The organism is Dactylosporangium maewongense, from assembly GCF_039531485.1.
GTDB classification, from domain to species: domain Bacteria; phylum Actinomycetota; class Actinomycetes; order Mycobacteriales; family Micromonosporaceae; genus Dactylosporangium; species Dactylosporangium maewongense.
This window is the reverse complement of the sequence record NZ_BAAAQD010000004.1, coordinates 437100-494770: the sequence shown is the minus strand read 5'-3', so window position 1 is coordinate 494770 and position 57671 is coordinate 437100. Positions and strand designations below refer to the sequence as shown.

Annotated in this window: 49 protein-coding genes and 2 pseudogenes (1 of these 51 only partly in view); 19 read left to right on the top strand and 32 right to left on the bottom strand. The window is 72.7% G+C overall.

Translation table 11 applies throughout. The annotated features are described in order from the left end of the window. The 4 genes from ABD332_RS14295 to sthA form a co-directional block, all read right to left on the bottom strand. Positions 1-1119, bottom strand: the beginning of a protein-coding gene (locus ABD332_RS14295) for a putative bifunctional diguanylate cyclase/phosphodiesterase (RefSeq protein WP_344502333.1). It extends 1944 nt beyond the left edge of the window; 1119 of the gene's 3063 nt are visible here — the first part of the coding sequence; its start codon is at positions 1117-1119; its stop codon lies beyond the left edge, outside the window. 1189 nt (positions 1120-2308) lie between these two features. Beyond that, positions 2309-2467 carry a hypothetical protein gene (locus tag ABD332_RS14290; protein WP_344502331.1) on the bottom strand — a complete coding sequence of 53 codons (159 nt, stop codon included), beginning with the start codon at positions 2465-2467 and terminating at the stop codon, positions 2309-2311. A 168-nt stretch (positions 2468-2635) separates the two neighbouring features. Beyond that, positions 2636-4135, bottom strand: a complete 1500-nt coding sequence (locus ABD332_RS14285) for a penicillin-binding protein (protein ID WP_344502330.1) — start codon at positions 4133-4135, stop codon at positions 2636-2638. Between the two features lie 105 nt (positions 4136-4240). Further along, positions 4241-5644, bottom strand: a complete 1404-nt coding sequence (sthA, locus tag ABD332_RS14280) for a Si-specific NAD(P)(+) transhydrogenase (RefSeq protein ID WP_344502329.1) — start codon at positions 5642-5644, stop codon at positions 4241-4243. Between the two features lie 62 nt (positions 5645-5706). Between sthA and ABD332_RS14275 the strand changes: the two genes are divergently transcribed. Continuing rightward, positions 5707-6222 (top strand): type II toxin-antitoxin system PemK/MazF family toxin, encoded by a 516-nt coding sequence (locus ABD332_RS14275; protein WP_344502328.1) that lies wholly within the window; start codon positions 5707-5709, stop codon positions 6220-6222. 57 nt (positions 6223-6279) lie between these two features. Here ABD332_RS14275 and ABD332_RS14270 read toward each other — a convergent pair whose 3' ends face one another. The 3 genes from ABD332_RS14270 to ABD332_RS14260 all read right to left on the bottom strand — a co-directional run bounded on the left by ABD332_RS14270 (position 6280) and on the right by ABD332_RS14260 (position 8455). After that, entirely contained in the window at positions 6280-6942 is a 663-nt protein-coding gene (locus ABD332_RS14270; protein WP_344502327.1) for a hypothetical protein, read from the bottom strand. Positions 6943-7004: 62 nt separating this feature from the next. After that, entirely contained in the window at positions 7005-7844 is an 840-nt protein-coding gene (locus ABD332_RS14265; protein ID WP_344502326.1) for a hypothetical protein, read from the bottom strand. After that, positions 7844-8455, bottom strand: a complete 612-nt coding sequence (locus tag ABD332_RS14260; protein WP_344502325.1) for an RNA polymerase sigma factor — start codon at positions 8453-8455, stop codon at positions 7844-7846. The genes ABD332_RS14265 and ABD332_RS14260 overlap by 1 nt, the downstream gene beginning before the upstream one ends. Before the next feature lie 131 nt (positions 8456-8586). Between ABD332_RS14260 and ABD332_RS14255 the strand changes: the two genes are divergently transcribed. After that, on the top strand, positions 8587-8937 hold the full coding sequence (locus ABD332_RS14255) for an STAS domain-containing protein (RefSeq protein ID WP_344502324.1): 351 nt from the start codon (positions 8587-8589) through the stop codon (positions 8935-8937). A gap of 46 nt (positions 8938-8983) precedes the next feature. Here the strand turns inward: ABD332_RS14255 and ABD332_RS14250 are convergent, their stop codons facing one another. Beyond that, positions 8984-9649 carry a DUF3159 domain-containing protein gene (locus ABD332_RS14250; protein ID WP_344502323.1) on the bottom strand — a complete coding sequence of 222 codons (666 nt, stop codon included), beginning with the start codon at positions 9647-9649 and terminating at the stop codon, positions 8984-8986. A 67-nt stretch (positions 9650-9716) separates the two neighbouring features. Further along, positions 9717-10847 carry an FUSC family protein gene (locus tag ABD332_RS14245; RefSeq protein WP_344502322.1) on the bottom strand — a complete coding sequence of 377 codons (1131 nt, stop codon included), beginning with the start codon at positions 10845-10847 and terminating at the stop codon, positions 9717-9719. Between the two features lie 39 nt (positions 10848-10886). On the opposite strand from ABD332_RS14245, the gene ABD332_RS14240 reads away from it, so the two are divergent. The 3 genes from ABD332_RS14240 to ABD332_RS14230 all read left to right on the top strand — a co-directional run bounded on the left by ABD332_RS14240 (position 10887) and on the right by ABD332_RS14230 (position 13412). Next, on the top strand, positions 10887-11612 hold the full coding sequence (locus ABD332_RS14240; RefSeq protein WP_344502321.1) for a tyrosine-protein phosphatase: 726 nt from the start codon (positions 10887-10889) through the stop codon (positions 11610-11612). A 43-nt stretch (positions 11613-11655) separates the two neighbouring features. Further along, the gene (locus tag ABD332_RS14235) at positions 11656-13020 is read left to right on the top strand and encodes a DUF2252 domain-containing protein (protein ID WP_344502320.1); all 1365 of its coding nucleotides are present in this window, start codon (positions 11656-11658) and stop codon (positions 13018-13020) included. Positions 13021-13229: 209 nt separating this feature from the next. Beyond that, entirely contained in the window at positions 13230-13412 is a 183-nt protein-coding gene (locus ABD332_RS14230; RefSeq protein WP_344502319.1) for a hypothetical protein, read from the top strand. Between the two features lie 1024 nt (positions 13413-14436). Here ABD332_RS14230 and ABD332_RS14225 read toward each other — a convergent pair. Together ABD332_RS14225 and ABD332_RS14220 are read right to left on the bottom strand one after the other, a co-directional pair. Next, positions 14437-15369: a CU044_5270 family protein gene (locus ABD332_RS14225; protein WP_344502318.1), complete on the bottom strand. Its 933-nt coding sequence runs from the start codon at positions 15367-15369 to the stop codon at positions 14437-14439. Then, on the bottom strand, positions 15366-15932 hold the full coding sequence (locus ABD332_RS14220; RefSeq protein ID WP_344502317.1) for an RNA polymerase sigma factor: 567 nt from the start codon (positions 15930-15932) through the stop codon (positions 15366-15368). Before ABD332_RS14220 ends, ABD332_RS14225 begins: the two co-directional genes overlap by 4 nt. Before the next feature lie 139 nt (positions 15933-16071). On the opposite strand from ABD332_RS14220, the gene ABD332_RS14215 reads away from it, so the two are divergent. Then, positions 16072-16953 carry a septum formation family protein gene (locus ABD332_RS14215; protein ID WP_344502316.1) on the top strand — a complete coding sequence of 294 codons (882 nt, stop codon included), beginning with the start codon at positions 16072-16074 and terminating at the stop codon, positions 16951-16953. Between the two features lie 132 nt (positions 16954-17085). Beyond that, positions 17086-18099 (top strand): LacI family DNA-binding transcriptional regulator, encoded by a 1014-nt coding sequence (locus ABD332_RS14210; protein WP_344502315.1) that lies wholly within the window; start codon positions 17086-17088, stop codon positions 18097-18099. 136 nt (positions 18100-18235) lie between these two features. On the opposite strand, the gene ABD332_RS14205 is transcribed toward ABD332_RS14210, so the two are convergent. Continuing rightward, on the bottom strand, positions 18236-19345 hold the full coding sequence (locus ABD332_RS14205) for an FAD-dependent oxidoreductase (RefSeq protein WP_344502313.1): 1110 nt from the start codon (positions 19343-19345) through the stop codon (positions 18236-18238). Positions 19346-19400: 55 nt separating this feature from the next. Further along, positions 19401-21362, bottom strand: a complete 1962-nt coding sequence (locus ABD332_RS14200; protein WP_344502312.1) for a hypothetical protein — start codon at positions 21360-21362, stop codon at positions 19401-19403. Positions 21363-21525: 163 nt separating this feature from the next. Between ABD332_RS14200 and ABD332_RS14195 the strand changes: the two genes are divergently transcribed. The 3 genes and pseudogenes from ABD332_RS14195 to ABD332_RS14185 form a co-directional block, all read left to right on the top strand. Then, a complete protein-coding gene (locus ABD332_RS14195; protein ID WP_344502311.1) occupies positions 21526-22527 on the top strand; it encodes a phosphotransferase family protein in 1002 nt (333 codons plus the stop codon). 27 nt (positions 22528-22554) lie between these two features. Then, positions 22555-24327, top strand: a complete 1773-nt coding sequence (locus ABD332_RS14190) for a PAS domain S-box protein (protein ID WP_344502310.1) — start codon at positions 22555-22557, stop codon at positions 24325-24327. 296 nt (positions 24328-24623) lie between these two features. Further along, positions 24624-25409 (top strand): annotated as a pseudogene (locus ABD332_RS14185) (metallophosphoesterase); the annotation flags it as partial. A 291-nt stretch (positions 25410-25700) separates the two neighbouring features. Here the strand turns inward: ABD332_RS14185 and ABD332_RS14180 are convergent. Both ABD332_RS14180 and ABD332_RS60065 read right to left on the bottom strand, forming a co-directional pair. Further along, the gene (locus tag ABD332_RS14180) at positions 25701-26402 is read right to left on the bottom strand and encodes a response regulator transcription factor (protein WP_344502347.1); all 702 of its coding nucleotides are present in this window, start codon (positions 26400-26402) and stop codon (positions 25701-25703) included. After that, on the bottom strand, positions 26345-26881 hold the full coding sequence (locus tag ABD332_RS60065) for a sensor histidine kinase (protein ID WP_425552194.1): 537 nt from the start codon (positions 26879-26881) through the stop codon (positions 26345-26347). The genes ABD332_RS14180 and ABD332_RS60065 overlap by 58 nt, the downstream gene beginning before the upstream one ends. 363 nt (positions 26882-27244) lie before the next feature. On the opposite strand from ABD332_RS60065, the gene ABD332_RS14175 reads away from it, so the two are divergent. Then, positions 27245-28558 carry a tetratricopeptide repeat protein gene (locus tag ABD332_RS14175; RefSeq protein WP_344502309.1) on the top strand — a complete coding sequence of 438 codons (1314 nt, stop codon included), beginning with the start codon at positions 27245-27247 and terminating at the stop codon, positions 28556-28558. A 119-nt stretch (positions 28559-28677) separates the two neighbouring features. Here the strand turns inward: ABD332_RS14175 and ABD332_RS14170 are convergent, their stop codons facing one another. From ABD332_RS14170 to ABD332_RS14140, 7 genes are all read right to left on the bottom strand, one after another. Then, positions 28678-29118 (bottom strand): universal stress protein, encoded by a 441-nt coding sequence (locus ABD332_RS14170; RefSeq protein WP_344502308.1) that lies wholly within the window; start codon positions 29116-29118, stop codon positions 28678-28680. A gap of 87 nt (positions 29119-29205) precedes the next feature. Beyond that, positions 29206-29610: a GtrA family protein gene (locus tag ABD332_RS14165; RefSeq protein WP_344502307.1), complete on the bottom strand. Its 405-nt coding sequence runs from the start codon at positions 29608-29610 to the stop codon at positions 29206-29208. Further along, complete coding sequence (locus ABD332_RS14160; RefSeq protein ID WP_344502306.1) at positions 29607-31127, bottom strand: glycosyltransferase family 39 protein; 1521 nt, start codon at positions 31125-31127, stop codon at positions 29607-29609. The genes ABD332_RS14165 and ABD332_RS14160 overlap by 4 nt, the downstream gene beginning before the upstream one ends. Beyond that, complete coding sequence (locus ABD332_RS14155) at positions 31124-33238, bottom strand: glycosyltransferase family 2 protein (protein ID WP_344502305.1); 2115 nt, start codon at positions 33236-33238, stop codon at positions 31124-31126. Before ABD332_RS14155 ends, ABD332_RS14160 begins: the two co-directional genes overlap by 4 nt. Positions 33239-33267: 29 nt before the next feature. After that, entirely contained in the window at positions 33268-37095 is a 3828-nt protein-coding gene (locus ABD332_RS14150) for a PA14 domain-containing protein (RefSeq protein ID WP_344502304.1), read from the bottom strand. Positions 37096-37288: 193 nt separating this feature from the next. Further along, positions 37289-38572 (bottom strand): cytochrome P450, encoded by a 1284-nt coding sequence (locus tag ABD332_RS14145; RefSeq protein ID WP_344502303.1) that lies wholly within the window; start codon positions 38570-38572, stop codon positions 37289-37291. Positions 38573-38609: 37 nt separating this feature from the next. Next, complete coding sequence (locus tag ABD332_RS14140; protein ID WP_344502302.1) at positions 38610-40112, bottom strand: MFS transporter; 1503 nt, start codon at positions 40110-40112, stop codon at positions 38610-38612. A gap of 224 nt (positions 40113-40336) precedes the next feature. Here ABD332_RS14140 and ABD332_RS14135 point away from each other — a divergent pair, with 224 nt between their 5' ends. Next, positions 40337-42088, top strand: a complete 1752-nt coding sequence (locus ABD332_RS14135) for a galactose-binding domain-containing protein (RefSeq protein ID WP_344502301.1) — start codon at positions 40337-40339, stop codon at positions 42086-42088. A 134-nt stretch (positions 42089-42222) separates the two neighbouring features. Here ABD332_RS14135 and ABD332_RS14130 read toward each other — a convergent pair whose 3' ends face one another. Next, complete coding sequence (locus ABD332_RS14130) at positions 42223-44436, bottom strand: peptidase M6 immune inhibitor A (protein WP_344502300.1); 2214 nt, start codon at positions 44434-44436, stop codon at positions 42223-42225. A 184-nt stretch (positions 44437-44620) separates the two neighbouring features. Further along, positions 44621-45793, bottom strand: a complete 1173-nt coding sequence (locus ABD332_RS14125; RefSeq protein WP_344502299.1) for a hypothetical protein — start codon at positions 45791-45793, stop codon at positions 44621-44623. A gap of 105 nt (positions 45794-45898) precedes the next feature. Between ABD332_RS14125 and ABD332_RS14120 the strand changes: the two genes are divergently transcribed. From ABD332_RS14120 to ABD332_RS14110, 3 genes are all read left to right on the top strand, one after another. Further along, entirely contained in the window at positions 45899-46600 is a 702-nt protein-coding gene (locus tag ABD332_RS14120; protein WP_344502298.1) for a carbon-nitrogen hydrolase family protein, read from the top strand. 66 nt (positions 46601-46666) lie between these two features. Next, positions 46667-47353, top strand: coding sequence for a FadR/GntR family transcriptional regulator (locus ABD332_RS14115; RefSeq protein WP_344502297.1), 687 nt, complete (start codon positions 46667-46669; stop codon positions 47351-47353). Positions 47354-47387: 34 nt separating this feature from the next. After that, entirely contained in the window at positions 47388-48224 is an 837-nt protein-coding gene (locus tag ABD332_RS14110; RefSeq protein ID WP_344502296.1) for a fumarylacetoacetate hydrolase family protein, read from the top strand. Between the two features lie 76 nt (positions 48225-48300). On the opposite strand, the gene ABD332_RS14105 is transcribed toward ABD332_RS14110, so the two are convergent. Then, entirely contained in the window at positions 48301-48966 is a 666-nt protein-coding gene (locus ABD332_RS14105; protein WP_344502295.1) for a response regulator, read from the bottom strand. Next, positions 48963-49886, bottom strand: coding sequence for a sensor histidine kinase (locus ABD332_RS14100; protein WP_344502294.1), 924 nt, complete (start codon positions 49884-49886; stop codon positions 48963-48965). The genes ABD332_RS14105 and ABD332_RS14100 overlap by 4 nt, the downstream gene beginning before the upstream one ends. A 360-nt stretch (positions 49887-50246) precedes the next feature. Here ABD332_RS14100 and ABD332_RS14095 point away from each other — a divergent pair, with 360 nt between their 5' ends. Next, positions 50247-50954, top strand: coding sequence for a DUF4386 domain-containing protein (locus ABD332_RS14095; protein ID WP_344502293.1), 708 nt, complete (start codon positions 50247-50249; stop codon positions 50952-50954). A 36-nt stretch (positions 50955-50990) separates the two neighbouring features. Here the strand turns inward: ABD332_RS14095 and ABD332_RS14090 are convergent, their stop codons facing one another. Continuing rightward, the gene (locus tag ABD332_RS14090) at positions 50991-51827 is read right to left on the bottom strand and encodes a class I SAM-dependent methyltransferase (RefSeq protein ID WP_344502292.1); all 837 of its coding nucleotides are present in this window, start codon (positions 51825-51827) and stop codon (positions 50991-50993) included. An 82-nt stretch (positions 51828-51909) separates the two neighbouring features. Between ABD332_RS14090 and ABD332_RS14085 the strand changes: the two genes are divergently transcribed. Beyond that, entirely contained in the window at positions 51910-52647 is a 738-nt protein-coding gene (locus ABD332_RS14085) for a winged helix-turn-helix transcriptional regulator (RefSeq protein ID WP_344502291.1), read from the top strand. A 6-nt stretch (positions 52648-52653) separates the two neighbouring features. Next, a pseudogene (locus tag ABD332_RS14080) lies at positions 52654-53145 on the top strand (Uma2 family endonuclease); the annotation flags it as partial. 90 nt (positions 53146-53235) lie between these two features. Here the strand turns inward: ABD332_RS14080 and ABD332_RS14075 are convergent. The 3 genes from ABD332_RS14075 to ABD332_RS14065 are packed head-to-tail and all read right to left on the bottom strand — an operon-like array spanning position 53236 to position 55555. Next, positions 53236-53589, bottom strand: coding sequence for a DUF4406 domain-containing protein (locus ABD332_RS14075; protein WP_344502290.1), 354 nt, complete (start codon positions 53587-53589; stop codon positions 53236-53238). Further along, a complete protein-coding gene (locus ABD332_RS14070; protein ID WP_344502289.1) occupies positions 53586-54479 on the bottom strand; it encodes a DeoR/GlpR family DNA-binding transcription regulator in 894 nt (297 codons plus the stop codon). Before ABD332_RS14070 ends, ABD332_RS14075 begins: the two co-directional genes overlap by 4 nt. A gap of 50 nt (positions 54480-54529) precedes the next feature. Continuing rightward, a complete protein-coding gene (locus ABD332_RS14065) occupies positions 54530-55555 on the bottom strand; it encodes a lysylphosphatidylglycerol synthase transmembrane domain-containing protein (RefSeq protein WP_344502287.1) in 1026 nt (341 codons plus the stop codon). 105 nt (positions 55556-55660) lie between these two features. On the opposite strand from ABD332_RS14065, the gene ABD332_RS14060 reads away from it, so the two are divergent. Next, a complete protein-coding gene (locus tag ABD332_RS14060; RefSeq protein WP_344502286.1) occupies positions 55661-56422 on the top strand; it encodes a polyphosphate kinase 2 family protein in 762 nt (253 codons plus the stop codon). Here ABD332_RS14060 and ABD332_RS14055 read toward each other — a convergent pair. Then, on the bottom strand, positions 56411-57118 hold the full coding sequence (locus ABD332_RS14055; RefSeq protein ID WP_344502284.1) for an SDR family NAD(P)-dependent oxidoreductase: 708 nt from the start codon (positions 57116-57118) through the stop codon (positions 56411-56413). The two genes, ABD332_RS14060 and ABD332_RS14055, sit on opposite strands and share 12 nt — an antisense overlap. A gap of 35 nt (positions 57119-57153) precedes the next feature. After that, a complete protein-coding gene (locus tag ABD332_RS14050; protein WP_344502283.1) occupies positions 57154-57651 on the bottom strand; it encodes a hemerythrin domain-containing protein in 498 nt (165 codons plus the stop codon). Positions 57652-57671 lie beyond the last annotated feature (20 nt).

Sequence of the window (57671 nt, the reverse complement as noted above, 5' to 3'; positions counted from 1 at the left end):
GTACGGCATCGACACGGCACCGTCGGCCGCGCCGGTCGTGTCGCCCATTGGCGCGAGCACGACCCGGTGCGGCCGGCCGAGCGGCAGCAGCTCGGCGATCGCGGTCCGCACCGTCGCGGTGACGCCCGGCTCGTCGGTCGCCATGAGCAGCGCCGCACCGGCCCGGCGCAGCCGCCGCTCCCGCTGCGCGGCCCGCCGCTGGACGTTGATCGCGCGGCCGAGGCGCAGCAGGACCATCCCGGACAGCAGCGCCGACGAGCCGGCGATGACCGTGGCGTCTCGGACCTCGCCGCCGCGCATCTCGAAGTACAGGACGCACGGCGCGATGAACAGCGACAGGCCGAGCATGAGCAGGCGGCCGAAGTGCTCCTCGCCGGCGCGGTGGACCTTGGGCTCGGTGAGGTCCCGCATCGACGGGTGCAGCGCCGCGAAGCCCCACAGGACGTAGAACGTGGCCCAGCCGAGGTCCACCGGGCCGCCGGTCTCCCAGACGCCGTTGAGCTGTTTCAGCCCGTACCCGACGTCGGCGCTGAGCAGGCCGATGCCACCGGCGGCCAGCAGCAGCAGCGCGGAGCCGCGCCGCACGGCGGTGATCAGCCGCGCACCGACGGCGAGCACGAGGATGTCGGCGAGGGGGTAGGCGATGGAGATGCTCTTCTCCAGCACCGACAGCGCGGGATCCTCGACGTATGGCCGGATCAGGAAGATGTACGACAGCAGCCCGAGCCCGGCGGTGACGGTGACGGCGTCGTAGAGCCCGTTCGGGTCGCGGCTGGCCACACCCATGCGGATCAGCCCCACCATGGCGGCGGCGATCAGCAGGTAGACGGCGAGGTAGAAGCCGTCGGCGACGGACGGGAACCCGCGCTTGTCCAGCACGAGCGTGAGGACGTCGGCGATGAGGTCGCCGGTGATGAACGACGCGACGGCGCCCGCGAGCAGGAACCACGGGGCGCGGCGGCGGGGCTTGTGCAGGTGGACGCCGGTCAGGATGGCCGCGACGCTGGTGAGGCCGATCGCCGACCACAGGATCAGGTGCAGCGCGGGCAGCGCGAAGTTGGCCGCCACGAGGGCAGCCATGATCCCGCAGTAGCCGGCCAGCACCCTTTGCGGCGACACGCATCCCTCCCGACCGTCACGGTGGCGGCCCCGACGCTACCCAGTGACACCCGTAAACACCCCATCGGCGTGGGGCAGGTCCTATTTAGGCTTTTTGGCGAGGGGAGCCATCGGCCTGCCCTCACCGTAGATTGTTCGCTGCCTAATGAGGAATACCTTGCAAGGACATGCCACCACGTCCTGACCAGCCGCTTCGCGCCATTCGAGCGCTTTGCGAAGTTCGCCGCACACGCACCCGTACAGGCTGCGATCACCCCCTCTACGGTGCGCATCCGTTCGCGAATTCATTCACTTCATTCGGCAAAAGGTAACTTTCACGCCATATTCCCCGCCGACCAGCCACCCCACCGCCACCGCCGCTTCCTGGCGCTTCCCGGCTCTTCCTGGCACCTCGCGCCGACGACCGGCACGACGGCGACCAGCGCGGGCGGGCGGGCGGCGCGGGCGGCACAACGGCAAGCAGCGCACTCAGGGCGGGACGCTCGGCACTCCCCGGCCACCCACGCCCCGAGCAGCTCCGCCGCCGGCAGCTCCGTCGCCAGGGACGCCAGCGACGTGGCCGTGGCCCGCGCCCGCCGCCGATCACGCTCCGGCGAGGCAGCGGCATCCATGGGACGGCAGGCGCGTTGCGACGGCCCGCCGCGCACCGATAGCCGGCGACGCTCGCCCGGCCGACCAGGGCATAACCGCCGACCGGGAACGACAGACAGCAGCGCCAGCCGCGGGCACCCGCGCGACCGGCCCAGCCCGCTTCGGCGCACGCTCGGCGGCACCGCGTCCGCCAGCAGCGCCCACGGCACGACCCGCCCGGCGGGCCAGGTCGTGCCCGCGCCTCGTCAACCGAACCGCGTGTGGCGCGTCCCTCAGGCGCTCAGGGGCTTCAATAGGCCTCGGCGACCGGGCCGGTGACGTCCTGGCCGGCGCCCTCGACGTAGACGCAGCACGCGACGCCACCGCGCACCGGCAGACGGCGATGCTCGCACCGCAGACCAGGGCGTAGCCGCCGACCGGGAAGGGCAGCACGGCAGCGCTGACCGCAGGCACCCGCGCGACCGGCCCGGCCGCGTCGACGCACGTACAGCGGACACAACGGCACCGCATCCGTCGGCAGAGCCCGCGGCCCGACCCTCCCGGCTGACCGGCGGGGCGGGCCGTGCCCTCGCCAACCGAACCGCGTGCGGCGCGTCCCTCAGGCGCTCAGGGTCTTCAGGAAGGCCTCGGCGACCGGGCCCGTGACGTCCTGGCCGGCGCCCTCGACGTAGACGCAGCACGCGACGCCACCGCGCACCGGCAGACAGCGACGCTCGCCCCCGCCGACCAGGGCGAAGCCGCCGACCGGGAACGACACACACAGCGACGCCGGCCGTGGGCACCCGCGAGAACAGTCCAGCCACGTCGACGCCGTACAGCGGACACAACGGCACCCCCGTCCGCGAACAGCGCCTGGTAGCCCGACCCGCCCGCTGAACCGGGTCGTGCCTGAGCCGCGTCGACCGAACGGCGTGCGGCGAGGTTCTCAGGCGCTCAGGGTCTTCAGGAAGGCCTCGGCGATCGGGCCGGTGACGTCCTGGCCGGCGCCTTCGACGTAGACGCAGTACGCGACGCCGCCGCGGACGCCGACGGACATGGTCGGGACGGTCAGCGTGCCGGTGACCGGTGGGCCGTCGGCGGCGGGTGGGCCGGGTGACGGCTCGGTGAGCAGGACCGGCTGGCGCCACTGGCCCCGGGAGGCCGCCGCGGCGGCGCCCGCGTAGACGAGGGGCGAGCCGACGACGCCGGCCGCGGTGGCCTTGCCGGTGTACATGTCGGCGCCGAGCTTCCACAAAGCGCCGAAACCGGCCGCGGCGCCGTCGACGCCGAGCGGTGGGCTGGGCAGCTCGGCCTGGAAGGCGAGGTTGTAGCCGGCGGCGTCTGGGCCGTTGGCGACGGCGAGCACCGCGCCGTCGGCGACCCGGACCGCGACCAGCGCGGAACGCTTCGTGGTCGCCGCGAGGGCGGCCTCCGCCGCCTGCTGCGTCTTCACCTCTATCGTCGTGCGCACCCGGGCTCCGTCGACGGCGGACGCGGTGTAGAGGACCTTGTCGGCCGCCTTCGCCCCTTGCGGGTCGGCCGCCACGATCTCGACCCGGGGCGTGCCGCGCAGCGCCGTGTCGTAGCGGCGCTGCAGGCCCGTGAGCCCGGTGATGTCGCCGGCCTTCAGCACGCCGCCGCCGGCGTCGATCAGCTCCTTCGTCGCCGGGCCGGAGGTGCCCAGCAGCGCCCGCCCGAACGTGCGGGTCAGCGGCAGGGACAGGGTGCCCGCCCGCGTGGCGATCCCGTCGGTGGCGGCGAGGTCCCGCTCGATCTCGGCGTAGTCGGTCTGGCGCAGCGTGACGAGGTCGACGAACGCGTCGGGCTTCGCGGCCGCGAGCCGCCCCGGCAGCGCCGAGGTGTCGACGTCGACCCGCACGGACCGGAACACCAGGTCGAGCCGCTGGACGAGGGCGTTGACGTCGCGGACCAGCCGCGGCTCGACCCCGACATACACGACGGGGATCTCCGACACGATCGGCGTGCCGTCGGCGGCGAGGACGACCCCGCGGTTCGCCGGGGTGGAGCGCAGCGTCAGCCGCCGGCCGTCGGGCAGGTCGGGGTGCACGACGGCCGGGCCGAGATAGACCGCCCACCGGCCGTCGATCCTGCGGGCGTCGACGGTCGTCTCATACGCCCAGTGCCGGCCGTCGGGCAGCGTCCAGTCGACGCCGAGCCTGGTGCTGGCGTCGTCCTTGCGCACGGTCGCCGCGCCGCTCCTCGTCAGCGCGGGCCGGCGGGCCGCGAGGTCGCCCTCGGTGCCTGCCAGCAGCTGCTTGGCGGCGTCGGCGGCCAGGGGCTGCCCGGCCGGCGTGCGCAGCTCGACGCCCGTGAGGTCGGCCCGCTGCCACCCGGCGACGAACGCGGCGAACGGATCCTCGGCCGGCTTGTCACCCGTACAACCGGCCGAGGCAGCCAGGAGCACCGCCACCAGCACCAGTCTCACGTGTCGCAGCATGCGCGCCTTCCCCCGTGTCGTCGCTCCGCCTCCCTGTAACTTCATCGGCCGTGCCCGAGGTTGGAGTTCTGCGGTGTGGTACCCGTCACACCATCACGCCGTCAGGCGCGACACCGAGCGCATCTTGTTCATCGCGTCGAGGGCGGCCACCTTGTACGACTCGGCGAGCGTCGGGTAGTTGAAGACGGCGTCGACGAGGTAGTCGACGGTGCCGCCGCAGCCCATGACGGTCTGGCCGATGTGGACGAGCTCGGTGGCCCCGGTGCCGAAGACGTGCACGCCGAGGATGCTGCGGTCCTCCGGCGAGACGATGAGCTTCAGCATGCCGTACGAGTCGCCGATGATCTGCCCGCGGGCGAGCTCACGGTAGCGGGAGATGCCGACCTCGAACGGGATGTTGTTGTCGGTGAGGTCGTCCTCGGTACGCCCGACGAAACTGATCTCGGGAATCGTGTAGATGCCGATCGGCTGGAGCAGCTGCATGCCGCGCACCGGCTCGTCGCACGCGTGGTGGGCGGCGAGGCGGCCCTGCTCCATCGAGGTCGAGGCGAGGGCCGGGAAGCCGATGATGTCGCCGACGGCGTAGATGTGCGGCACCTCGGTGCGGAAGTGCTCGTCGACGGTGATCCGGCCGCGCTTGTCGGCCTCCAGGCCCGCCTTCTCCAAGCCGATCTGGTCGGCGGCGCCCTGCCGGCCCGCGGAGTACATGACGGCGTCGGCGGCGATCCGCTTGCCGCTGGCGAGGACCGCGACGGCGGTGCGGCCGTGCCGCTCGACCGCGGCGACGGACTCGCGGAAGCGGAACGACACCGACAGGTCCCGCAGGTGGTACTTGAGCGCCTCGATGATCTCCAGGTCGCAGAAGTCGAGCATGCGGTCGCGCCGCTCGACCACGGTGACCTTGGTGCCGAGGGCGGCGAACATGGACGCGTACTCGATGCCGATGACCCCGGCGCCGACCACGACCATCGACGCGGGGATCTTGTCGATGTTGAGGATGCCGTCGGAGTCGATGATCGTCGTGTCGTCGAACTCGACGCTGTCGGGGCGGGCCGGCCGGGTGCCCGCGGCGAGAATGATCTTCTCGGCGGACACCAGCGACGAGTGCCCCTGTTCGTCGGTGATCGACAGCGTGTGCGGGTCGACGAAGACGCCGGTGCCCTGCAGCAGCTTCACCCGGTTGCGGGCCAGCTGGCTGCGGATGACCTCGATCTCCCGGCCGATCACGTGCTGCGTGCGCGCGCCCAGGTCGCCGACGGTGATGTCGTCCTTGACGCGGTAGCTCTGCCCGTACATCTCCCGCTGGCTCAGGCCGGTCAGGTAGAGCACCGCCTCGCGCAGGGTCTTGCTCGGGATGGTGCCCGTGTTGATGCAGACACCACCGATCATGTGGCGCCGCTCGACGACGGCGACCCGCCGGTCGAGCTTCGCGGCCGCGATGGCCGCCTTCTGCCCGCCGGGGCCGGAACCGAGCACGAGGACATCGAAGTCGTACATGAACGACAGTGTCCAGTGCGCTGGCAAGCGCCGTCCAGACGATCGGGACTATGGTCGTCCGCGTGAAACGACTTCTTCGCAACCTGGCTACCCGGCTCGGCGGCCGGCCGTCCGCCCCCGCGCCCACGCAGCCGGTGCCCACGCCACCCCGCTCGGCGCCGGCCGGCAGGGCGACGCTGCACAAGCCGGGACCGCCGCCGAAGCACGTCAGCGACAAGCTGCTGCAGTACGCCCCGCAGCTCGACGGCGCCGCCGATCCCGGCGAGGTCGTGTGGACGTGGGTGGAGTACGAGGACGACCCCAACCAGGGCAAGGACCGGCCGGTCCTCGTCGTCGGGCGCAAGGGCACGGAGCTCGTCGGGCTGATGCTGTCCAGCCAGAGCGAGCGCGACGGCCAGCGCAACTGGTTCGCCCTCGGGCCCGGCTCGTGGGACCGCGACCAGCGACCCAGCTGGGTCCGCCTCGACCGGGTCCTGACCGTCGAGGAGCACGGCATCCGTCGTGAGGGCGCCATCCTCGACCGGGAGCGCTTCGACCGGGTCGCCGAGCGGCTGCGCTCCTCCTACGGCTGGGACTGAGTACGGCTGGGACCGAGTACGGCTGGGACCGAGTACGGCTGGGACCGACGCCGGCCGTCAGGTCTGGGGCTGGGGCTGGAACACCGGCAGCATCTTGGCCAGCTCGTCGCGCATGAGGGCGGCGGCCTCGTCGAAGCTGTCCACCACGGTGGCGGTCTCGTCGGTGCCGTCGCTGCCGACGAAGCGCCACGTGCCGTCGGTCGCCGACGCGAGGGTCGCCCGGGCCGGGGCGTTGCCGCGGGCGACGTCCTGCACGGTCGAGGTGTTGAACGTGGCGACGGCGGGCCGGTGCCGGTGCAGGAACCGGTCCGCGATCCCCAGCAGCGGCTCGCGGACGTCGACGTCGGCGCCGATCGGGGTGAGGTCGTAGCAGCGGTACGCGCGGGCGGCGACCAGGAACCGGGTCATCTCCGCCTCGAACAGCAGCGCCCCGTCGGCGTGGTCCTCCGCGGTCAGACCGACCTGCACGAACGCGCGCGGCCGGTGCAGCCCGGCGGCGACCGCGGCGACCGCCGGCGCCATCTCCAGCTTCTGCCCGTCGACGGGCGCGGCCAGGTGGCGCAGCAGCAGCGACCCGAGCCCGGCGCTGAGGACCGCGTCGGCCCGGTCGGCGTCGGTCAGGCCCAGCAGCCGGGGCGCCTCGCCCGGCTGGCCACCGCTGGCCAGCAGGAACGACAGTTCGGCGGCGGTCATGCTCAGCTGTTCCGTGGTCCCGTCCATGGCGTCCACTCCCGTCGCGATCGTCCGTCGTCGTGGTGCTCAACGCCGGTCACGCGATCACGTCACGCGTTCTTGGACGACCGGCTGTTTTTCGACTTGGTACCGGTCGGCGCCGGCGACAGGCCGCAGAACGCCTCGATCCGGTCCGCACCGCCCGCGGCGGCGGTCAGCACGTTCAGGTCCTCGGGGTCCATCGGCTTGCGGTGCGGGTCGTCGCGGACCTTCTGCCACTCGCTGCAGAGCTTCCGCATGTCCTTGCCGGCCGTGGCGGTCGGGGCCGCCGGGCTCGGGGTCACCGCCGGCTCACTGGACCGCTGCGCGGCGGGCGTGGTCGGCGACACGGTCCGCACGGTCCGGGTCGGTGCCGCGGGCGCGGGCGCCGGGTCGTGGTCGGGGACCTGGTCGATCCAGTCGTGCGCGGCGCTTTGCAGCGGCGCGGGCAGCCTGCCGGCACCGGCGGCGACCCCGACCCCGGCGAGCACGCCGGCCGTCAGCGCCGCCGCGAGCACCGCGACCCGCCGCCTGGGCGGCCTGGCCCGCCGCGACGCCACCGGCGCACCGGCGCCGCCGGCGGCGAACTCCCGCCGGAACGCGTCCACCGCGGCCTGCTCCCCCGCCAGCTCCCCGGGCCGCGCCGGACCGGCCGCCGCCCGGAGCAGCCCCGCCAGCGGCGAGTCCCCGAGGTCGCCCGTCCGGCCCGGTCCGCTTTGTCCGTGGGCGTCACCGTGGCCGCCGGCCTTGCTGTGGCCGCCGGCCTTGCCGTGGTCGCCGGTCTCGCTGTGGTCGCCGATCTCGCGACGCCCGTGGGCGCCGCCGCGGCCGCCGGGCTCGCCGGTCATGCGCTCGAGGAGCCGCTGCGACTCCGCCTTCGACCGCGCCCGCCGGCGCCACCAGCCCAGCATCAGGCACCTTCCAGGTGGGCGTGGGGAAGGTCGGCGCCGGCGCCCGCGCCGGTGGTGCCGGCGGGGACGCGGCGGGCGCTGACCTGGGGGTGCGCGGCGAGGCGGCGCAGGCCGCGCATGGCGGCGACGCGGACGGCGCCGGGGCGTTTGCCGAGGACCTCGGCGGTGCCGGCGACGTCGAGGCCGGCGACGACGCGGAGCAGGACCGCCTCGGCCTGGTCCTGGGGCAGCTCACCGATGAGCCGTAGCGCCCACTCGGTGCCGGCGTGCTCGATGACCTCGGCGGCCGCGTCCGGGGCGGGGCGGCCGGACTCGACGTGGTCGCGGCTCTCCTCCCGGCGGCGCCAGACCCGGCGGCCGTCGTCGATGGCGCGGTGCCGGGCGATGCGAAACAGCCAGACCCGGAACGCGGTCGGGTCCCCCGCGAAGCGCGGCAGGTCCCTGACGACCTGGAGCCACGTCTCCGACGCCACGTCCTCCGCCGCGTCGCCGCACACCGCGTGCAGGTACCGTAGGACCGCCGGCTGCAGGGCGCGCCACAGCACGGCGAAACCGGTCTCGTCACCGCTGGCCGCCGCCCGTAACGGCGCGGCAAGGTCGGCGTCACGCACCGGCGTCGCCGAAAGGGTGTAACGCGTCGCGAGCGCGGGCCGCCCCTTCGGGGACGAGCACCATCCGCGCATCGAGGGGGATCACCGTTGAGGGACCGACTGCCGCACCGAACAGGGCCGTGGGAGCGGACATGACCGACGCCTTCGCGACCGCGACCGTCGACGGCTGTGTCGTGGTCACCCCGACCGGGGCGCTCGACGTCGCCACGTCGCCCGCGCTGCACACGTGGGTGCACCGCTGCCTGGACGAGGGAGCGACGCTGCTCGTGCTGGACCTGTCGGAGGTGGAGTTCATCGACTCCACAGCATTGCGGGTCCTGGTGTCAGTACACAAGCGGTTGCGGGACACCGAATCGGGTGGATTCGCGGTGGTCTGCCCGCATGCCCGCATCCGCCGGATCTTCGACCTGACCGCGCTCGACCGCGTCTTCACCCTCACCGACACCGTCGACGAGGCCGTCATCGCCCTCAAGGCACCCTGACAGAGGCCGCGCGCCGGGGGCCTGGTGAGGCGCCGCGGCACCGGCGTCACTGGTGGGTGGCGCCGGCGTCGGTACCGGTCGGCGCCGCCTGCGGATGGCGCAGGCCGGGATGGCCCGGCGGCAGGCTGCGACGCAGCACCCACCAGCTCACGGCCAGGCACGCCGCGACCAGGGGCCAGGTCAGCACCACCTGCGCGGTGGCCAGCCACACCACGTGACCGGTCCACCACAGCGGCACGAAGATCAGCAGCCGCACCAGGTACTGGCAGACCCACACCCAGCTCGCCGCCTGGTACGCCCGCAGCAGCGCCGGGTCGCGCCGCCACCTGGCCTTCTGCCCCAGGACGGTGCCGACGATCAGGCCCAGGAACGGCCACCGGACCAGGATGCTGCCGGCCCACGCCAGGGCGCTCGCCGCGTTCGTCAGCAGCCTGACCAGGAAGAAGTCCTCGGCCCGGCCGGTGCGCAGCGCCACGATCGCGCCCAGGCAGACCAGCAGCAGGCTGACGACGGTCGCCGCGGGCGGGCGCCCCTGCCGCAGCCGCCAGACGGCGACGGCCGCGCCGGCGAGGACCGCGATCCCGGCCCCCAGGGCGATCGACCGGCCGCCCGCGAGCCAGCCCGCCACGAACCCGGCGACAGGGACGACGCTGTCGAGCGCCGCTCGCCGCCCACCGAGCAGGGTGGCGAGTGACTCGTCCCCGTTGTGCACCGTCCACACCTTTCAGCGGCCAGACCCAGGTAAGCCTGCCCTATCATGCCTGGTGCCGGACGGAGAGTCACGATCGCGGCAGGGTGTCCGGGTCGATGAGGGCGGTCGCGTCCTCGCCGCCGATGTCCTGGCGCAGCTGGTCGAGCCGGCCGAGCAGGCTGACGGAGTCGAGGACCACGACCGCGCTCGGGAAGACCTGGTGGGTGCGCTCCACGGCGCCGGTCAGCGCCTCCCGCAGCAGCGTGTCGTCGGTCTCCTTGCCGTCGAGGAGCTCCTCGAGCAGCGCCGCGATCGACCGCAGCAGCGCGGCGAGGGTCTGCCGGTCCAGGGCCGGCGGCTGCCCGGCCCGGTCGTAGAGCCGGTCGACGGCCAGCGACACCGACCTGATCTGCAGGCTGATCCGGACCAGGAACACCTGCTCCTCGTGCAGGGCGACGACCCGCTCCCCGAGCCGGACGGCGGCGACGTTGAGCCGGGCCGTCTCCTCGACCGCGGCGACCTCGGCCGCGGCGGCGGTGCTCAGGTCGGTCAGCCCCCGCGACGCCGGGATCCAGTCGTGCCCGTCCCGGGTGTCCAGGGGCGGGGTCCCGTCGCGACGGTCGAGCTCGTCGGCGATGTCCCGCAGCACCGACACGCACCCCGCCGCCCAGACGGAGATGGCCTCGCAGGCCTGCCGCATGCGCGGCCGCTCCGGCACGACCACGGCGACGACCAGCCCGACCACGCTGCCGATGGCGACGTCGATGAAGCGCCACTGCCCGTACCCCTTGGCGACCGGCGCCAGCATGATCACCGCCAGCACGGCGATGGTGAGCTGGTTGCGCGCGAGCGGGGTGTTGGTGACCCGCCGGGCCAGGGCCAGGGCGCCGAACGCGGCGAGGGCGAGCGACCACCAGCTGAGGCCGAGGAACTTCACCCACCCGATCGCGACGGCCGTGCCGACCAGGTTGGCGAAGAGCAGCTGCACGCCGGTGGCGATCGAGCCGTACACACTGGCCTGGAGCGTCAGGATCGCGACGATCGGGGCGAAGAGCACCGCGACGTTGTCACCGAGCTGGCGGGCGAGGACCCAGGCCGTGGTCGCCGCGACGGTCGTCTTGACGACGGTCAGCCAGCTCGGGCGGCTCTTCGGCACGCTGGCCAGCAGCACGCCGAGCGGCTCGGTGACCGACGCACGCTTCGACCTGGCCGGATCCACGGAACCTAAGCCTACCGGCGCACCCGATAAGGTCGCAGCGTGCGCAGCTACGACCACCCCAACCTGTTCAACTTCCGCGACCTCGGCGGCTACACCGGCACCGGCGGCCGGCCGGTGCGCTGGCGGCGGCTCTTCCGATCGGACTCGCTCAGCCGGATCGACCCCGCCGACGCCGCGTCGTTCACCGCGGTCGGGGTGCGCACCGTCATCGACCTGCGCCGCCCGCGGGAGATCGCCCGCGACGGGCGGGTGCCCGAGTTCCCCGGCCTCGCCTACCACCACCTGCACCCGGAGCACGCCGAGTGGGAGGACGCGCCCGACCACGACGAGCCCAGCGACGCCCGCTGGCTGGCCAACCGGTATCTCGACATCGCCTACACCGGCGCCGCCGCTATGGTCGCCGCGGTCGCCGTGATCGCGGAGGCCGACAACGCGCCGGTCGTCGTGCACTGCACCGCCGGCAAGGACCGCACCGGCGTCGTGTCCGCGCTGACCCTCGGGGCGCTCGGCGTCGCCGAGGACGACATCGCCGAGGACTACGCGCTCACCGCCGGGGCGACCGGCCCCGCCATGGCGTACCTGCGCCGGATCAACCCGGAGATCGCGAAGATGCCGGAGCGGTACCTGGCCGCGCCCGCCGAGGCGATGCGGCTGTTCCTGCGCGACGTGCACGGCCGGCACGGCTCCGTCCGCGGGTACCTGCTGGAGATGGGGCTGCCGGAGACGCACCTCACGGCGCTGGAGGAGCACCTGCTGGAGCCATGAATCTGACACCGCCGTGTCACCTGCGGGCCGTTACCGTAAGGGCATGATCGGCTCCACCGGATGGGCGGCCCCCGAAGCACTGCGTGCCGAGGGCGTCCAGCGTCGCACCAGCACCCCCGCCAAGTCGCTGACCGAGCCCCGCACGGCGGCCGGCCGCGATCCGGTCGCCGTGATCGCCGCCTCCAACGCTGAGCGTGTCGCCGAGCTGGTGCCCATCCGCGTCGGCCGCATGATCAGCTCCCCGTTCGCGTTCCTGCGCGGCTCCGCCGCCGTCATGGCCGCCGACCTCGCCGGCGGCGCCGACACCGGGCTCCACGGGTATATCTGCGGCGACGCGCACGCGGCCAACTTCGGCTTCTTCGCCTCGCCGGAGCGGCGGCTCGTGATGGACGTCAACGACTTCGACGAGACCGTCGTCGGGCCCTGGGACTGGGATCTCAAGCGCCTCACCGCCAGCATCGTCAGCGCCGGCCGGGAGGCGGGCCTGCCGGAGGACGAGTGCCGCGACGCCGCCCGCGACTGCGCGACCGGTTACCGCACGGCCCTCGCCGAGCTCGCCGACATGTCGCTGCTGGAGGCGTACTACCTGACCACCGACCACTCGACGCTGGAGCACTTCGGCATCGGCGACCTCGCCGACGTCTTCGACCGGGTCCGCAAGAAGGCGAAGAAGAACACCAGCCGCCGCGTCGCGCAGAAGTTCACCCAGCGCCTCGACCACGACGCGTGGCGCTTCACCCCCGACCCGCCGATCCTGGTGCCGCTCGACTCCACCGACTCGTTCCGCGTCATCCAGTCCCTGGAGGGCTATGCCGCCACGCTCGAGGAGGAGATCCGCACCCTGTTCGGGCGCTATGCCGTCGTCGACGTCGCCCACCGCATCGTCGGTCTCGGCAGCGTCGGCCTCCGCTCGTATGTGGTGCTCCTGCACGGCAACCACGACGAGGCGCTCGTGCTGCAGGTCAAGCAGGCCCGCGCGTCCGCCCTCGCCCCCTACCTGCCGCCCGTGCCAGAGCAGCACGCCGGCGAGCGGGTCGTGCGCGGCCAGCGCTGGATGCAGACCGTCAGCGACGTGCTGCTCGGCTGGACGAGCATCGACGGCGTGCCCTATCTGGTGCGCCAGTTCCGCGACATGAAGGGCTCGATCGACCCGACGACGCTGCGCGCCGGCCAGCTCGACGACTACGCCCGCGTCTGCGGCGTCGTCCTCGCCCGCGCCCACGCCCAGTCGATCGACCCGCGCACCCTGTCCGGCTACTGCGGCGCCCCCGACACCGCCGACGGCGACGAGTTCGACGAGGGCTTCGCCACCTTCGCCGCCGCCTATGCCGACCAGACCGAAGCCGACCACGCCGCCCTCGTCGCCGCCGTCAACGCCGGCAAACTCCCCGCCACAACCGGCGTCTAGGTTCCGCCTCACGGATCATCGCGCCGGCCCGTTCCCGCCTGTGGCACGCGAGGGTGCCGAGCGGGCTGCGCTGGCACCGTCACCGGCTCAGCCCGTCCGCTACGTCCGGTGGCGGGATCACCGTCATGCGATCTGTCGGGCGAAGCGGACCGGGTCGCCGGGGCCGTGATCCGCCGGAACGCTACGGCGCAGTATCAGCGGTTACGGCGGTGGACCGCCACCGGCGCTGGGCGATGCTGAAGGACCGGGACGTCGCCCTCCCCGACGCGGACGGCGACATCGACTGGGAGGCTCAGGTCGACTCCACAGTCGTGCGGGTCCGGCCGGTGCTCATTCAGGGGCGCAACGCCGACAGGCACGCCAACGGATCGCCCGGTCCCGTGGCGGCCTGACCGGTGGGAGGCGGACCTCAGCCGGCCAACTGTCTGCTGCTGCCGTGCTCGGCGCCCGGACTGTCGCCACTGGCAGCGGCCAGGTCCCATGTGACGGAAGCCTGCGGGACCACGTCGGCCAGTCCAACACCGGGAAGCCACCACCGCGGCCCACGCACAACCGCGTGCTCGGCGCCCGGACTGTCGCCGCTGGCAGCGACCGGGTCCCGCGTGGCGGGAAGCTTGCGGGGACTACGCCGGCCAGTCCCGCACCGGAAAGCCACCACCGCGGCCCACGCACAACCGCGTGCTCAGCGCCCGGACTGTCGCCACTGGCAGCGACCGGGTCCCGCGTGGCGGGAAGCTTGCGGGGACTACCCCGGCCAGTCCCGCACCGGAAAGCCACCACCGCGACCCACGCACACCCAAGTGCCCGGCGCCCAGGCTGTCACCGCTAGTAGAGGCCGGTCCCGTGTGGTGGAAGCAGGCGAGGGTCACGCCAGGACAGCCCCAGCACCGGGAAGCCACCGCCGCGGCTCACGCACAACCGGCTTCGGGGCGCGGTCGCGCGGCGGCCGTGCTTCGTGTCGGCCAGGTGCATGCGATGCTCGGGGTGGACCGCGCGGCCGGAGACGAGCAGCCCACGCCCGTCAGGTCCGGTCCCGGCGGCGGCCCCCGACAACCGCCGCGCGATGATCGCCGCCGCCGCACTGCCCCTCGTCGGCGGTGGGATGGCACCGAGATCGGCCCGTCGGCGACCTGGCCGGAGACCGGGCCCGTGCCGAGCGCGTACGTGGTGATGCGTGGCCTCAGCAGTCACCCCCCGCCCACAACCGGTCGCCCTCACAGCAGTGCCGCCGAGCCGGCCGGCTCCACCGGATGGGGCCCGGTACGGTCCAGGCGCAGCCACGACGGCGGGCAACCCTGGAGCGTGAGCGGCGCGGCGTCGAGGCATACCGACACTCAAGCACAGGGGTACGACAGAAAACCCCGGCCGACGTTCGGGAACACGGCACCAAGCGCCGCGGCCGGCCCTGGGCCGGGGTTAGCGCTTCGGGCGGGCGCCGAGGTCGGGGACGACGGCTCGCTGGGTGACTGCTGACATGCCCAGGACCGTGCCGGCTGGGCCGTCGACGGTGTCCTGCACGAGGTAGCTGCGCTCGCCCAGGTAGTCGTACGTGCGCTCGTCGAAGATCCATTCATGGCGCCAGCTCTGGTCGGTGTGGGCGACCGCGATGCCTGGGCGGCCGGCCGCGTCGGTGACGCCGCGGACCACCTCGACGTCCGGGATCTTCGCCGCGGCGCGGTACAGGGCGGCCCTGATCTGTGGGGGGACGAGGGACTCGCGCAGGATGTCGCCGATCGCGGTGAACACCGCGCTGTCCGGGTCGTAGCCCTGGCCGGTGTGCCGTTGGTAGAGCTTCGCCAGCAGCTCGTCCGGGTCGGCGGGCAGGTCCACGACCTGCGCGTTGGGTGTCATGTCCGGCAGCTTCCGCGTCGACGGGATGGCGCCGAGGAGCGGCACGATGTAGAACGGCTGGCGGACCTGGCCGTCGCCGCGGTGGAAGAGCGGGATCCAGATCTCCCGTTCGTGCACCGGCTGGAGGCGGGCCGGGCCGTCGCCCACGTCCGAGTACGCGACCCGGCTCTTGACATAGAGGTACTCGCCGCCGCTGGGCGAGGGGCCCGGCTCGCCGGTCGCCGCCGCGGCCATCCGCTGCAGCAGCAGCGTCGCGGCGCCGTGGTCGCCCTGGGCGACGGTGACGACCAGCGGCGCGCTGACCGGCGCCAGCGCATGGGCGACCACGCCGGCGGCGAGGGCGACGGCGAGCACGCCCGCCGGCACGAGCAGCAGCGTCCGCCGGGAGCGCCGGGCCGGCCGGTGGAGTTCGTTCACCAGGTGGTGCCGCAGCGCCTGCCGGCGGGCCGCGGGCAGGACGGGCACGGGCGGGGCGGCGGGGGTGGTCGGGTCGTTCATCGGTGCTCTCCCTGCTCGACGGAGTCCGGCTGCTGTGTCAGGGCCCGCAGCCGGGTCCTGGCCCGTGACAGCCGGGAGCGCACGGTCCCGACGGGGACGCCGAGGGCCTCGGCCGCCGACGCGTAGTCCAGCTCCGACCACACGCAGAGCAGGAACACCTCCCGGTCCGCCCGGCTCAGCGCCCGCAGGGCCGCCACCGCGGCGGCCAGCTGGTCGGCGTCGTGCATCCGGGCGATCACCTCGTCGGCGAAGTCCGGGACGGTGTCGCGCGGCGGGAGCCGGCGCAGCGCGTCCCGGTGCCGGCGGGCCGCGCGCCGGCGGTTGCGCAGCACGTTGGTCGCGATGCCGAGCAGCCAGGGGCGCAGGCTACCGCCGTCGGGGTGCAGGGTTCCGCGGATCCGCCACGCCTCCAGGAACGTCAGCGACACCACGTCCTCGGCGTGCGCCGGGTCGCCGGCGCTCCACACGGCGTGCCGGTGGACCGCGTCGGCGTGCTCGTCGAAGAGCGCGCCGAAGGCGTCGGCGTCACCGGCCCGGATCCGGACCCGCATTTCAGCTGTCACACCTGATACCTGTCCGCGGCCGCCGCCGGGTTCCCTCCCTTGCGGCACGAATTCTTCTCGCTTGTGAGATTGATCGACTGCTGACACACTGCACACCGCGCACGTTCGCGGGGGAGGCATTGACGTGGTGCGATCACGGATGGTAGCTGTCGCGGTGGTACTGCTGGCGGCGGTGACGGGTTGTTCGGCCAGTGTGCCGGCCGGGGTCGACAAGGACCTCGTCAACGGGTGGGCCATGATCCCCGAGGCGAAGGTGCCGGAACCGAAGGTCGGCGACTGCTGGAGCACCTCGACCCCGACCGTCGACGACATCGTGACGGTGCCGATCGCCACGGTCGCAGCGTCGTGCAGCGGCTCGCACATGGGCGAGACCGTGCACGTCGGGCACTTCACCGGGGCCACGGCCGACGCCGAGACGCCGCCGACGCTGGACAAGATCGCCGACACCTACGCCGCGTGCGAGGCCGAGGTCACGAAGTTCCTCGGCGGGTCCTGGAAGCTCGGCAGGGCGCGGCTGCTCGTGTACCCGCCGACCACCACCCAGTGGCGGGGCGGCGCGAGGTTCTTCCGGTGCGACGTGGCGGCGCTGAAGAGCCACGACGGCTACTTCGAGGAGGGGACCGCGTCGTTGCAGGGCAGCCTGCAGGCCGGCAGCGAGCGGCTGTACGGGTGCATGGCCCTCGTCGGCGGCATCGACAGCTGGAGCGACCTGACGCCGGTGGCCTGCACCACGCCCCACGACGCGGAGTTCATGGGGCTCATCGCGTCGAAGTCCGGCACGTACCCGGCCAGCCGGGACGCGTCGAAGGCGGCGTTCGACACGGCGTGCGTCGACCAGATCCGCAGCTTCACCGGCGGCGCCATCAACCCGCTCGCGAGCGCCAAGGCGCGCTACTGGTACCCGCTGGTCGCCGTGAACGCGCAGGAGTGGGGCGCCGGCAACCACAGCGCGCACTGCTTCGTGCTGCTGCCGAAGAAGATCAGCCGCACGTTGAAGGGCAACGGCAGCAAAGCCATCTGAGCGGATGCTGAACGCATTCAGCAGCGTCGACGTCCCTCCGGACGGTGACACCGGTCAGACCGTGCGCTCGTTTACGGCAGACTGGTCCCGGGCATCGCTGTGCTGGAAGGGGTTCGTCTTGGATGGGGGCGGATGACGGCCGGTCGGGTGACGCTGCTGGACGTCGCGCGGCGCGCCGGCGTCTCGCGCACGACCGCCTCGTTCGTGCTCACCGGCCGCCGCGACATGCGCATCTCCGCCGACGCCGAGCAGCGCGTGCTGCACGCCGCCCGCGAGCTGGACTACCGGCCCAACCTGACCGCCCGCAGCCTGCGCACCCGCGTCACGCAGACCATCGGCCTCGTGTCGGACACGATCGCCACCGACGCGTTCGCCGGCGAGATCATCCGGGGCAGCACCGCCACCGCGCTGACCCGCCAGCACCTGCTCTTCATCGGCGAGACCGAGGGCGACCCCGCCACCGAGCAGCGGCTCATCCAGGACATGCTCGATCGTGGCGTCGACGGATTTCTCTACGCCGCGATGTACACCCGCGAGATCCGCATCCCGTCTGCCCTGCGCGGCCATCCCGTCGTCCTCGTCAACTGCGTCACCGGCGGCCGCCGTGCCGTCAGTGTCGTCCCCGACGAGCTCGCCGCGGGCCGCTCGGCCGCGTCGGCGCTCCTGGCCGCCGGTCACACGGGCGGCATCCACATCGTCGGTGAGTCGGCCGTTCACGTGTACGCCGCCCGCAACCGCCGCACCGGCATCGACGAGACCCTGGCCGCCGCCGGCCTGCGCGTGGCGGGGACGGTCGAGTGCTCGTGGTGGCCGGAGCCCGCGTACGACGCCGTCCGCGCCTTCCTCGCCGGCGGCCCGCGCGTGACGGCGCTGATCTGCCTCAACGACCGGCTCGCCATGGGCGCCTACCAGGCCGCCGCCTCCGCGGGGCTACGCATCCCGGAGGACCTGTCGGTGGTCTCCTTCGACGACTCGGATCTGGCGTCGTGGCTGCGGCCGCAGCTGACGTCGGTCGCCCTCCCCCACTTCGAGCTCGGCCGCCGCGCCGTCGAGCTCCTGCTGGACCCGGACCGCGAGCCCGGCACCCACCTCGTCGACATGCCCCTGCGCTCCCGCGCCTCCATCGCCCCACCCCGGTCGCGGTAGTCCCACCGGCCGCGAACGGGCAGGGTGTGGAGGGAGCGCCCGCGGCGTGGTGCGCCGAGATCGCCGGCGGACCATCAAGGAAGCGGCGGGTGGCGACCACCGGATGCGGCGCGCACGCGCGGTCCCAGCCAGCGCGTCACGCGCGGCTGTGCGCCGCTTGCGGCGCATTGGGGTGCGGGTGAGAATCCCCGCCGGGACCCGCCGCGAAGCGGTGGGGTGGAAGCACAGCAGCGAGGGAGAGGGCGGCGGCGCGGCCGGCGCGGTTCGCGCCGACGGTGCTGGCGGAGGGGCCGTAGCCGATGAGGTGGACGAGGGGCTCGCGGGTGGTGGCGGTGCCGGTCATGCGGATGCCACCGCCAGGCTCGCGCAGGTGGAGCGGGGCCAGGTGGGTGAGGGCGGCGCGGAAGCCGGTGGCCCAGATGATGACGTCGGCGGGCTCGAAGGTGGTGCCCCACATGGCGCCGGTGGGGACGAGGCGGTCGAACATCGGGTGCCGGTCCAGGGCGCCCTTCGCGAGGGCGGCGCGGACGAGGGTGGTGTACCCGAGGCCGGTCACGCTCACGACGCTGGCGGGTGGCAGGCCGGCCGTGACTCGGGCGGTGACCGAGGCGATCACGGCGCGGCCGTGGTCCTCGGTGAACTCGCCGTCGTGGAAGACGGGCGGGCGGCGGGTCACCCAGCGGACCGAGGCGGCGACGCCCGGCAGCTCGGAGAGGACGTGGACCGCGGAGTTGCCGCCGCCGACGACGATGACCCGCAGGCCGGCGAACTCGGCCGGGCCGCGGTACGCCGCGTAGTGCAGCTGCCGCCCGGCGAAGGTGCCCGGATAGGTGGGGATGTACGGGCGCGTCCAGGTGCCGGTCGCGTTGACGATGGCTCGTGCGTGGAGCGGGGCGCCAGTCGTACCGACGACGAAACCCGACGAAGAGGACGAGCGCGACACCGAGAGGACCCGCACCGGCCGCCGCACGTCGAGTCCGAAGTGTCGCTCATAGTCGGCGAAGTACGCGGCGACGACGGAAGCCGCGGAGCCCGAGGACGGCGGAGTGAACGGCAGGCCCGGCAGGTCGAAGATCCGGTGCAGCGAGGACGCGTCGAGGGACGGTGCGCGGTGCTGCCAGGCGCCGCCCGGGGCGGCGCCGGCGTCGAGCACGACGTGGTCCAGGCCGAGCCGGCGCAGGTGATAGGCGGCCGACAGGCCCGCCTGGCCGGCGCCGATCACCACGATGCCCGGATCCGCGTCCACGATGGGGAAACTCCACCGTGGACGCGGATCTTCCTGCGCAGCGCTGTCTACCGCGTCACTTGGCCTTGCCCTTGGTGAGGCCCCAGGCCGCGGTGTTCAGGGTGTCCTCGACGCCGACGAGACCCTCGTTCGGGAAGAACTCGTCGTCGCCGAAGTCGTAGTCGAAGTCGTCCGCGGTGCCGCCGATGTTGTCCGGGCCGACCCCGAAGAGGCCGGGGAACGCGCCGCCGGCGTCCATCAGGTTGGGGGTGGAGTTCAGCGGGTCGGTGTGGAAGTTGCCGTAGAGGTGACCCGCCTCGTGGGTGATGACGTTGCCCAGCGCCCGGCCGATGAACTTGATCTTGTTGCTGGCCGGGGTGATGTACGTGTTGAGCGACGCCGCGCCGCTCGGGTCGCTGAGGACGTCGAGCAGGACGATCGCGCTGTCCTCGGTGGCGTAGTTGCCCGGGTCGATGAACTGCGCGATACCGATGGTGTCGATGCCCGACTCGGCGATCGTGCCGCCGACGACGATGCGGTGCACGTTCGGCTGGCCGAACGGGTCCGGGTTGTCGCGGCTGTTGAGGATCTTCAGCCCGAAGCGCGGGTCGGTGCCGCGCTCCTTCATGTCGGTGATGATGTTCTCCTTCACCGCCGCGATGACCTCGTTGATCACCTTGTTCTCGTCGGCGGCGCTCAGCCCCCACTTGCCGAGGAACCCGGCGAGCGGCGACAGGGTGCGCACCCCGGGGCCGCCGAAGATGGCGGTGTTGATCCGGGCGCCGTCGAAGTCCAGGAAGAGCGTCTGGACGGTGCCGTTGTCCTGCGCCTCGGGGCCGGGGCGATAGGCCTCGAGGGTGATGTCGTACAGGCCGGCGTTGCCGCCCACCTCCACGGTGAACCGGCCGGAGGTCGCCGCGACCTGCGACACGACCGCGTTGCCGCCGCCGGGCAGCGGCGAGCTGGGCGCGTAGATGAAGCTGGCGTCCTGCTCGGAGCCGAAGACGATCCGGCCGGACGGGTCGCGGACGGTCAGCCGGGTGCCGACGCCGGTCACCGAACCGCCGAGGACGTCGCCGGCGAGCAGGTCGACGGCGTAGAAGTCGCGGTCGGGGAAGGCGAGCGTGGCCGTGAGCAGGTACGGGCCCTCGCTGCCCGACCCGAGCCCGCTGCCGGAGTCGAACGGGTCGGCGGGGAACACCGTGCCGGTGCCGAATCCGGAGATGAGCAGGTAGTAGGTGCCGGACGTGGTGAACGTGAAGTCCAGCAGGCTGTCCAGCCCCGGTCCGCCGTCGTCGTCGGTGCCGACGAGCTCGCCGGTCGCGTCGTACAGGCCGATGACGGTGTCCAGCGGCCCGCTCGGCGTGTCCGTGCCGGCGAGCAGCTGCTGCCCGGCGAGCGCGGTCACCTTGATGAAGTCGAAGTCGCCGGTGTCGTCGCCGGCGCTGCCGTGCGGGCCGTCGCCGATGTCGCCGCTGGTCGAGATGCCCCGGCGGCCGGAGCCGAGCAGCAGGTCCGACGCGATCGGGATGGCCCCGTTGTCCTCGGCCGGCGCGGAGACCGTGGTCGGGCTGACCGTCTCCGGCGACAGCTGCCCGAGCACGCGGGCCCGGTTGTTCAGCTTCTTGGCGGTGCCGAAGCCCTTGACCAGCTCCGCCGTGGCGTGGCTGTCGTTGGACCCGAACGTCCCGCGCGGCTCGGCCTCGTCGTGCAGCAACGGCGACGTCGCCGCCGCCGTCAGCGAGTTCTTCTTCAGGTTGGCCCGTGCGGCCGCCTGCTGCTTGGCCACCTCGGACCAGTAGTACTTGTCGACCTTGCCGGGATCCTTCAGCAGGGCGGTGTAGGGGTTGACGGCGCCGGCCGGGGCCTTCAGCGTGGCCTGCTGCTTCGGCACGACCTGAACCCCCGCGGCGAGCTGGCGCTTGATGCCGTCGCTGAGCTCCTTGGACGGTGCCGCCGCGGCGGGACTCTGCGGCAGCGCCACCAGCGCCGCGCCCACCAATCCGGCGACGGCGAGACTCGCTAGCCTTTTCCTCACTTGGCCTCCCCATTGAGTCAGGCGTTTCGTGCACGCTATGGCCTGCAAGGTCGTTTACACCACCCCCAATGCTTGTCAATACAGGATTTAACAGATCCAATGATCAACGCCTATGTTGACGGTGTGTTGATCACGACCCCCGCCGCTCGCCTAGAGTGTTGGGGTGCCTCACGCCCCCAGCCCCACCCAGCGCCTCCTGACCGCCGGCGACGTGACCACGTTGCTGCGGCAGCGGGCCGGCCTGAATGTCGTCCACTGTGGAACGTTGAGCGGCGGGACGTTCGCCGCGGTGTGGCGGGCCACGCTGGACGACGGGCGGGACGTGGTGGTGAAGGTCGGGCCGCCGCCGGAGGTGCCGCTGCTGCGGTACGAGCGCGGCGTCATCGCGGCCGAGGCGCAGTACTACCGGACGGTGGCGGCGAACACGGCGCACGTACCGGTGCCGCCGGTGCTGCACGCGGACGACGACGTGGTGGTCGTCGGGCTGCTGCCGGGCCGGCCGCTGACCGAACTGCCGGACGAGACCGCCGGCGAAGCCGTGCGCGAGCAGCTCGGGGTGGCGCTGCGGCACCTGCACGGGGTGACCGGCCCGCACTTCGGTTACGAGGGCGACGGCCGGGCGTCCGGGGCCACGTGGGCGGCGGCGTTCACCGCGATGACCGCCGACCTGCTCGCCGACGCCGCCGACTGGGAGGTGGCGCTGCCGGTGCCGGCCGACGAGGTGCTCGCCACGATCGAGCGGCACGCCGGCGTCCTCGCCGAGGTCGAGCGGCCCGCACTGGTGCACTTCGACCTGTGGGACGGCAACGTGCTGTGCGAGGCCGGCGGCCCCGCCTCCCGGCTCACCGGTCTCGTCGACGGGGAGCGGTACTTCTGGGGCGACCCGCTGTACGACTTCGTGTCCACCGCGATCGGCCGGAGGATGGAGGAGCTGCCCGAACACCCGGTTCTGCGCGGGTACTACGGCGCCACGCCGCACACGTTCACGCCGTCGCAGCGACTGCGGCTGATGCTGTACCGGATGCAGTTCTCCGTGCTGCTGCTCGCCGAGATGCCCAGCCGCGGCATCACCGGCGAGGAGGCGCGCGGGCGGCGCGAGTGGGTGACGCCGCAGCTGCTCGCCGACCACCGGGACCTAGGTCCGGTCGGCCACAGTGTGGTATAGAGGACGCTACATACGGTAAGGATGTCGATGGGTAGACGGCAGGTCCTGATCGCCGCGGCGTATGGCGCGCTGATGGCGGTGCTCGCCTGCACGCTGTTCATCGCGCCCGGGCTCGACTCCGTCGCCTGGGCCGGGATCGGCCTGTGCGGCGCCGGAGCCGTGCTGCTCGGGGTACGGCGGAACCGGCCGCGGCGCCCCGGGCCGTGGTGGGCGCTCGCCGCCGCGCTCGCGGCGATGACGGCCGGCGACTCCCTCTTCGGGCTCGCCGCGGACACCGCCGCCGACCCGCCGCCCCTCGTCGACCTGTGTTACCTGGCGATGTTCCCGTTCGTGGCGGCCGCGCTGATCGGGCTGACCCGCGCCTCGTCGACGCTCGCCGGCCGGGCCGGCCTGCTCGACCTGCTCGCCCTCGCCAGCGCCGCGCTGCTGGCCGGCTGGGTGTTCATCGTCGGCCCCAGGCTCTCCGCCGACGGAATGACCGGGACCGAGTGGTCGATCCAGGCGGCGTACACGCTCGGCGACGTCGTCGTGCTGGTCGTGACGGTCCGGCTGACCCGCGCGGCGCCGCGCAACCCCTCCGCGATCCTGCTCACCGCCGGCGCCGCCGGGATGCTCATCGGTGACGTGGCGTACGGCCTCGCCCAGTCCCGCGACGGGCTGGCACCAGGCGGGCCCGCCGACGCCGCGTACCTCGTGCTCTACGCGTGCTGGGGCGCGGCGGCGCTGCTGCCGTCGATGGCCCGGCTCACCGCTCCCCCGACCGCCCCCACGACGGCGGACACCCCCGACCGCGGGCTCGGCATGCCGTGGCTGCTCGGCGCCGTCGCGTTCGCGCCGCTGGTCCTGCTGGCGCAGGCACTGACCGGCACCGTGCAGGACGGCCCGATGATCGCGGCGGTCGCCGGCATCACCCTCGCGCTCCTCGTCACCAGGCTCAACGACGCCGTCCGGCACCACGCGGAAGGGCTGCGCCGCGAGCGGACCCTGCGGCACGCGGGCACGGTCCTGGTCAGCGTCACCGACGCTGGCGCGGTCGCCGTCGCCGTGCGGACCGCGGTCCGGGAGCTGTTGCCGGCCGACACGCCGCACATCATCGTCGTCGACTCGAGCCTCACCGACCTGCTGCCGCTCAATGAGCTGTCCGCGCCGCGGATCGTGCCCGTCGGCGCGACGCCGCCGCTGTGGCAGGAGCGGCTCGGCGAGTTCGGTGACGTGCTGATCTGCCCGCTCGACGCGGCCGTGCTGTACATCGCCGCCGAGCGCAGGGACCTGCGGACCGTGCAGGACGCGGTGACCGTGCTCGCCGGCCAGGCCGCGCTCGCGCTCGCCCGGATCGCGCTCACCGAGGCCGCGAGCCGGCGCGACAGCGACGACTACCTGCGGGCCGTCGCCGAGCACACCAATGACGTCGTGATCGTCCTCGACGACGACGAGCGGATCCGCTACACGAGCCCGTCGGTGACGGAACTGCTGGGGATCCGGCCGACGCCGTTCGCGACGCTGCGGGAGATCGTGGCGCCCGACGACCGCCAGCAGGTCGACGCGACGCTGGGGGTGGCCCTCGTCGGCGGGCGGGACGGCACCCGCGACACGTGGAGCCTGCGCCGCCCCGACGGGACCCGGGTGCTGGTCGAGGTCCGCTTCCGCGACCTGCGCGACGACCGGCTCGTCCGCGGCCTGGTCATCACGATGCGCGACGTGACCGAGCAGCGGCGGCACGAGCTGGAGGTGCTGCGCCGCCACTGGGAGGCCACCCCGGGCGCGGCGAACCGGGACAATTCATCCCGCAAGTACCAGTAGTCGTCTCCAGTTCGTGTGACCTGTGACGGATCACAGGTTCGCCCGGCCGCGCTTTGGTCGGGTGATGGCACTGCGTGCCATGCTGAAGTGTGGCTACCACTGAAGCGGTCCCAGTCGCGCGGCGCCGGTCGCTGCTGCGCCCCGTGCTCTTCGCGTTGACGCTCACCACCGTGCTGGCGCTGCTCTTCGGCGTGCCGTGGTGGTCGCTGGTGCTGTCCGGCAACGCGTGGCCCCTCGGCGTCCGCGTCACCGGCACCGTCCTGTTCGCCGGCGCCGCCGTCGCGTTCCCGGTGCTGATGATGCTCGGCCACGGCCGCCGCCACGTGGACTGGGCGTCGCGCGTCGCCGACACCACCCTCGGCGTGGTGTGGCAGCTCTTCGTGTGGGCCGTCGCCGGCGACCTGCTGCGCCTGGGCCTGCTCGCCGGCGGCGTCGACGACCCGCTGCGCTCCCGGATCGTGGCCGGCTTCACCGGTGTCGTCGCCGTCGGCCTGCTGCTGTGGGGTTACGTCGAGGCGATGAAGGTGCCGCGGGTCCGCCGGGTCGACGTCGCGATCCCCCGCCTCGGCGCCGGACTGGACGGGCTGAAGGTCGTCCTGCTCACCGACACGCACTACGGCCCGATCGACCGGGCCCGCTGGTCCCGCGGCGTCACCGAGGTCGTCAACTCCCTGGACGCCGACATCGTGGCCCACACCGGCGACATCGCCGACGGCACCGTCGCGCAGCGCACCGAGCAGGCCGCCCCGCTCGGCGACGTCAAGGCCCGTTACGCCCGCGTGTACGTCACCGGCAACCACGAGTACTACGGCGAGGCCGAGGGCTGGCTGCAGCGGATGGGCGAGCTCGGCTGGGAGGCCCTGCACAACCGGCACCTGGTCGTCGAGCGCGGCGGCGACCGCCTCGTCGTGGCCGGCGTCGACGACCGTACCGCCGCCGGCACCGGCCTGGCGGGCCACCGCGCCGACCACGCGACCGCCCTCGCCGGCGCCGACCCCGACCTGCCGGTCCTGCTGCTGGCCCACCAGCCGAAGCAGGTCGACGACGCCGTCGCGCACGGCATCGACCTGCAACTGTCCGGCCACACCCACGGCGGCCAGATGTGGCCGTTCCACTACCTGGTGCGCCTCGACCAGCCGGTCGTGCAGGGCCTGACCCGCCACGGCGCGCGCACCCAGCTCTACACCAGCCGCGGCACCGGCTTCTGGGGCCCGCCGTTCCGCATCTTCGCCTCGAGCGAGATCACCGAACTGACCCTGCGCCGCGCCGGACCGCACCCACCGCCGCCCGCGCTCGTGCAGCGCGGGCGGGCCGACGCCGAACCGCTCGCGGTAGGCGGCGGTCGAGGCGGCGATCCAGGACGCCCGGCAGCCCTAACCTTGGTGATGGGTGCCAGGAAAGACGAGGCCGAACTCGTAGGCGAGGACCGCCGCCTGGGTGCGGTCGCGGGCGCCGAGCTTGTCCAGGACGTTGCCCACGTGCGTTTTGACGGTCTCCCTGGTGACGTGCAGAGCGGCCGCGATCTCCGCGTTGTTCTGCCCGAGCGCGATGTGGCGCAGGACGTCCAGTTCGCGGGGGGTCAGTCCGGCCACCGGGCCGGATCGGGCCGTGCCGGCGCGAGGGGCGGCGATGCGGCGCAGCGCGTCGGGAAAGAGCACCGCGTCACGTGTGTGCACGAACCGGATGGCGTCCACCAGTTCCCGGGCCGGCGCGCGTTTGAGCACGTAGCCGGCGGCACCGGCGCGCAGCGCACCCCAGACGAGCTGGTCGTTCTCGAAGGTGGTGACCACGATCACCCGCGTCGCCGGGGCGCGGCGGGCGAGTTCCAGGGTGGCGGTGAGGCCGTCCATGCGCGGCATGCGGACATCCATCAACACCACGTCCGCGCCGACGCCGGCCTCGACGGCTTCGCAGCCGTCGGCCGCCTCGGCCACCACGTCGATGTCGTCGTGGAGGGAGAGGATGGTGGTCCATCCCGCACGGATGAGCCGCTCGTCGTCGGCCAGCACCACGCGGATCACAGCGGCAGCCTCGCCTGGACGCGCCACGTTCCGTTCGCCTCCTGCCAGGTGCATGTACCGCCGGCCAGGCGGGCGCGCATACGCATCCCGGTCAGACCGCGGCCTGGCCCACCGGGCGTCCCCACGGTCGCGTTGTCCACGGTCAGCACCAGGTCGGTGCCGACGGCGAGGTCGAGTGTCACCGGGCTGCGCCCGTGCCGCAGGGCGTTGGTGAGGGCTTCCCGGGCGATCGCGAAGGCCGCCCGCGACGGTGCGGCCGGGACCTTGTGCACGTCGCCGACGCTGGTGTGCACGTCGAGGCCGCTGGTGAGCATGCCGAGGGCTTCCAGCGTCGGGGTCTGGGCGGAGACGCCGTCGTCGAGCACGCCGAGCAGCACGTCGAGGTCTTGCTGGGCGTGCCGGGCGGTTGCCGTCACGTGCTCGAGTGACTGGACGGCAGCGGCGGGATCCGGCCGCTGCAGCGCGGACTGGGCGGCCATCGCCTGCACCAGGACGACACTGAGCGCATGGCCGACGGCGTCGTGCAGTTCCATGGCGAGGGCCTGGCGGCGGCCGAGTCGGTCGACCACGCGTGACGGCTCGGTGCGCAGCAGCCGGCGCGCCGCCCAGCGCTGGCCGAATCCCGCGACGACCATCGTGGCCAGGATGGCGACGGCGGCCAGGAGCACCTCGGCCGAGTCGCCCGGCGCGCCGCGCCGCAGTCCGGCGGCGCGAACGAGTTCGGGCGACAGCGCCACCAGACCTGTGGGGGCCGCTCCTCGCCGCTGTCACGTACGCCTACCACCGACGCCGCCGTAACCATTGACGCCGCCGGCCTCGGACCACGCCACAGCGTCGTGTTCGTCCGGCGCGATCAGCGCTGCGGAACGTGCTTGGCGGGCGCTACCTTCGACGCCGTGAAGGCCGCGGACCTTGCTCGACGTTATCGGAACTATGACGGCTGGTTGCCGCCGACGGTCGCCGACCGGCTGGCGCGTGCGCTGTTCGAGCGGCACGAAACCGAGGCCGCCGTGCGAGTGCTCCGGCCGTTCGTCGACACCGGTTGGTGGAACGCGGTGCAGGTGCTCGTGGACTTTCACGACCGGTGCGGCGAGACGGATATCGCGATCGCGCTCGTGCGGGGAGCCTTGGAGAAGGGTAGTCCGCACGGGATCGAGCGGTTGGGGACGCTGTTGGCCGAGCGGGGGCAGGTGGACGAGGCCGTGGCGCTGCTATGGCCGCACGCCGGTGAGGACGCAGTGCTCGACGCGTTGGTGGAGCTGACCGAGGGGCACGGCTACGACGGTGACCTCACGGCGTTGGTACGCGAGCAGATCGAGGCCGACAGTTCCGTGTGGTCCTGGAACGCCACGGCGGTGCTCGCCACGCTGCTGGAGCGTCAAGGGCGGGTGGACGAGGCGCTGGAGGTGCTCACCGGGAGCGCCTTCGGTGAGCACGGCGTGTTCGTCAATGCCGTCGAGCAGCTCGCTGACATTCTGGCCAGGCACGGTCGGGAGCGGCAGCTTCGCGAGTTGGTCGCCGGCGGTGGTGGCGAGCACGCCGTTTTCCGGTTGGCCGTCTGGCTGGAGAGCCTCGATCGCGTGGACGAGGCCGTCGAGGCGATGCGGCCCTTCGCGACGGACGGTTCGCCGAACGTTGCCGCTGCCCTGGCGGAGCTCTTGACCCGGCACGGCCGCGCCGACGAGGCGATCGAGGTGTTGCTGCCGGTGCCGAGGTTGATGGGCGGCGACCCGGAGTGGCTCGTCGGGATCCTCGGCAAGCTGCTGGTCGAGCGAGGCCGGGCCGACGAGGCGCTCGCGGCGGTCGACGACCTCGCGGCGCACTACGGCGGTATGTGGATCGAGCTGCTGTTCGAGCGCGTCGAGGTGCTCGCCCGCTCGGGGCGGGTCGAGCAGGCGATCGCCGAGCTGCGCGCTCACCACGAGGGTGGCACCTGGTACGGGAGCTCGAAGCTGGCCGACCTTCTGGTGCTCGCGGGTCGCCCCGGCGAGGCGATCCGGACGTTGGAGTCCATCGACGGCTCCGCGTGGACCGCCGCCAGGCTGGCCGTGCTCCTGGTCGACCAGGGCCGTGTCGAGGAGGCGCTGGCGCTGTTCGCGCCCGATGAGGCGCCCGCGGGCGACGAGGACCGCGCGTTCTGGCGGCAGTTCCACCGCGAGGGCCGTGTCACCGGCGGCGAGCCGACGCGGACGATCGACCGGCGAACCTGACTCCGGCGACCGTTGAGGGCGTGCGGTATCTCGTCCGGACGATCGGAGAGCCCGGGGAGGACCGACGCTCCGCATCGCGGCCATGTGGTTCCTGCGTGGTGATCACCCCGGTGTGGGGGTCAGGGGACGACGGTGACGGGCCACTTGCCGGACTTGACGAGGCGGACGGCGAGGGAGCCGACGAAGCGGTGGCCGAGGCGGGAGGAGGCGCCGACGACCACGGCGTCGGCGCGCAGCTCGGTCGCGACGCGGACGAGTTCGGAGTACGGGTCGCCGCGGGCGGCCACGAACTCGGCGCGGATGCCGGCGTGGACGGAGCCGGCCTCGACCTGGCGGCGCATGTCCTCGGTGGCATCGGTGATGGCCTGCTCGACGGCGGCGGCCGCGCCGGCGACGAAGAGGCTCGCGGTGGGCGCGCCGGCGACGTAGACCACGACGAGCCGGGCGCCCTGCCTGCGGGCGAGACCTGCCGCGTAGGCACCGGCGCGCAGGGACGGGTCCGAGCCGTCGACGCCGACGACGATGACCTTCGGGCCGTCGGTGCCGAGTTCGAAGACCACGGCACCAGCATGCCGCAGCACCCGGCGGATGCGCATCCGGGGGCCGCGGCACGGCAGGTGTCAAAAGGAGCGGCGAAGCGACAGTTGTCAGGCGGACTCCGGGAGTGGGGCGGGGCGGTAGATGAAGCGGTTGGTGACGGCGAAACGCAGGGCGAAGGCCAGGACGAGGGTCACCAGGTTGGCGGCGAGCTCGTCGACGCCCGCCCATGAGACGAGCAGCGCGAGCAGCGGCAGCCGGACGGCCAGGTCGAGGTTGTTGAGGGCCACGAACCGCGCGAGGCGCCCCGCCCAGTGCCGGCCGCGGCGGTCGCGGAACACCACGAGGTCGACGAGGACGAAGTTCCAGCAGATGGCGACCTCGGTCGCGGCCACCGCGGCCGGCAGGTAGTGCAGGTGCCAGTGGTCGACGAGCAGCCACATGACGGCCAGGTTGGGCAGGACCCCGGAGGCCCCCACGGCGCCGAACCCGGCCATGCGCAGGAGGGACTTCACGGGTGCACCTTCCGGACGATGATCTCGCCGAAGCGGGCGACCTCGGTCGAGGACTCCATGCCCCGGCGCAGGGTCGGCAGGCCGGCGAGGGTACTGGCGGCCTGGTCGGCCATGACGATGTAGTCGATGCTGGCCACGCCGGCCGGTAGGACCTCGGTCATCACCTCCGGGTCGGTGTCGACCTTCCAGAGCCAGACCGGCTTCGTGAACCCGGCGAGCTTCAGGTCCATCCAGATGTAGTCGTCGGTGACGACGACCGCGGACCGGTCGACATGGTCGACGACCCAGCGGGTCGCGGCGCGGGAGTTCGCGCTGCCATCGAAGGATGCCTGCTCGCGCAGGGTCGTCGCCCAGCCGGGGAAGACGAGGAGCGCCGCCAGTACAGCGGCGGCGACGACGAACGGAGCCCGCAGCCGCGCCGAGAGCTGGGCCCCGGCACCGGCGATGAGCAGGGCCGCGAAGGGCAGCAGGGCGATGACGTAGGCGAAGGGCAAATAGCCGCCGCGGCACATCATGACGACCTGGATGAGCAGGGCGAGCCCGATCGGCCGGAGGTGGCGCACGGCCAGGCCGAGCGGGATGAGCGCGACGCCGGGCAGCAGGAGCCACGGGTCGAGGTCGATCCAGGACCTGGCGAGGCTGAACGTGCCGGAGGACGGGTCGAGGAGGCTGCCGCTGCCGGAGCGGGCGAACAGCTGCCACCACAGCGCCCAGCCGAGGCTGACGTGGCCCTCGCCGGGCAGGAGCTCGTTCTTCAGCAGCGCGAACACCGGGTAGGAGGCGACCAGGACACCGAACGACACGAGGAACACGCCGAGGTTCCACACCCGGGTCCGCCGGGAGGTGTGCTGGACGAGCAGCCAGACCAGGGCCGGCAGGAGGATGACGATGGTCTCCTTGCACAGGGCGGCCGAGGCGAACCAGATCGCGCTCCACAGGGCGGCACCGACGCTGCGGCGCGGTGACGCGGCGGCCGCGAGCGCGGCGAGGACGAACATGGTGGCGAGGTTGTCCAGGAACACCATGCGGTGGAAGTAGACCGCGAGGGGGCTGACCGCGAACAGGAACACGGCGGCACCTGCCCAGCCGCGGCTGAAGCGGAGCCGCCTGGCGAGCAGGAACAGCAGGGCGCAGCTGACCAGCGCCGAGATGAGCATGACCTCGCGGCCGACCATGACGGCGCTGGGTGCGCGGTCGAAGCCGTCGGTGAGGCCCGCGTAGCCGGCGATGATCGCCCAGCCGAGGAACGGGTGGTCGTACCAGTAGGTGTAGTGCGACAGGGCGCCGTGGTCGAGCAGCGCCCAGGCCTGGTTGACGTAGGTGCCCTCGTCGTCGTTGATGCGGCCGGGCCAGCCGTGCAGGTTCCAGCCGTTGACGAGCCCGGCGAGGACGAGAAGCGGGGCGAGCACGAGCAACGACGCCCGGTGCGTGCGCCAGCGCGACGGGCGCGGCTCGACAGCGGAAGCGGCAGCGGCACCACGGACGGGGCTCCGCTCGATCTCGAGAACGGCGGTCACGCGACGGCACCTTCCACAGACGACAGGGACAGCGGCCGGTGGTGGCCGCCGTGGGCGGTCTTGTGCCAGGTGGTGTTGCCGTCGACGTGCTGCCACACGGCCCAGAACGCCGCGCCCATCAGCACCCACTGGTAGACGGGCGCGCCGACGAGCAGGAAGAGGTAGTGCCGCCACAGCACCTTCTGCCGGTACGCGTGGGCGAACTCGCGCAGCCCGACGAGCTGCGTCGCGAGGGTGATGATGATAGGCACGAAGGGCGCGTACATCAGCATCGCCACGCCGACGGGCACCTTCAGCCACAGGATCGTGGCGATCGACAGCGGCAGCAGCAGCGCGGAGAAGGCCTGCAGGAACGGTGTCGCGAGGATGTACCCGGCGAGGACCCGCTGCCGCAGGGTGGGCAGCGTCGCCCAGCGGCCCTCGAGCAGGATGCTGAGGAAACCCTGGTTCCACCGGACGCGCTGCCAGAAGAGGGACCCGGCCCGGCGGTCGCCGATGGTCTGCGGGACCTCCTCGCGGGTGGCGAGCTCCGGCTCGTAGGCGGCGACCACGCGGGCGCCGTACCGGGTGCAGAGCAGGACGCCGAGCGCGCAGTCCTCGGTGAGGTTGTCGGGCCAGCCGCCGGCCTGCTCGAGCAGCCGCCGCCGGATGAACACGGTGTTGCCGCCGAGCGGCACGAACCCGGTCCGCACCTGGTAGAACATGCGGCTGGTGAACCAGAAGAAGTACTCCATCACGTTGTGGACCTTGAACCAGTCGCGGGCGCGGGTGCCGAGCGTCATGAGTTGCACGCCGCCCTGCACGACGTCGGCGTCGGTGCGGCCGAGCAGGGTGTTGACCCGGGTGAGCAGCTGCGGCGCGACGTCGTCCTCGGCATCGACGACCCCGATGACGGTGCCGGTGGCGACGGCGAGCGCGGCGTTGAGCTGGCGTGGCTTGTTGGATCTGGCGTACGCGCGGACGACGGTGCGGACCCGGCCGTGCGGGTCGTCGAGCGCCTGGACACGCCGGACCTCGGCAAGGGTCGCGTCGTCGCCCTCGCACAGCGACACGAGGATCTCGTAGTCGTCGTGGTCCTGCTGGAGCAGGTGCCGCAGGGTGCCGGCGATGACGAACTCCTCGTTGAGCGCCGGCACGATGATGGTGAAGCGCTCCTTCGCCTCGTCGGGCACGGCGGCCGGCCAGCGCATCTGCTCGACGGCTTCGGGGGTGCGCCAGCCGTACAGGCGCCACCGGACCTCGAGCGCGCCGACGACGGTGTTGTACAGCGCGACGGCGGTCACGAGCAGGGCGAGGACGGCGGCGCCGGACAGCGGTGACACGGCGAGGGCGGCGGTGCCGGCGGCGACGGTGCCGAGCAGCGCGCCCCACCGGACGGCGGGCGCGGCGAACCAGGTGACGAGCCGGAGCCAGGGCAGCTGCCGCAGGTACAGCAGTCCCTGGCGCAGGTCGCCCTTGCTGGTGCCGGCGACGCGTTCGGCGAACCGTAGCGGCAACTCGGTGCGGCGGAGGCGGGGGAACCGCGCGAGGATCTCCAGGAGGATCTTGAACCCGCGCGACCGGAGCTTCTCGGTGTCCATCTTGTCCAGGCGTACCGCGAAGAATCCGGTCATCGGGTCCGTGACGCCGCGCAGCGCGAACGGGAACGCGACCCGCGCCAGGATCGTCGAGCCGGTCGACACCAGGCGGCGCAGCGGGCCGTCGAGACCGCCACTGCTGCCGCCCTCCCGGTAGCGGCTCGCCATCACCAGGTCGTGGTCGTCGAGGGCGGCCAGCAGCGCCGGCACCAGCTCCGGCGGGTGCTGCAGGTCGGCGTCCATCACGAGGGCCTTCGGCGCGCGGGCCCGCCGGAACCCGTCGACGACGGCGCCCGCGAGGCCGCCGGTCCGCTGCCCGCCGGTGCGGTGGAAGACCCGGACGCGGAGGTCGTCGCGCTCCAGCCGGGCCGCGGCGGCCGCGATGGCGTCGACGGTGCGCTCGTCGTCGCTGTCGTCGACGAACAGCAGCTCGAACGAGGCGTCGTGCAGCACCGCCGACAACCGGGCGATCAGCGGGCCGACGTTCTCCTCCTCGTGCCTGCAAGGGATGACGATCGTGGCCTTCGGGGTCACGGGATCTCCTTCGATACGACCGATGAGCTTCACAACCGGATGACCGAACAGCGCGCCAGTGCGCCGCCGCCGCTGTCGAAGTACTCGACGGTGACCGTGTGGTCGCCTTCGGACAGCGGGGTTTCGAACGTGTACGTGGTCGGCGGGTGGTCGGACCATCCGTCGATCACCACGGCTCCGTCGATCGAGACGCGGATGCCGTCGTCACTGGTGGCGGTGATGCGGTACGTGCCGCCGGGCAGGTGGTCGGTCCTGGTCCAGCGGGCGGAGAACCCGTCGGCCGGCAGCCCCTCGGCCGGGGCACCGAGGCCCCAGTCGTGGTCGACGGCCAGGTCCTGCCGGGTCAGGACGGGTTCCCCGGTGGCGGTCGGGTTGGCGTAGAAGGACACCGTCCACGGGGTGGGTGGCGGCGGGTCGGCGGTCTTGGCGTAGCTGAGCCGGGCGATGGCGCCGGCGGCCCGGTCGTAGTACTCGACGACGATCACGTGGGCGCCCTCGGCGAGGTTGCGCTGCACCACGAACGTGGTCGGCGGCTGGTCGCGCCACTCGTCGAGGACGAGCACGCCGTCGACGTAGAGCCGGACGCCGTCGTCGGCGAGGAGCCGGAACGTGTAGACGCCGGCGGCGAGGTTGTCGGTGCGGGTCCAGCGGGCCGAGAACCCGTCGGCGGGCACGCCGGGGCCGGGCGCGCCGAGCCCCCAGTCGAAGTCGACGGCGGCGTCCTGCCGTTGCACCGCCGGCGCCCCGGTCAGGTCGGTGCCGCGGTAGTAGGCACCGTCCCAGCCGGGTGGTGAGGTGACGTCGCCGACGCGCCGGTAGCCGAACCGCAACCGGGCGCCGGCGGCGTTCTCGTAGTACTCGACGCGGATCGTGTGCGGGCCGCCCAGCAGCAGCTTGTCGGCGGTGAACTCCTCGTTCTGCTCCCGCCAGCGGTCCAGGACGACCGCGCCGTCGACGATGACCCGGATGCCGTCGTCGCTGGCGCCGGCGAACCGGTACAGGCCGGACGGGAGCACGTCGGTGCGGGTGTAGACGGCGACGAAGTGGTCGGTGTCGATGCCGGCGCCGGGGCCGCCGTCGCCGTACGGGTGGTCGATCGCGGTCTCGTCCCGCACGAGGTCCGGCGCCCGCGACGGGATCGACGGCTGCGAGCCGGCGCCGGGCGTGTTCCAGTACCTCGCCTCGTAGGCGGGCGCCGGGGGCAGGTCGCCGGCGCGGCTCCAGCCGAGCCGGGCGAGGGCGCCGGCGGCGTTCTCGTAGTACTCCATGACGATCGTGTGCGCGCCGCCGCCGAGCGCCAGCCGGGTCCGGTACTCGGTGACGCCCTGGTCGCCCCAGTGGTCGACGACCAGCTGGGCGTCGACCCACAGCCGCACCCCGTCGTCGGACGTGGTGACGAAGTCGTAGTAGCCGGCGGTCAGCGTCAGCGGGCGGGTGTACCGCGCGACGAAGTGATCCACGTCGATCACCGGGTCGGGCGATCCGAGGCCCCAGTCGTGGTCGACGGCCGGCTCGTCGCGGCGCAGCTGCGGCGCGGTCGCCGGGACGGCCGGCGCGGATCCGGCTCCGGGGGTGTTCCAGTACTCGGCGGTGAACGTGTCGCGGGGCTGGTCCGGCGTGGTCTCCCAGGTCAGCTTCGCGCTCGCGTCGACCACGTTGTCGTAGAACTCCAGCCGGATCCTGTGCTGCCCGGCGGCGAGGTCGGCGACGTACTCGTAGGCGGTCGGGCCCTGGTCGTGCCACTGGTCGATGACGATCTGGTCGTCGATGAACAGCCGGGCGCCGTCGTCGGAGGCGACCGTGAAGCGGTACCGGCCGGTGGCGAAGAAGTCGGTCTTCGACCAGCGGGCGGAGAAGTGGTCGGCGTTCACGCCGGGGCCGGGCGGGTCGACGGACCAGATGAAGTCGACCACCGGGTCCTGCCGGGTCAGCGCGGGCGGGCCGTCGAGCTGCTGGTTGTTGAAGTACTCGCCGAGGAACGGCGCCGACGGCGCGTAGGTCGCGGTCCACGTGGTGGCGGCGGCGGGGGTGGTGACGAAGTGCCGGATCGCGCCGCCGTCGGACCAGCCGGTGAAGTGGTACACGGTGCCGTCGGCGGCGCGCGTCGTCGGCGGCGCGGCGATCTCCCGCCGGAAGCCGGTCACGCCCTGGACCGTGGACGGGGTCGGGACCGGCACCCCGTCGAGGGTCACGCCGAGGCCCGGCGGGCTGGTCGCGAACGTCATCGGCGCCGTGCGCGGGTAGATGAAGACGGACTTCGCGCTGGTGAGCCCGTTGCGGTCGGTGACGGTCACCTTGATCTCGAACCAGGTGTCGGCCGACGCCTCGCCGGTGACGGGGATCGTGAACGTGCCGACCCGGCCGGTCAGCGGCCCGACGAACGGGTGGACGTGCGTGTTGTGGTGCAGGAACACCTCGGTCTTGAGGTCGCCGTCACTGACGTCGTAGCCGGCGGCGTCGGTGCCGAACGCGTTGTAGGTGATCGTGTCGCCGGCGTCGTAGCGGGCGCCGTCGGCGGGCGCGGCGACCCGGACCGTCGGCGGGGAGCCGACCTGCACGACGATCGGCCGGGACGTGACGGTGTTGCGGCCGTCGGACACGGTCAGCGTCACCGGGTAGACGCCGACGGCGGCGTAGGTCTTCACCGGATCCGGTGCGGTGCTGCCGCTGCCGTCGCCGAGGTCCCAGTGGTACGTGAGGTCGTCGCCGTCAGGGTCGCTCGTGCCGGCGCTGGTGAAGTGGACGGTGAGCGGCTGCGGCCCGCCCGTCCGGTCGGCCTGGGCCCGCACGACCGGCGCGCCGCCCGCGAGGCTGTAGGAGACCTGGTACAGCTGGCCGGGGAAGTACGTGAGGTAGTACAGCGAGCCGTCGGGGGCGACCTTCAGGTCCACGACGCTGCCGGCGTCGGGGTCGAAGTCGCGGACCTGGGTGATCTGCCCGGCGTCGTCGAGCAGCGCCTGCTTGATGAAGCCGCGCGAGTAGTCGCCGAAGAACATGCTGCCCTGGTACTCGGCGGGGAACTGGCCACCGTGGTAGACCGGGCCGGCGGTCACCGCGCCGCTGCCGCCGTCGTGGTTGTAGGCGTGCAGCGGCTCGGTGTAGCCGGCGCAGCCGGCGGTGCAGCGGCCCTCGTGGACCGGCCAGCCGTAGTTGCCGCCCTTGACGATGAGGTTGAGCTCTTCCCACGTGTAGTCGCCGACGTCGCCGCCGTAGAGCCGGCCGGTGGCGCCGTCGAACTGGAACCGCCACGGGTTGCGGAATCCGTATGCCCAGATCGCACCGAGTTTTCCGGGCTGCCCCGCGAAAGGGTTGTCCGGCGGAATGGTGCCGTCCGGGTTGATCCGCAGAATTTTGCCGTGCGGGTTGGTCAGATCCTGTGCGTTCGGTGGATAGCCGTTGTCGCCGACGGCGAAGTAGAGCTTTCCGTCGGGTCCGAACCTGATGCTTCCGCCGACGTGCAGCAGCTGCGACGGTGATTGTGTCTGAAATATGGTGTACGGGCCGTCGGTGCCGATGTCGCCCGATGCGTCGAATCGCACGAGGTGATTGAGCAGGTCGTGCCCGGTGTAATAGAAATACACGAAGTGATTGGCGATGCCGAACCCTGGGTCGAAGGCGATGCCGATCAGCCCGCGGTCGCCGGAGGCCTCGGAGGGCAGGTCAGCGAAGGGTTCGGGCAGCAGGTGCCCGTCCTTGAAGATCTTGATCTTGCCGGTTCGCTCGAGGATGAAGATCCGGCCGTCGGGCGCGATGTCGAACCCCGACGGGCCGTCGAGCCCGACGCCCGCGACGAGCTGCGTGGAGAAACCGGGTGGCGTCGCGGCGCCGGCCGGCACCGGGCCGAGCAATGACGCCACCAGTGTCAGCAATGCGACAAATAGCAGATGCCTGCGCAACATTCCACCCCACAGTCGTCCCTCGGCATGCATCCTCGGGGCGTCGTGTGATGTGGGAACAACAATTTCGCGTCGGCATTGTTTCGTCGCTGCCGGTCATTTCATCGGCGTGCGGAAATGCGGCGGAATTGTTCCGCCGGAAACACGGCCGAGGTCAGACGGTCACCGACACGGCGACGGGCAGCGACTCGTAGCCGCGCAGCACCCGGGTCTTGCGGCGCCGTGGCTCGCCGGCGACGGTGAGGCCGGGGTGGCGGTCGAAGAGGGTGCGCAGCCCGATCTCGCCCTCCAGCCGGGCCAGGGCGGCGCCGAGGCAGTAGTGCACGCCGCCGGAGAAGGACAGGTGGTCGCGGGCGTTGGCGCGGGTGACGTCGAAGCGGCCGGGGTCGGCGAAGACGGCGGGATCGCGGTTGGCGCCGCCGAGCATCGGCACGACCACGTGGCCGGGATGCAGCTGGATGCCGGCGATCTCCACGGGCCGCTGGCAGATGCGTGCCGAGTTCTGCACCGGGGAGTCGAACCGCAGCATCTCCTCCACGGCCCCGCGCCACAGCGACGGGTCGTCCCGCAGCAGCTCCAGCTGCGCCGGGTGCGCCATCAGCAGCGCCGCGCCCGTGCCGAGCAGGTTGACCGTCGTCTCGAAGCCGGCGGCGAGCAGCAGGCCCGCGGTGGCGAGCAGCTCGTCGTCGGTGAGCTGCTCACCCTCCAGGTGCACCAGCTGGCTGAGCAGGTCGTCGCCGGGCTCGCGGCGCAGCCGCTCGAAGTGCCCGCGCATCCACGCGTTGCTCTGCCGGATGCCGATCTCGGTGCGCCGGTACTGCCGGTACGTGAGCCCCAGGTCGAGCGTCGGCGCGGCCATGGTGCCCCAGTCGAGGAACTGCCGGCGCATGGCCAGGGGCACGCCGAGGATGTCGGCGATGACGGTGACGGGCAGCAGCGCCGCGTACTGCTCCACCAGGTCGAACCGCGGGCCCAGGCCGTCCAGGAGCTCCTCGGCGGTCCGCTCGATCTTGGGCCGCAGCGCCTCGATCGCCCGGGCGGTGAAGACCTTCGAGACCAGCCGCCGGTAGCGGGTGTGGTCCGGCGGGTCGGTGACGAGCATCGACGGCGGGTCGACCGGCCCGATCGGGGCGGTGCGCCGGCCGAGCCGCCACAGCAGCGCGATCGGCGCCGGCAGCCGCTGGTCGTTGAACCCGACGCCGAACGCCTCGCTGCGCAGCACCGCCGACGCCACGTCGTGCCGCGCGGTCGCCCACATGATCCGCCCGTGGACCAGCGGCCCCTGCGCACGGATCTGGTCGTAGAAGGGGTACGGGTCCGCGCGGACGGCGGGGTCGACGAAGAACCGCGCCTGCGGGTCACCCTTGCGGGCGGCGGCGCTGATGCCCAGTCGCGCGAACCCGTGCCTCGTCGCCCACCGCACCAGCGTCCCGCTCATGGTACTAGACGGTACCATGAGCGGGGCCCAGTGATGGTCAGCCCGTCGAGCGGGGGCGGGTGGTGACGGCGGAGAGCGGGACGGCGACGTCCTCCAGGGGCTTGCCCTCGGCGTCGACGCCGAGGAACCATGCGACGACGCCGCCGACGATCATCACCGCGGCGCCGATCAGGTAGCCGATGAAGAGCTTTCCGGGGTCCTCACCCTCACCGATGAGCCAGCCGTAGAAGATCGGGCCGATGGCGCCGAAGCACTGGGCGATCGCGAAGAACACGGCGATCGCCTGGGCCCGGATCTCCAGCGGGAAGATCTCGCTGACGGTCAGGTAGGCGGCGCTGGCGCCGGCCGAGGCGAAGAAGAAGATGACGCACCAGGCGAGGGTCTGCGTGAACGCGTTGAGCATCCCCGCGTAAAACATCCAGGCCGAGATGGCCAGGAGGATGCCGGAGAGCAGGTACGTGCCGGTGATCATCTTGCGGCGGCCGACGGTGTCGAAGAGGTGGCCGAGCAGGAGCGGGCCGGCCAGGTTGCCGACGGCGAAGGCGATCAGGTAGATCGGGGTCCTCTCCGCGTCGACGTCGTAGAACTTCGACAGCACCAGCGTGTAGGTGAAGAAGATGGCGTTGTACAGGAAGGACTGCGTGATCATGAGGGTCGCGGACAGCGCCGACCGGGACGGCATCCGCCGGAACAGGACCTTGACCAGCGACAGGTAGCCGTGCGAGGTGGACGGCTTGATCTCGATGGCGGCGCGCTCGTCGACCGGGGCGAGGGTCTGGCCCGACCGCTCCACGTCCCGCTCGATCGCCGCGATGCTCTCCTCCGCCTCCCGCTCGCGCCCGTGCATGATCAGCCAGCGGGGGCTCTCCGGCAGGTGCCTGCGCAGGTTCCAGATGAGCAGACCGATGATCGGCCCGATCAGGAACCCGAGCCGCCAGCTGATGTTGAGCGAGATGTGGTTCAGCAGGATGTACGTGCCGAGCGTGCCGATGATGGCGCCGCCCCAGTAGGTGCCGTTCACGCCGATGTCGACGCGGCCGCGGTACTTCGCCGGCATCATCTCGTCGATCGCGGAGTTGATGGCGGCGTACTCACCGCCGATGCCGGCCCCGGCGATGAACCTGGTCAGGTAGAGGAAGATCAGGCTCAGCGTGCTGTTTCCCCAGGTGAGCGCGGTCAGCGCGTTGCCGGCGAGGTAGACGCCGAGCGTGACGATGAACAGGTTCTTGCGGCCGAGCGCGTCGGACAGGCGGCCGAAGAGCAGCGCGCCGAAGACCTCGCCCAGCAGGTACACGGTGGCGATGGCGCCGACCTGCGTGCTGCTGAGCCCGAGCGTCTCCTCCTTGTTGAGCACCGCTCCGACGGCGCTCGCGATGGTGATCTCCAGGCCGTCGAGGACCCAGGCGGTGCCCAGCGCCAACACCATCCTGGTGTGGAACGGAGCCCAGGTGAGCCGGTCGATCCGGGCCGGGATCAGGCTGCGGATGACGCCGCCGGTCGACCCTGCGGCTGACTGAGGGCTGGATTGCGGGTCGGACAAGGTGCACCTCCCAGGATTCCCTGACAAGCCCCGTGCCCGCATCGGCGAACCTCAAAACGCGGTCTTGACGCTGGACCACCGATCGACCACGCTGAGTCCCGAGAGAGCGCTCTCTTCACGCGGTACGACCGGACGCCCGCCAGCACCGGCAACCGCCCTCCCGGTGCATCGGCACGGCGCGGCGACGGTCCCGCACGCCCCTATCCATGCCCAGGGAGAGCACCATGCACAGACTCAAGGGCCGGCGCCTCGCCGGTCTGCTCGTGGCGACCCTGATCGCCGGGTACGCCGCCGTCACCGTCACCACGGAGGCCAGTGCCGCCGGCGCCCTGCTGTCGCAGGGCAAGCCGACCACCGCGTCGTCGACGGAGAACGCCGCGTCCGGCGCGGCCCTCGCCACCGACGGCAACACCGGCACCCGCTGGTCCAGCGCGTTCAGCGACCCGCAGTGGATCCAGGTCGACCTCGGCGCGACCGCCACGGTCGACCAGGTCGTGCTCAACTGGGAGGCCGCCTACGCCCGCTCGTTCACCATCCAGCTGTCCACCAACGGGACCACCTGGACGACCGCCTACACCACCACCACCGGCACCGGCGGGGTCCAGACCCTCGCCGTGTCGGGCAGCGCCCGCTACGTGCGGATGAACGGCACCGCCCGGGCGACGGCCTACGGCTACTCGCTGTGGGAGTTCCAGGTGTACGGCACGACCGGCGGCACCGGCTGCGGCACGGCGAACGCCGCCCAGGGCCGCCCGGCCACCGCGTCGTCGACGGAGAACGCGGCGTCGCCCGCGTCGGCCGCCTTCGACGGCAACACCGGCACCCGCTGGTCCAGCGCGTTCAGCGACCCCCAGTGGATCCAGGTCGACCTCGGCGCCACCGCCACGATCTGCCAGGTGGTGCTCAACTGGGAGGCCGCCTACGCCAGCGCGTACAGCGTCCAGGTCTCCACGAACGGCAGCACCTGGACGTCGATCTACTCCACCACCGCCGGCACCGGCGGCGTCCAGACCCTCACCGTCAACGCGAGCGGCCGGTACGTGCGGATGAACGGCACCGCCCGCGCCACCGCCTACGGCTACTCGCTGTGGGAGTTCCAGGTCCGCACGACCGGACCGGTGACCCCGACGTCGCAGCCGCCGACCTCGCAGCCGCCGGGGTCGTTCTGGGGCGACACCAGCTCCATCCCCAACCCGTCCAACGTCGTCATGGTCAAGGTGCTCAACCGCACCAACGGGCAGTACCCCGACAGTCAGGTGTACTGGAGCTTCAACGGCCAGACGCACAGCATCGCCGAGCAGCCGTACCTGGACATGCCGGCCAACTCCGCCGGCCGGATGTACTTCTACCTCGGCAGCCCGAACAGCCAGTACTACGACTTCATCGAGTTCACCGTCGGGCCGTCGGTCTTCAACGGCAACACCACCCGCGTCGACGCGTTCGGGCTGAAGCTGGCGATGCGGCTGCACGCCCGCGACGGCTACGACGTGCAGGTCGGCGAGGACCAGGCCACGTTCGCCGAGAGCCGCGCGGCGACGTTCCAGCGGTTCATCGACGAGGTGCCGGCCCAGTTCGACGTCCTGGCGCAGTCGCAGGCGCCGTACCGGATCATCGCGCCGGGCAGCGACCCGACGTTCCGCGCCGGCGGCGTCAACGCGAACTACTTCACCGCGTACGCCTCGCAGTACGGCATCAACGCCCCGACGTCCGACGTCTTCGGCTGCGCCGGGGTGCTCGCCAACGACCCGGCGAACTGCGCGGCGCTCAACCGGCACGTGCGGCAGCTGCCGCAGTCGGATTGGTCGACGCCGGGCCTGTACTACCAGGCCGCGCCGGCGAACTACTACGCCAAGTTCTGGCACGACCACGCCATCGACAAGCTGTCGTACGGGTTCCCGTACGACGACTACGCCGGCCAGTCGTCGTTCGTCTCGCACGGCAACCCGCAGTGGCTGCTGGTGGCCGTCGGCTGGTGACGCGTCACAGCAACGCTGAAGGCCGGTAGCGCCTTCTCAGCGACGCGCGACACGCAGTACAGCAGCGGCAAACGCAACGACGGGCACCCCTCGCACGAGGCAAGGGGTGCCCGCCGTCATGGCACCCGGAGGTGTCAGGCAGCTCCGCCCGGCTGGACGACGCCGTTCACCGTGAGGGTGTACGGCGCGTACTGCTGGACCTGCTCCGTCGGCTCGTCGTAGGCGACGACCGCCACGACCTTCGGGAACAGCGACAGCAGCGCCAGCTGGATCCAGTTGAGCGTGATGCTGTTCTTACCGGTGAACTCGAACTGCCACGCGAGGTGGTTCGCCTCGTCGATGCCGACGAGCTTCACGTGCCAGTTCTTGACCTTGACCGGGGTGATCTCCGTCGGCGACTTGAACGGCGCCAGGCTGGAGCCGTCGCTCAGCAGGGTGCCGCCGAGCTTGATGTCGTCGACGAGCAGGCCGCCCTCGTTGACACCGCCGTCGCTGACGTAGCGGACGCCCAGCAGGATCGACTTGCCCGCGTACGCGGACAGGTCGAAGCTGTGCGCCTCGAAGCCGTTCGTCGTGCCGTTCAGGCCGGGGCCGAGCGGCGCGTCAACGGTCCTGTCACCGGGGATCGCGGTGTAGGTCGTGCCACCGTCGGTGGAGACCACGATGTAGCCGTAGTCGTAACCGAGCTCGGCGCCGTACTTCGCCTGGAAGGTCAGCGTCGCGTTGGAGGCGGGGACCGTCACCGGGATGACCGCGGTGGCGTCGGTGTTGTTGGCGTTGCCCGAGAACAGCACCGAGTTGCCCGGCCGGTCGGGGTCGTTGTTCACCAGCGTCCAGGCCAGCGGGACCGCCGGCAGCTGGGTCGCGCCCGTGAACTTCAAGGACCGCAGGTCCTTGCCCTTGATGGCCGTGCCGTTCTTCTGCAGCAGCACGTAGTCGGCGCCGTTGGGGGCCGCTCCGGGCACGCTGTAGCTCTGGGTGTTCGCCAGGTTCACCGAGGAGCGGACGCTCTTCGACGTGACCTTGGACTTGTCGGCGCCGAGCACGAGGCTCCAGCGCGAGTCGTCCAGGAGCTTGTCCAGCAGCACCGACGACTGGTAGTCGTGCAGCACCGTGTACGCGTCCTTGGCACCCTCGGCCTTCACGGCCGCGTCGACGCTCTTGATGCCCTGCAGGGCGCCGTCGCGGTGCAGCTTCTCGATGATGTCCTGACCGTAGTGGTCGTAGAGGTACAGCATGAACTGGTACGCGTTGCCGTAGTCGGCGAGCACACCGGCGCCGCTGCCGCCCTCACCCCAGAGGTTGAGCGAGTTCTGGGCACCACCGCAGTCACGGGGGTTGGGGTTGAAGGGTGTCTGCACCGGGCCGTAGCCCTGGAAGCAGTACAGGTGGCTGTCGCCGCCCTTGTCGTAGACCGTCTTGGTGCCGTCGACGTAGCCGGTGAGCGTCTGCGCGAAGTCCGCGAGACCCTCGTTGAGCCACGTCGTCTCGTTCGGGTCGACGTAGGACAGCAGCAGGTGCTGCCACTCGTGCGCGAACGTGCCCTCGTAGAGGGTCGGCCGGGCCGGGCGGCTGGTGCAGACGTCACTGCTCGGCGCGTCGACGGGGTTGGCGCCGGTACGGTGCTCCCAGTCGTACGCGTCGATCGTCATGACGTTGCGGTCGAACAGTTCGTTGAACTGCGTCGAGAAGAAGCCCGCGATGTAGGTCGTGGCGGCCGGGAACGTGTAGTAGTTGTCGTCCCGGACGTTGTCGACCAGCGTGACGGTCTTCTCGCCGCCGCCGGTGTAGACGCCGCCGTTGCCGTTGGCGTCCGGTCCGAGCAGCGCGTTGCTGCCGTCCCGGTTCGGCGGCGTGCTGAAGGCGGCGGTCTCCTTCGGGTACATGTTGGTGTCGAACTCGTGGATGAAGTTCGCCACCTGCGCGTCGGTGACCGTGGTCGTGTTCGGCACCGCGTTACGGCAGTCGCCCGCCGGGAACGAGGTGTCGACCGCGACCCAGACCTCGATGTGCTCGCCGACACCGCGCAGGACGTAGTCCTTGCGGTACAGCCGGCCCTGGTAGTCGTCCGAACCCAGCCACTGACGGACCGTGCCGACCGTCGGGGTCTCCCCCGCGGCCAGCGAGCGCCGCTGCTGCGCCGGCTTCGCCATCTTCGACGTGTCGACCAGCTTGCCGTCCAACGTGAACTGGGTCCGCGTCATGTGCCGCGTGTCGGACGTCTTGCTCGCACCGGACGCCGCAGGCGCCTTGACCGGGGCCGCCGACGCCGGGGAAACCGGCAGGGCGACGAGCACCGGCGCGGCGAGGACGACGACCGCGGTCGTGACCAGGCGTTTCCGCACCATGAAGCCTCCTCAAGTCGGCCCGCAGCACCGGGCGGGGGTGACCGCGACCGGAAACCGACAGACCGAACCCGTGATGATATTGACAAGGCACACTATCGCCGCGGCATCCATCGGCAACGTTCGCATCGAATAGCGAGGGTGTCGACGAGGGATCGCGTGCATTCGGTGCGGTCAATGCACGGATTCAGCAGGCGGGTGCCGCGCCACCTGACGTCGAGGAGATGTACGCGTGGCTGACGTACTGCCCGGCGCCGACGCGGTCCCAGCGGGTCGTCGTGCCGTAGGGTCCGGCGATCGACTGGCCGGTCACCCAGCACTCGATCGGCACCTGGGCGTAGGTCGCGGCGTACCCCTTGCTCGCGAAGCTCGAGCCGGCGCCGGCGCGGATGTTCAGCGGCCCGCTGCCGATGACGCCGCGCGGCCCGCCGGCCGTCCACAGGTAGGCGACGTCGACCCACGCGTTGTTCGTCAGCTGCAGCCCGTCCCAGAAGACGCCGTCGCCGAGGTCGATGCCCGCGGGGTTGGCGACGGTGCGGCCGAACTGGTCCTTCCCGCCGTTGTAGCCGTTCTGGTACGCCGCCTGCGCCTCGGGCCGGCCCTGCGGGAGGTCCTTCCACGACTGGCGGGTCGCCGGCGGGTTCCAGTAGTCGTCGGTGGTGTTCCACGGGCCGACGTCCCAGACGGGGGCGAACTCGCACCGCGCGCCGCTGGTCGTGCAGACCCGCACGGTGTAGTCGCCGGTGCCCTTCGGTGACAGGCCGCGCCGCGACGGCAGCGCCACGAAGTGGTCCCGGCTGGTGATCACGTGGCCGTTCGCGGTGGTGCCGCCGACGAGCCCTTCGCGGGTCGCGTACACCCGGTAGACGTTGCCGACGGCGGCGAGCCCGGTCGCGGCGGGCGCGCTGGAGGCCGCCAGCCGCACGGCGGTCACGGACGCCGCCCCGGTCAGGACCACCCGCACCTCGACGACGCCGACGGACTCCTTGAGCGGGGTGCCTGCCGTCTGCCACTCGGTCCACTGGTCGCCGCGGCGGCCGCGGTACTCGACGTCCGCCGATCCGGTGACGGCGGCCGTGACCAGGTTCGCGGGCGTGGCGAGGGTGTGCGCGGCGGTGAGCAGCATGCCCTGCGCCACCGGCGCCCGCTGCCCGCCCGGCGCGGTGGACGGGTCGGCGAGCCGCAGCGCGGCGCCGGTCCAGGCGACGTTGACGTCGTCGCCGCCGACGGCGCGCAGCTCGGCGCTCCAGGCGTTGGACGGGTCCGCGGACACCTCCGGCTGCCCCGGGGTGGCGTGCGCGGGCGTGGGGACGGTCAGGAGCGCAAGCGCCGCGAGGGCGGGGAACCACCGGTTCAGCACCCTCGCAGCCAACCATCGACATCGATGAACGTCAAGATGTTGCCGGCGGGTGACCCTGGTGCGGCCGGGCCTCGGGGACGGCCGCCCGCCACGTAAGATTCACGGATGCCTCTGATCGTCGCCGTCGCACAGCCGGAGTGCGACGCCTTTGACGTGGCCGCCAACGCCGCCACCCACGCGGCGGTGGTCCACGCGGCGGGCGCGCGGGTCGTCGTCTTCCCCGAGCTGTCACTGACGGGCTATGAGCTCGACGCCGACGTGGTGCCGGTGGACCACCCCGCCCTGTCCCCGCTCCTGGACGCCTGCCAGGACACGGGCACGCTCGCCCTGGCCGGCGCGCCGGTCGACGGCGCCGGCGGCCCGCACATCGCGGTCCTGGCCGTGGACGGCGTCGCCGGCACGGTCACCGTCGCCTACCGCAAGGTGCACCTGGGCACCTCCGAGCAGCGCCGCTTCCGGCCCGCCGAGGGTCCCGCCGTCGTCACCGTCGACGGGTACCGGCTGGGCCTCGCCGTCTGCAAGGACACCTCGGTCCCGGAGCACCAGGCGCGCACGGCCGCCCTCGGCATCGACGTGTACGCCGCCGCCATGTGCATGTCCGCCGACGAGCTCGCCGAGCAGGACTGCCGGGGCGCCCGCATCGCCAAGGCGCACGGGGTGTGGGTCGCGCTCGCCAGCTTCGCCGGCCCGACCGGCGACGGCTACGCCGACACCGCCGGCCACTCGACGATCTGGTCCCCGGACGGCACCGCGGTCGCCCGGACCGGCGCCGACCCCGGCACGTTCGCCGTCGCCACCCTGCCGTAGCGGCTCGCCGGTCCGCCTCACCGCCCACCCCGTGCCCACCTCAGAGCCTGCCGTAGCGTGGGCGGGGTGAGCGGCGCGGAGTTCGCGAAGGTGGAGCGCACCTCGGCGGCGGCGGGGGCGGTGCGCACCATCCAGCAGATGATCGTCGACGGGCGGCTCGCGCCGGGGCAGCGGCTGCCGCCGGAGCGCGAGCTCAGCGAGCTGCTCGGGATCAGCCGGCCGACGCTGCGCGAGACGATCCGGGCGCTCGTCGGGCTCAACATCCTGGAGAGCCGGCACGGCGCGGGCACGTTCGTCGCGGGGCTGTCCACGGCGGCGCTGCTGGAGCCGATGCGCTTCGTGATGGCGCTCAACGAGCGCACCGTGGAGGAGCTGTTCGAGGCGCGCCTGCTGCTCGAGCCGGCCCTGGCCGCCCTCGCCGCCCAGCGGGCCACCGGCGAGCAGGTCGCGGCCATGCGGGCGGCGATCCTCGGCGAGGACCAGGTCGAGGCCGACGTGCGGCTGCACCGGCTGATCGCCGGCGCGTCGGGCAACGCGCTGCTCGCCGCGATGCTGGAGTCCCTGTCCGGGCTCGGCCGGTCGAGCCGGTCCATGACGTCGGGGCGGCCCGGTGTCCACGAGCGGACGGCCGGGGACCACGAGGCCATCGTCGCGGCCGTGGAGGCGCGCGACCCCGACGCCGCGCGCCGGGCCATGACGGCGCACCTGGAGCGGATCGCGACCGTCGCCCGCGAAGGGCATGGATTGGCTTGACCACTTGGCCACTTCGCTCGTACCGTGGCAGCCCATGAGACTTGCCCGGCTTGGACCCTCCGGTGCCGAACGACCCGTGGTGCTCGACGCCGAGGGCCGCGCGCGGAGCCTCGAGGGGCTGACCGCCGACATCGACGGCGCGTTCCTCGCCGCCGACGGGATCGCCCGCGTCCGCGACGCCCTCGACACCCTGCCCGTGCTCCCCGAGCAGGACCTCCGCCGGGGCGCGCCGGTCGCCCGCCCCGGCAAGGTCGTCTGCATCGGGCTCAACTACCGCGCGCACGCCGCGGAGTCCGGCGCCGAGCCGCCCGCCGAGCCGGTCGTGTTCATGAAGGCGGCCGACACGGTCGTCGGCCCCGACGACGACGTGCGCATCCCGCGCAACAGCGTCAAGACCGACTACGAGGTCGAGCTCGCGGTCGTCATCGGCCGCGAGGCGCGCTACCTCGACAGCCCCGCCGACGCCGCCGCCCACATCGCCGGCTACGCCATCAGCAACGACGTCTCCGAGCGCGAGTTCCAGCTGGAGCGCGGCGGCCAGTGGGACAAGGGCAAGTCGTGCGAGACGTTCAACCCGCTGGGCCCCTGGCTCGTGCCCGCCGACGGCCTGACGGTGCCCGAGCTGCGCCTGCGGTCGTGGGTCAACGGCGAGCCCCGCCAGGACGAGCTCGCCGGCGACATGATCTTCGACGTGCCGCACCTCGTCTGGTACCTGAGCCAGTTCATGGTGCTGCGCCCCGGCGACGTCGTGAACACCGGCACGCCGGCCGGGGTGGCGATGGGCCTGCCCGGCCAGCCGTACCTGCGCGCCGGCGACGTGATGGAGCTGGAGATCGACGGCCTGGGCCGCCAGCGCCAGCGCCTCGTCTAACCTTCCATCGACGGCCCGGGCCGGCGGCGCCGGCGCCTCGTCCAGCCCTTCTCCGCGGGCCCGGCCCGGAGCCGCCTCAGTCGAGCCAGCCGGGGCGGACCAGGCCCGCCTCGTAGGCGAAGACCACGAGCTGCGCACGGTCGCGCGCGCCGAGCTTCACCATCGCGCGCGACACGTGGGTCTTGGCGGTCGCCGGGCTCACCGTCAACCGGGCGGCGATCTCGTCGTTGGACAGGCCCTGACCGGCCAGCGCGACGACCTCCCGCTCCCGGTCGGTGAGCTCGGCCAGCCGCCGCGGCGACGCCGGGCCGGCGGTGCGGGCCGCGAACCGCTCGATGACCCGGCGGGTCACGCCCGGCGAGAGCAGCCCGTCACCGGCCGCGACGACGCGCACACCCCGGACCAGCTCGGCCAGGTCGGTGTGCTTCACCAGGAACCCGGCCGCGCCGGACCGCAGGGCCTCGGCAACGTACTCGTCCAGCTCGAACGTGGTGAGCACGAGGATGCGCACCGCGGAGAGCGCCGGGTCCGCGACGATCTGCCGGGTCGCCGCGAGGCCGTCGACGCCCGGCATCCGGATGTCCATGAGCACCACGTCGGGGCGGGTCTGGCGGGCCAGGCGCACCGCGTGCGCGCCGTCGCCCGCCTCACCGACGACCTCGATGTCCGGCTCCGCGTCGAGCAGCGCCCGGAACCCGACCCGGACCAGGGTCTGGTCGTCGGCGAGCACCACCCGGATCATGCCGCCTCCAGGGGAAGGCTCGCCTGGACCCGCCAGCCGCCCTCCGGGGCGGGCCCGGCGCTCAGCGTGCCGCCGAGCGTGGCGGCCCGCTCCCGCATACCCGTGATCCCGTTGCCGGGCCGCACCGGGGTGTGGGCCGGCGCCGCGCCGCTGCCGTCGTCGTCGACCCGGATGACCAGAGCGGCCGGCTCGTACCCGAGCGTGACGGTCGCGGCGGCGCCGGGACCGGCGTGGCGGCGGACGTTCGTCAGCGCCTCCTGCACGATGCGGTACGCCGCCCGGTCGGTGCGCGCGGGCAGCGCCCGGACCTCACCGTCCACGACGGTACGCACCGGCAGGCCGGCATCGGCGGTGAGCCCGTCGAGGCGGTCCAGCCCCGGCGCCGGCGCGCGGGGGGCCGCCTGACCGTCCGGGTAGAGCGAGTCCAGGACCGACTGCACCTCGCCCAGCGCCTCCGCGCTGGCCTGACGGATCGTGTCGAGCGCGCTGCGGGCCTGCTCCGGCTCGCGGTCCATCAGGTGCAGCCCGACGCCCGCCCGCACGTTGATCAGGGACAGGTGGTGGCCGAGCACGTCATGCAGCTCGGCGGCGATGCGCAGGCGCGCCTCACTGGCCTGCCGGCGCTCCCGCTCCTCGGCGAGGCGCCGCCGCTCGCGGAGCGCCCGGACGACCGGCCGGGCGGCCAGCGTCGCGGCCTCGGCGGCCAGGCTCAGTCCGGCAACGGCGGCCGCGCCGGCAAGCAACCGGTCCGCCGCCCCGGGGCCGAGGACCGCCCAGACGGCGTACGCGCCCGGCGCGGCCGCCCAGACCAGGATCCGGTGACCTGCCGCGAGCGCCGCCGACGCGGCGAACACCGGCGCCAGGAGCGTCACCCCGACCGGCGGCCACAGCACGTGGTACGCCACGGCGAACGCGACCACGACGACGAAGTTGCGCCGGGGGAAGCGGTGCCGGTCGGCCAGCGCGAACCCGCCGAGGACCAGCAGGGTGTAGCCGGCGGGCCCGGGCCGGCCGGCCCTGGACGAGCAGGGCCGTGCCGAGCACCTGCACGGCCGCGGTGAACAGTGCCAGGCCGGGCGCGGACCGCCGCGCCGGACCCTGGCTCTTCAGGGTCATGCGAGCACTGTAGGGCAGCCCGGGCATCCAGCACCGTCTCCGTCCGGAGGTCTTCGGCTACTCCGTACGGCGTAGCCGGGCGGCGGCGTACGACGGTGGGCGCAGCCCGGACACCGCCGCTGGACCGACGCGACCCCCGCGCCCGCACGGACACCCTGTCGGGCATGACTGACACCGTTGAGACGACTGAGACGATCTGGCCCGTCGACACCGCGCAGCGGCGCGCCGCGCGGGTCATCGGTGCCCTGTACCTCGTGCTGATGGCGGCCGGCGTGTTCGCCCAGATCTACGTGCCGGGCACGTTCCCCGGCGCGGACGACACCGCCCAGCGTTTCCTCGACCACGAGCGGCTGCTGCGGGTCGGTGCCGCCGTGGACCTGCTCTGCGACGTCGGCGACGCGGCGCTGGCCGTGGCGTACTTCGTGCTGCTGCGCAAGGTCAGCTGGCCGCTGGCGGCGCTGGGCGCTTTCTGGCGGTTGGCGCAGGTGGCGGTGCTCGCCGCGTACACGTTGACGAACACCGTCGTGCTCCAGCTCGTCAGCGGCGCCGACGAGGTGCGGGCGCTCGACCCGGACCAGGCGGCGGCGCTGGCCTGGGTGGCCACCAGCGCCCACACCGTCGGGTACAGCATCGGCCTGGTCTTCCTCGGCCTCGGCTCGACGGTCTTCGCCTATCTGCTGTACCGGTCGCGGTACGTGCCGCGGTGGCTGGCCGGGCTCGGCGTCGTGGCGTCCGCGCTGCTCGCCACGGGCAGCCTCGTCACGATCGCGTTCCCGGAGGCGACCGCGGTCGTCAACCCCGCCCTGTACGCGCCGATGTTCGTCTTCGAGATGACCACCGGCGTCCTGCTCCTGGTCCGCGGCGTGCGCTGAGCCGGCCCCCGGGGGTCGTCTCGATCCGGACAGGGGCTACTCGCCCGCCGCCGCGGTGCGGGCGGTGACCAGCAGGTACTCCCACTCCATCGCGCCGCCGCCGAGGTCGTGGCGCCGGGCCAGGTCCAGCAGGGCCTCGTCCAGCGCCGCGAGCGCCGCCGGGTCGCCGGAGTTCGCGGCGTAGACGGCGATCGTCGGGCCGTACGTGCGCTTGAAGAACTCCAGGAACGCCTCCGCGGTCGGGAACACGGTCACGGGCAGCATCCGCCGCTGTGCCACGACGTCGGTGACGCGGTCGCCGAACAGGGCACGGACGTGGGCCTCGTCGCCCCACAGCGGCGGCGGCTGGGCGCCGGGCGGCGGGGGCGGCGCGTAGGGCTTCATCGTCGCGAACATCTGCCCGATGAAGCCCTGTGGCGTCCAGTTGATCAGCCCGATCGTCCCGCCCGGCCGCAGCACGCGGACGATCTCGTCGGCGCACACCTGGTGGTGCGGGGCGAACATGACCCCGACGCACGACATCACGGTGTCGAACGCGCCCGCCGCGAACGGCAGCGCCTCCGCGTCGGCGGCCTGCCATTCGAGGGTGACGCCGTGCCGGCCGGCCAGCTCCTCGCCGGTCTCCAGCAGCTCGGGGGTGAGGTCGGTGGCGACCACGTCGGCGCCGGCCCGCGCGGCCGGGATCGCCGCGTTGCCCGAACCCGCGGCCACATCGAGAATCCGCTGCCCGGGCCCGGCGGCCACGGCCTCGGAAAGGACGGGCCCGAGCGCCGGGATGACGTCCGCGGCGACCGCCGCGTAGTCGCCCGTCGCCCACATCGCCCGGTGCTTGCTCTTCAACGCCTGGTCGGCGGTCATGTCTGTGATCTGCATGTCTTCGACCGTAGGAATCGCCGCCGGGGCGTCACCAGTACAGGATCTGTACTAGTCGCCGAGCCGACATTACGGTGCGCACATGGGAGCGTCGTACTACCAGTTCTGCCCGGTGGCCAAGACCATGGAGCTGCTCGACGAGCGCTGGACCCTGCTCGTCGTCCGCGAGCTCGTCGGCGGCGACCGGCACTTCAACGACCTGCGCCGCGGCCTGCCCCGCATGTCCCCGACACTGCTGTCGAAGCGCCTCCAGCACCTGGTCGCCGCCGGCATCGCCGAACGCCACAAGTCAGGCGTCGAGGTCCGCTACCGCCTCACCCCCGCGGGCCAGGAGCTCGCCCCGATCGTCGCCGCGCTCGGCGAGTGGGGCATCCGCTGGATCGGCCACCTCGGCGACCAGGACCTCGACCCGAAGATCCTGCTGTGGGACATGCACCGCCGGGTCGACCACGACGCGCTCCCCTCCGGCCGGACCGTCATCCAGTTCGAGTTCCCGGCCGTCGCCGCCTCCCTGCGCAACTGGTGGCTCGTCCTCACCCCCACCGAAGCGGACGTGTGCGACGCCGACCCCGGCTTCGACGTGGCCGTGCACGTGACCGCCGACCTGCGCAGCATGGTCGAGGTCTGGCTCGGCGACCTGGACTGGTCCGACGCCCTGCGCTCCGGCGCCGTCACCATCCAGGGCCCGCCCGACCTGCGCCGCGACGTGCCCGCCTGGTTCAAGCTCATCTCCTTCGCCGCCGTCCCCCGCCTGGAGCGCCCCGCCCGCCCCGTGGGCCTCCCCGCCGCACCGCTCACTCCCGAGGAACTGTCGGCATAAGATGATATGATGACGATACTCTCGGAAGAGGAGTTCCTCGCACTCGATCCGACCCTGGGCCGGGTGGAGCTCCTCGACGGAAGGTTGGTGACGGGCCCCTTGCTGAGCAACAGTCACCAGCGGGTGTCTTCACTGCTGGCGAGCGCGCTCGACGGTCCGGCCGAGGCAGCCGGCCTGCTCGCGCTGAAGGGAGTGAACGTCCGGCTGCGACCCGGCCGGATCGTCATCCCCGATGTGATCGTGGCGGACCCGGCTGACGATGACGAGCAGGTGCTGGAGGCCTGGCAGCTGACCCTTGTCGCCGAGGTCGTGGCACGTGACAACGCCCAGTCGGACCTCGTGGTCAAGATGCGGTGCTACGCGGAGGCGGGCATCGCCTGGTATCTCCTCGCCGAGCAGGAGCCGCCGGGCGCGGTGACGCTCAGGCTGCACCGGCTCGACGGCGGCCGCTATGTCGAGGGCGCGAAGGCGGGACCGGGCGAGGCGCTCACGCTGACCGAGCCCTTGGCGGTCACCCTCGACCCCGCTGCCCTGTTGCCGTGGGGTCGGGGCGAGCGGTCCGGCTCGGGCCGGCCCAGCGGTCGGGGGTCATGCCGCGGGGACCTCGGTGATGGTGGTGTAGACAGGTTTGCCCTCGGTGCGGGCCTGGGCGACCATCTCGTCGGCGCCGGTGGAGGGGCCGCCGATGCGCAGGACGGCGTCGCAGTGGGTGAGGAGGCGGGCGGAGATCGGGTGGAAGATCTCGTCGAAGACGGGGTCGCCGACGGTGGCGGAGCCCGCGCGCTCGATGAGGGGCAGGGCCAGAGCCTCGCCGGTGACCGGGAGGTGGCCGGCGCGGAAGAGGGTGACGGCGGCGTCGTTCATGGCGTCGACGTTGGCCTGGAGCTTGGTGGGGTCGTCGCCGGTGCCCGAGCGGTACGGGCCGGCTACCAGGATCATCATGACGGGAACTCCTCAGGGTTGTCGGTGGTGACGACGTCGACGCCGGCCGCCCGCAGCGCTGCGAGCGTCTCGGCCGCGGCATCCGTCGCGGCGGCGTCAGATGTGGCGTTGTCAGAAGAACCGCCTGCCCCGATGGCGCTGCTGAAGGCGGCGACCGGTGAGGGTGCGGTGGACGTGACGAAGATGTCGGCGGCGGAGAGGGGGGCGACCCGGGCGAACGCCTGGACGCCCAGCTTGCTGGCATCGGCGACCACGACGGTCCGGCCGGCGCGGCGCAGGGCGGCGCGCTTCACGGCGGCGTCGTCCAGGTCGAACTCGGACCAGCCCAGGTCGTGATGGACCGCGCCGATCGACATGATGAACGTGTCGAAGCGCAACTGGTCCAGGGCGCTCAGGGCGAGCGGGCCGACCAGGCTGCGCTCCCCCGCGCGGGACTCGCCGCCCAGGATGAGCAGCCTGATGCCGGGCTGGTCGGCCAGCCGCACCGCCGCCTGCAGGCTGAGCACCGCCACCGTCAACGGCCCCGTGGGGGAAGGGGCGGCGCCGAAGCGGGCGGCCAGGGCGGCGGCCACCGCGGCGGTGGTGGTGCCGGCGTCGAGCAGGACGGTGCCGCCGGGGGCGATCAGGTCGGCGGTGGCCGCGGCGAGGCGGGCCTTCGTCGCCGACCGCCACTGGGCGCGGACGTCGAAGCCCGCCTCGTCCGCCGGGACGTCCAGGGCGACGGCGCCGCCGCGGACCCGGCGGACCAGGCCCTGCTCCTGCAGCTGGTCGAGGTCGCGGCGGACGGTCATCTCCGAGACGCCGAGGCGGGTGGCGAGCTCGGCCAGGGTCAGCCGGCCGCTGCCGCGGACGAGGCGCAGGGTGAGGTCGAGTCGATCCGGTGCGGGCACGGCACCGAATCTAACAGGACGTTGTGAAGTTTGAAAGATCTGTGTGAGATTTATGCGACCGGGGTCGGCTGGCGCGGGGCCTTGGACGGCTCCGGCGCCGGGCGGCGGCGGAGGACGGCGTACGTGAGAGCGCCGAGCGGGATGATGATCCAGCAGGACAGCAGCCGGTAGACGAGCATCGCGGCGGCGGCCGGGCCCTGCGGCGCGCCCGCCGAGACCAGGCCGGCCAGCAGGGCGACCTCCACCACGCCGATGCCGCCGGGGCTGATCGGCACCTGCCGGACCAGCTGCACCGTCAGGTACACCGTGGCCAGCGCGACCACGCTGACGTCGATGCCGAACGCGGCGGCCGTCGCGGCCAGGCAGGCGAAGTCCAGGCCCCAGTTGACGGTGGCGTGCACCAGCGACACCACCCAGGAGCGGGGCGGCAGGCGGCGCAGGTCGGCGACGGTGCGCGCGACCGCCGCCCTGGCCCGCGCGACCAGGCCGCCGGGCGCCCGGCCGGCCGGCTCCTCGTCGAGCGCGGGCGCGGGCGGCAGCGGGCCGCGGAAGAGCAGGAAGTCCAGGCCGAACACCACGGTGGCGCCGGCCAGCAGGGTGAGGACCAGCCCGAGCGTGTGGCCGGTGCCGGTGACGCCGCCGTGCGGGACGAGGACGACGGCGCCGTACATGAGCAGCAGCGCCAGACCGGACAGCAGGGACGACAGGACGGCCACGGCACCGGCGGTGCGGCGGGTGGCGCCGGCGGTGCGGAACTGGCGGAACGCGAAGCCCGCGGACACAGCGGACCCGGCCGGCAGGCTGAAGGAGATCGCGGAGCGGGTGAAGGTGACCGCGACGGCCCGGGGCACCGACATCCGCACCCCGAAACCGGCGAGGAGGCGGCGCTGCTGGAGGGCGAAGTGCCGCAGGGAGACCAGCTCGGCCACCGCGGCGAGGACCAGCCACCAGGGGCTCGCGGAGGCGATGGTGGCGGCGATCTGGTCCGGGTCGGGCAGTTTGTCCTTGAGCGTGACCGTGGCCACACCCAGCACGACGAGCAGCGCGGCGATCCGCAGCGCCCGCTTCGTGCTCATGCCGAGAACTGTCCCATCCTTTGGTTGCGGCGCGGCCACATGGGCGACAGGAAGTGCGTTGCGCTCGTCACGCACAGAGGGTGAACCCATGCGAGGCTGGAGGCCATGAAGCGCCTGTCGAAGGTCGACCTCCACGACACGTTGCCCAAATCGGAGGCGGGCCTCCGGCTCGCGGCGGCCCAGGAGCGGCTGCTGCGGCTCCGGCTGACGCTCGGCGGGCAGATCGGTGGCGGCAAGGCGCGGCTCGGACCGCCGCTGTGCGTGGTGTTCGAGGGCTGGGACGCCTCCGGCAAGGGCGGCTCGATCAAGCGGCTCGTCGACCACCTCGACCCGCGGCACGTGCGGGTGGCGCAGTTCGCGGCGCCGACGTACGACGAGAAGCGGCACCACTTCCTGTGGCGGTTCTGGCCGGCGCTGCCGGGCTGGGGCGGGATGACGGTCCTGGACCGGTCCTGGTATGGCCGGGTCCTCGTCGAACGCGTCGAGCAGTTCGCGACCGAGGAGCAGTGGAGCCGCGCCTACGAGGAGATCGTCGAGTTCGAGCGGACGCTCGCCGCCGAGGGCATGGTCATCGTGAAGTTCTGGATGCACATCTCCGGCAAGGAGCAGCTGCGCCGCTTCCAGAGCCGGCGCGACGACCCGCTGCGCTCGTGGAAGCTCACCGACGAGGACTGGCGCAACCGGGAGAAGCGGCCCGCGTACAAGCAGGCGGTGGAGGACATGCTGGCCCGCACCGACCACCCGGCCGGGCCGTGGCACGTCATCCCCGGCAACGACAAGCCCACGGCCCGGGTGCTCGTGGTGGAGCAGGTGTGCGCCGCGGTCGAGGAGGCCCTGGACCGCCACGGGCTCGAACTACCGGGCTGACGCGCCGCCGTCGACGTACATCACCTCGCCGGTCATGAAGCTGGACGCCTCGGAGCCGAGGAACAGCACGGCCTTCGCGATCTCGTCGGGGGTGGCGGGCCGGCCGAGCGGGACGCCTGCCACCAGATCGGACGAGCCGGTGGACGTCTCGTACCGCTGCAGCATCGGCGTCTGGACGGGCCCCGGCGCGACGGCGTTGACCCGGATGCCGGTGCCGGCCGCCTCCAGGGCCGCCGAGCGGGTGAGCCCGTCGACCGCGTGCTTGCTGGCGACGTAGACGGCCGAGCCGGGCGCGCCCTGGTGGCCGAGCACCGACGAGACGTTGACGATGCTGCCGTGGCCCTGCTCGGCCATGACCCGCAGCTCGTGCTTCATGCTCAGCAGGGTGCCGAGCACGTTGGTGTCGAAGGTCGCGGCGTAGGTGTCGGCGGTCTGCTCCACCACGGCGCCCGGGGTGCCCTCGGTGCCGGCGTTGTTGACCGCGACGTCGAGGGAGCCGAAGCGCGTGACGGTGTCGTCGACCAGCTGGCGGACGTCATCCTCGCGGCGCACGTCGGCGTGCATGAAGACGGCGCCGGCGGGCAGCTCGGCGTCGTGGCGGCCGGCGACCACCACGTCCGCGCCCTGGCCCGCGAACGCCTCGGCGGTGGCCCGTCCGATGCCGGTGAGGCCACCGGTGATCAGCACAGTTGTCATGCGCGGGTAGGTCCCCCGCGACGCACCCGATATGCCTAGCTGTTCTCGCGGATGTACTGCTGCGGGTCCTTGTCGCGGAACGTGAGGCCCTTGCCGCTCGGGTGCTCGCCGTAGAACGTGAGCCACTGCGCGCCGAGCGACACCCGCAGGTCCATGCCGGCGTGCTTGCGGAAGTCGGGCAGCACCTCGTCCTCCTCCTCGGCGAGGTGCTCGCTGTTCTCGGTGCGGGCCTCCCACACCGCCTTCCACCATCCGTCGGAGCCGACCGCCTGGGAGCGGGCCGCCTCGATCGCGTCCCGGATCTTGTTGTGGTCCCGGATCGCGTCGTCGGTCTCCTCGTCGGCGTCGTCGGAGCGCTTGAGCAGGTGCGGGTACAGGATCCGCTCCTCGGCCTCGGCGTGGATCTCCAGGTGCAGGGCCAGGGACTCCCACACGGCGGTGAGCTGCTCCTCGCCGCGGGCGTCGTCGAGGCGGGCGAAGCCGCGGCGGAACGCGTGGTGGTCGTCCAGGATGAGCGCGGTAATGTCCTCCATGCCCGCATCATCACCCACAG

Coding starts and splice junctions, on each gene's coding strand:
- sthA (WP_344502329.1), bottom strand. CDS start 5,644: ATGTACGACTTCGATGTCCTCGTGCTCGGTTCCGGCCCCGGCGGGCAG.
- ABD332_RS14270 (WP_344502327.1), bottom strand. CDS start 6,942: ATGGACGGGACCACGGAACAGCTGAGCATGACCGCCGCCGAACTGTCG.
- ABD332_RS14265 (WP_344502326.1), bottom strand. CDS start 7,844: ATGCTGGGCTGGTGGCGCCGGCGGGCGCGGTCGAAGGCGGAGTCGCAG.
- ABD332_RS14255 (WP_344502324.1), top strand. CDS start 8,587: ATGACCGACGCCTTCGCGACCGCGACCGTCGACGGCTGTGTCGTGGTC.
- ABD332_RS14235 (WP_344502320.1), top strand. CDS start 11,656: ATGATCGGCTCCACCGGATGGGCGGCCCCCGAAGCACTGCGTGCCGAG.
- ABD332_RS14225 (WP_344502318.1), bottom strand. CDS start 15,369: ATGAACGACCCGACCACCCCCGCCGCCCCGCCCGTGCCCGTCCTGCCC.
- ABD332_RS14215 (WP_344502316.1), top strand. CDS start 16,072: ATGGTAGCTGTCGCGGTGGTACTGCTGGCGGCGGTGACGGGTTGTTCG.
- ABD332_RS14210 (WP_344502315.1), top strand. CDS start 17,086: ATGACGGCCGGTCGGGTGACGCTGCTGGACGTCGCGCGGCGCGCCGGC.
- ABD332_RS14190 (WP_344502310.1), top strand. CDS start 22,555: ATGGGTAGACGGCAGGTCCTGATCGCCGCGGCGTATGGCGCGCTGATG.
- ABD332_RS14180 (WP_344502347.1), bottom strand. CDS start 26,402: ATGCACCTGGCAGGAGGCGAACGGAACGTGGCGCGTCCAGGCGAGGCT.
- ABD332_RS60065 (WP_425552194.1), bottom strand. CDS start 26,881: ATGGAACTGCACGACGCCGTCGGCCATGCGCTCAGTGTCGTCCTGGTG.
- ABD332_RS14145 (WP_344502303.1), bottom strand. CDS start 38,572: ATGAGCGGGACGCTGGTGCGGTGGGCGACGAGGCACGGGTTCGCGCGA.
- ABD332_RS14135 (WP_344502301.1), top strand. CDS start 40,337: ATGCACAGACTCAAGGGCCGGCGCCTCGCCGGTCTGCTCGTGGCGACC.
- ABD332_RS14130 (WP_344502300.1), bottom strand. CDS start 44,436: ATGGTGCGGAAACGCCTGGTCACGACCGCGGTCGTCGTCCTCGCCGCG.
- ABD332_RS14120 (WP_344502298.1), top strand. CDS start 45,899: ATGCCTCTGATCGTCGCCGTCGCACAGCCGGAGTGCGACGCCTTTGAC.
- ABD332_RS14110 (WP_344502296.1), top strand. CDS start 47,388: ATGAGACTTGCCCGGCTTGGACCCTCCGGTGCCGAACGACCCGTGGTG.
- ABD332_RS14105 (WP_344502295.1), bottom strand. CDS start 48,966: ATGATCCGGGTGGTGCTCGCCGACGACCAGACCCTGGTCCGGGTCGGG.
- ABD332_RS14095 (WP_344502293.1), top strand. CDS start 50,247: ATGACTGACACCGTTGAGACGACTGAGACGATCTGGCCCGTCGACACC.
- ABD332_RS14090 (WP_344502292.1), bottom strand. CDS start 51,827: ATGCAGATCACAGACATGACCGCCGACCAGGCGTTGAAGAGCAAGCAC.
- ABD332_RS14085 (WP_344502291.1), top strand. CDS start 51,910: ATGGGAGCGTCGTACTACCAGTTCTGCCCGGTGGCCAAGACCATGGAG.
- ABD332_RS14075 (WP_344502290.1), bottom strand. CDS start 53,589: ATGATGATCCTGGTAGCCGGCCCGTACCGCTCGGGCACCGGCGACGAC.
- ABD332_RS14065 (WP_344502287.1), bottom strand. CDS start 55,555: ATGAGCACGAAGCGGGCGCTGCGGATCGCCGCGCTGCTCGTCGTGCTG.
- ABD332_RS14060 (WP_344502286.1), top strand. CDS start 55,661: ATGAAGCGCCTGTCGAAGGTCGACCTCCACGACACGTTGCCCAAATCG.
- ABD332_RS14055 (WP_344502284.1), bottom strand. CDS start 57,118: ATGACAACTGTGCTGATCACCGGTGGCCTCACCGGCATCGGACGGGCC.
- ABD332_RS14050 (WP_344502283.1), bottom strand. CDS start 57,651: ATGGAGGACATTACCGCGCTCATCCTGGACGACCACCACGCGTTCCGC.